The sequence below is a fragment of the Nocardia niwae NBRC 108934 = DSM 45340 genome (genome assembly GCF_001613465.1).
Lineage (GTDB): Bacteria > Actinomycetota > Actinomycetes > Mycobacteriales > Mycobacteriaceae > Nocardia > Nocardia niwae.
Map to the genome: position 1 here is coordinate 1 of NZ_BDCK01000002.1, position 55,071 is coordinate 55,071.

Here is a 55,071-nt window from a genome sequence, read left to right on the forward strand (position 1 = left end):
CGGGCGAGGGTGCGCACTCGGTCGCCGCCCGCGGCGTGCGCGACGAAAGCGGCCATGCCGTCGACGAGTTCGTCGATCGTCCCGGGTGCGGGTTGCCGGATGAGCACCTCCCAATTCGCGTAGTCACGTGCCTCCAGACGCTCGGTGACGCCGATCAGCAGCGCTTCCCGCGTGCGGAAGTAGTTGGAGGCCGATCCGGCGGGCAAACCCGCGGCCTCGTCGACCGCGCGATGGGTGAGTGCGCGGGTGCCGCGCGATCCCAGCAGGTCGATCGCGGCGTCCAAGACGAGCTCGCGTTTGGTGGACACGCTCAGATACTACGTCGGTAGTGATACAGGTTACAGCCGGATCGGACCGGCCGCTCCTCCCGCTCCCGTCCCGCCCGATTCACTCGTCGCGGCGGCCGTCCTGCGTGTGCGCCACCACCAGCGCCCGCGACGCCGCGGTCGCCGGCCCGATATCGCGCTTTGCTCAGCGAGGTGCGTGCAAGGCGGCGTGCAGCGTGACCGCCCATTGTTCGACTATCCGCTTGCGGCGGGCCGAATCGTCGGTGAGGACGTCGGCCAGCCCGAGACCGCGCGCCATGTCCAGGGTGGCCTGGACCAGGTGGTGGGCGACCGGGTCCGAGTCGTCCACCCCGAGGGCCTCGACCGCGCGGCGATGGGAGGCCCGCCCGAAGCGGGCCTCCAGCGGGACGATCCGTTCGCGCAGCGCCGGGTCCGCGGCGGCATGCGTCCACACCTGCAACGCCGCCTTGAACAACGGGCTGGTGTAGGACTCGACCAGCCCCGCCACCACCGCTTCGGTGCGGGCGATGCCGTCACCCAGTTCCGGCAGCGTCGACGCCTCCTGCACCGCCTGCCCGCTGCGCGTGTCGAACATGTACTCCAGCGCGGCGGTGATCAGATCCTCCCTGGTCGGGAAGTGATGCTGCGCCGCGCCACGCGACACCCCGGCCCGTTCGGCGACGACGGCGACCGTCGCGGCGGCCCAGCCCATCTCGGCCAGGCAGTCGATGGTCGCCTCGAGCAGGCGCTGCCGGGTGGCGCGGCTGCGGTCCTGCTTGGGTTCGTGGGGTGTCGCCATGGTCGTCATTCTGCCCAGTTCGGCGGGCGGCGCTGCAAAAAGGCCAGCATGCCCTCGTGCACCTCGGGGGTGCCGAAGAAGCTCGCCGAACGCCGCGCGAGTTCCTCGGCGGAGGAATCGAACTCGGCGAGGATGCCCGCGTTGACCAACCGCTTGGCCTCGGCCAGTCCCTGCGGTGAGCCCTTGCGCACCTCCCCGCACAGTCGCTCCACTTCGGCCGCCGGGTCGTCGGCGGTTACCGTGACCAGGCCGATCTCCTCGGCGACGGCGGCGTCGAACTTCTCTCCGGTGAGGTAGTACCGGCTGGCCGCGCGCGGGTCGAGCCTGGGCAGCAGGGTCAGCGAGATCATGAACGGGGCCAGCCCGATGCGCACCTCGGTGAGCGCGAAACTGCTGCCCGGACCGGCCACGACGATGTCGCAGCCCGCCACGATGCCCATACCGCCGGCGCGCACATTGCCGTCGATCCGCGCGATCACCGGCTTCGGGATCTCCACCAGCCTGCGCAGCACGCCGATCATGACCCGAGTCCGCTCGTCGGCGGCCACGGCCGGATCGGCGCCGCTGGCCTCACTGAGATCCGCGCCCGCACAGAAGGTGTTGCCGGTGTGCGCGAGCACGATGACGCGCGCCTTCTCGTCGGCGGCCGCGTCATCGAGCCCGCGCAGCAGCTCGGCGACCAGCTTGGACGACAGCGCGTTGCGGTTGTGCGGCGAATCGAACGTGAGCGTCGCGACGCCGCCGCTCACCTCGTAGCGGACGTACGGGCCCGTCTCGGTCATGGCGTCCTCTCAGTACGACTTCGGCAGGCCCAGCGAGTACTGGGCGACGAAGTTCAGGACCATTTCCCGGCTCACCGGCGCGATGCGGCCGATGCGCGCGGCGGCGAGCATGGCGGCCAGCCCGACATCCCGGGTCAGACCGGAGCCGCCGTGGGTCTGGATGGCCTGGTCGAGCGCTTTGATGCTGGCTTCCGCCGCGGCGTACTTCGCCATGTTGGCGGCCTCGGCGGCGCCCATCTCGTCGCCCGCGTCGTAAAGGGTGGCGGCCTTCTGCATCATCAGCCTCGCCAGCTCCAGTTCGACCTTCACCTGGGCGAGCGGATGCGAAATGCCTTGGTGCGCACCGATCGGCGTCTTCCACACCGTGCGCTCCTTGGCGTATTCCACGGCGCGCTCGATGGCGTAGCGGCCCATGCCGACGGCCATGGCGGCACCCATGATGCGCTCCGGGTTCAGGCCCGCGAACAGTTGCATCAGCGCCGCGTCCTCCTTGCCGACCAGCGCGGTGGACGGCAGCCGCAGGTCGTCGAGGAACAGGTTGTACTGGTGGTCGGGCTCGATGATGTCCATCTCCTGCGCCGTCTTGGTGAAGCCTTCGGCGTCGGTCGGCACGATGAACAGGGCGGGCTTGAGCTTGCCGGTCTTGTGGTCGGAGGTCCTGGCCACGATCAGCACGGCCTCGGCCTGGTCCACACCGGAGATGAAGATCTTGCGGCCGTTGAGGATCCAGTCGTCGCCGTCGCGGCGCGCGGTGGTGGTGATCTGGTGGGAGTTCGAGCCCGCGTCCGGCTCGGTGATGCCGAAGACCATCTTGCCGGAGCCGTCGGCGAGCTTGGGCAGCCATTCCCGCTTCTGCTCGTCGGTGCCGTACTTGGTGATGATGGTGCCGCAGATGGCCGGGGAGACCACCATCAGCAGCAGGCCCGCACCCTGCGCGGACAGTTCCTCCATCACCAGCGACAGCTCGTACATACCCGCGCCGCCGCCACCGTATTCCTCCGGAAGGTTCACGCCGAGGAAGCCGAGTTTGCCCGCCTCCTGCCACAATTCGTCCAGCGGCTCGTTCCTGCGCGCCTTCGGCAGCACGTAGTCGCGGTAGTTGTACTTCGCGGCCAGCGCGGCGACGGCGGCCCGCAGCGCCTTCTGCTCGTCGGTTTCGATGAACGACATCAGTTCTCCTGGTTTTCTACGGGTTCGACGACCGCGAGCACGGCGCCGACGTCGACCTGCTGGCCGACGGTGACGTTGACGGCGCTGAGCACGCCCGCGGCGGGCGCGGCGATGGTGTGCTCCATCTTCATCGCCTCCAGCCACAGGATCGGCTGGCCCTGTTCGACGTGGCTGCCGAGTTCCGCGCCGAGCCGGATCACGCTGCCCGGCATGGGCGCCAGCAGCGAGCCGGTGGCCACCTGGTCGGCCGGGTCGCTGAAGCGCGGCAGCCTGCGCAGGGCCACCGGGCCGAGCGGCGAGTCGACGTAGACCTGGTCGCCGTAGCGGGCGACCGCGAATTGCCTGCGCACCGGTCCGCGTTCACCCGGGACCGACAGCACGACGCGATCGGCCGCCGCTTCGACGAGTTCGAGACCGTCGTGACCGTCTACGACGACACCGGTGCGGCCGAATCGGTAACCCACCTCGTGCGTCCCGGTGGCGCGGCTCTCGTAGGACTTGCGCTGCGACTGCGACGGCAGGTTGCGCCACCCGCTGGGCAGTCCGCCGCCCACCCGTGCGCGGCCGCGGTTAGCGGCGGCGTCGGCGAGCGCTGCGGCCACGATGGACAGTGCCTCGCCGGACTCCGACACCAGCGGCGCGGCCAGCGCGTCCAGCCCGTGCGTGGCGAAGAACGCCGTGTCGGTGTCACCGGCGAGGAACGCCGGATGACGCAGCACGCGCGCCAGCAGGTCCCGGTTGGTGACCAGGCCGTGGATCTTCGCGCGGTGCAGCGCCGAAGCGAGCAATCGCGCTGCCTCGCCGCGCGTTTCGGCGTAGGAGATGACCTTGGCCAGCATCGGGTCGTAATGCACGCCGACCACCGAGCCGTCCACCACGCCCGTGTCCAGGCGCACGCCCGGCCGGTCCAGCAGGTCGAATTCGGTGCGGACCGAGGGAATGTCGATCCGGTGCACGGTTCCGCTCTGCGGCTGCCAATCCTGCGCCGGGTCCTCCGCGTAGAGCCGCACCTCGATCGAATGTCCGCGCATCGCGGGCGGTTCGGCGGGCAGCGCGCCGCCCGCGGCGACGTCCAGTTGCAGCCGGACCAGATCCAGGCCGGTGGTGCACTCGGTGACCGGATGCTCCACTTGCAGACGGGTGTTCATCTCCAGGAAGAAGAACTCGCCCCGCTCGTCGGCGAGGAACTCCACGGTGCCCGCGCCGGTGTAGCCGATCGCGCCCGCCGCCAGCCGCGCCGCCTCGAACAGACGCGCCCGCATGCCTTCGGTGCGTTCCACCAGCGGCGACGGGGCCTCTTCGATCACCTTCTGGTGGCGGCGCTGGATGGAGCACTCGCGCTCGCCCACCGCCCAGATGACGCCGTGCGTGTCGGCCATCACCTGGACCTCGATGTGCCTGCCGGTCTCCAGGTAACGCTCGCAGAACACCGTCGGGTCGCCGAAGGCGGATTCCGCCTCGCGCCGGGCGGCCTCGATCTGCGGGGTCAGGTCGGCGAGTTCGCGGACCACGCGCATGCCGCGCCCACCGCCGCCCGCGGACGCCTTGATCAGCACCGGCAGGTGCGCCTCGGTGACCTCGTCCGGGTCCAGTTCGGCGAGCACCGGCACGCCCGCGGCGTCCATCATCTTCTTCGAGGCGACCTTCGAGCCCATCTGCTCGATCGCCTCGACGGGCGGGCCGATCCAGACAAGCCCGGCATCGAGCACGGCTTTGGCGAATTCGGCGTTCTCGGAGAGGAATCCGTAGCCGGGATGGATGGCGTCGGCACCCGTGGCCAGCGCGGCCTCGATGATCAGCTCAGCGCGCAAATAGGTTTCCGCGGGGGTGTTGCCGGGCAGCCGCACCGCAGCGTCCGCCTCGGCGACGTGCGGCGCGGCGGCATCCGCGTCGGAGTACACCGCGACGCTGCCCAGACCCATCCGGCGGCAGGTGGCGAAGACCCGGCGGGCGATTTCGCCACGGTTGGCGACGAGAACGTTCGTGATGTGCGCACCTGTCATGGTCGGCCTCACATTCGGAAGACGCCGAAGCCGTCGGCGCCTTTGATCGGGGCGTTGTGAATGGCCGACAGGGACATTCCCAACACGGTGCGGGTGTCGCGCGGATCGATGACGCCGTCGTCGTAGAGCCGCCCGGACATGAACATCGCCAGCGATTCGGCCTCGATCTGCGCCTCCACCATGGCGCGCATCCCCGCGTCGGCATCCTCGTCGAACGGCTGGCCCTTCGCCTCGGCGGCGGCCCGGCCGACGATCGAGATGACGCCCGCCAGCTGCGCACCGCCCATCACGGCGGATTTCGCGCTGGGCCAGGCGAACACGAAGCGCGGGTCGTAGGCCCGGCCGCACATGCCGTAGTGACCCGCGCCGTAGGACGCGCCCATCAGCACCGAGATGTGCGGCACCTTCGAGTTGGAGACCGCGTTGATCATCATCGCGCCGTGCTTGATGATGCCCTTCTGCTCGTACTCCTTGCCCACCATGTAGCCGGTGGTGTTGTGCAGGAACAGCAGTGGCGTGTTCGTCTTGTTGGCCAGCTGGATGAACTGGGTGGCCTTCTGCGACTCCTCGGAGAACAGCACCCCGCGCGCGTTGGCCAGGATGCCGACCGGGTACCCGTGCAGCTCCGCCCATCCGGTGACCAGACTGCTGCCGTAGAGCGGCTTGAACTCGTCGAAGTCCGAGCCGTCCACGATGCGGGCGATCACCTCGCGCGGGTCGAACGGGATCTTCAGGTCCGACGGCACGATGCCGAGCAGGTCCTCCGGGTCGTAGAGCGGCTCGATCACCTCGGCGCGCGGAGCGGGGCCTTGCTTGCGCCAGTTCAGCCGCCGGACGATGGAGCGGCCGATGCGGATCGCGTCCTGCTCGTCCAGTGCGTAGTAGTCCGCGAGGCCGGAGACCCGCGCGTGCATATCGGCCCCGCCGAGGGATTCGTCGTCGGACTCCTCACCGGTGGCCATCTTGACCAGCGGCGGACCGCCGAGGAACACCTTGGAGCGCTCCTTGATCATCACCACGTGGTCGGACATGCCCGGGATGTAGGCGCCGCCCGCGGTGGAGTTGCCGAACACCAGCGCGATGGTCGGGATGCCCGCCGCCGACGCCTGGGTGAGGTCACGGAACATCCGTCCGCCGGGGACGAACACCTCCTTCTGCGTCGGCAGGTCCGCGCCGCCGGACTCCACCAGCGAGATCACCGGCAGCCGGTTCTCCCGCACGATGTCGTTGATGCGCAACGTCTTGCGCAGCGTCCACGGGTTCGAGGTGCCGCCGCGCACGGTCGGGTCGGGCGCGACGATCATGCACTCGACGCCCTCCACGATGCCGATGCCCGCGATGGTGCTGCCGCCGACATGGAATTCGCTGCCCCAGCCCGCCAGCGGGCACAGCTCCAGGAACGGCGAGTCCTCGTCGACGAGCAGTTCGATGCGCTCGCGCGCGGTCAGCTTGCCGCGCTTGCGGTGCCGCGCCAGCTTGTCCGGCCCGCCGCCCGCGATGGCCTTGGCGAACTCCGCCTCGACTTCGGCGAGCTTGGCCGTCATCGCCTCCGCCGCGGCCTCGTACTCGGGCGCGGTGGTGTCCAAGGTGCTACGCAGAGTGGTCATGACTGGTACCCCAATCGCTTCGCCGCCAGTCCGGTCAGGATTTCGGTCGTGCCGCCGCCGATCCCGAGGATGCGCATGTCCCGGTACTGGCGCTCGATCTCGGACTCACGCATGTAGCCGAGCCCGCCGAACAGCTGGACAGCCTGGTTGGCCACCCACTCGCCCGCTTCGACGGCGGTGTTCTTCGCGAAGCACACTTCGGCGATGAGATCGGTCTCGCCTTCGGCGCTGCGCTGCACCACGTCGCGGGTGTAGACGCGGGCGACGTCGATGCGCCGCGCCATCTCGGTGACCGTGTTCTGCACCGCCTGCCTGCTGATCAGCGGGCGGCCGAAGGTCTCGCGGTTGCGCACCCACTCCAGGGTGAGGTCCAGGCAGCGTTGCGCGCTGGAATACGCCTGCACCGCCAGGCCGACGCGCTCGCTGACGAACGCGCCCGCGATCTGGAAGAAGCCGGAGTTCTCCGGGCCGACCAGATTCTCCACCGGCACCCGGACGTCGACGTAGGACAGCTCGGCGGTGTCGGAGGCCAGCCAGCCCATCTTGTCCAGCTTGCGGCTGACCGTGAAGCCGGGCGTGTCCTTGTCGACGATGAGCAGCGAGATGCCGCCGGAGCCCGGTCCGCCGGTGCGCACGGCGGTGACCACGAAGTCGGCGCGGACGCCGGAGGTGATGTAGGTCTTGGCGCCGTTGACGATGTAGTGGTCGCCGTCACGGCGCGCGGTGGTGGTGAGGTGCCCGACGTCGGAGCCGCCGCCGGGTTCGGTGATCGCGAGCGAGCCGATCTTCTCGCCCGCCAGCGTGGGCTTCACCCAGCGCTCGATCTGCTCGGCGTTGCCCGAGGCGATGATGTGCGGCACGGAGATGCCGCAGGTGAACAGCGAGGCGAACAGCCCGCCGGAGGCACCGGCCTGGTGCATTTCCTCGCAGACGATCATGGCGTCCACGCCGTCGCCGCCGGAGCCGCCCGCGGATTCCGGGAACTGCACGCCCAGCAGGCCGAGCGCGCCGGCCTTCTTGTGCAGCTCGCGCGGGATCTCCCCGGCGCGCTCCCAGCCGTCCAGGTACGGCAGGATCTCGCGTTCCACGAATCCACGTACCGTGGAACGTAATTCGCGTCGTTCCGGCGTCTCCCAGAGTTTCGTCATGCGGTGTCCTTTCTCGCATGACCGAGGGCCCTGCGTGGTGACGCGAGCTGCCGCCTCCGGTCCTGACCGGTCATGCGAAAAGCTCCACTGGAATGTCGAGGTGACGAGACCGCAGCCATTCGCCGAGTCCCTTGGCCTGCGGGTCGAAACGGGCCTGATAGGCCACGCCTCGGCCGAGCAGGCCTTCGATGATGAAGTTCAGCGCCCGCAGATTGGGCAGGACGTGCCGGGTGACGGTCAGCGACGCCGCCTCCGGCAGGAGTTCTTTGACGCGCGCCACGGTGAGCATGTGCACCAGCCAGCGCCACTGCTCGTCGGTGCGCACCCACACGCCGATATTCGCGTCACCGCCTTTGTCACCGCTGCGGGCCAGCGCGATCGTCCCCAGCGGGACGCGGCGAGTTTCCCTCGCGGGCAGGGGCTCCGGGGCGGGCGGCTCCGTGACGTCGGCGAGTTCGGCCGTCTCCGTGGCAGGCGCGACGTGTACGCGAGTGCCATCGGGCAGCACCGCCGTGTGCGGAACCTCGACGGCGTCGACGTAACCGGGCGTGAACACGCCATAGGGAGATCCGTTGCCCGGCAGCGTCGTGAAACTGCACCCCGGATAGCTGGCCAGCGCCAGCTCCACGGCGACGTTGGAGAACGCGCGCCCGACCTTGTTCGGGTCCGGATCGCGGACCACGCAGCGCAGCAGCGCGCTGGCCTGCTCCTCGGTCTCCGCGTCCGGCCGGTCCAGGCGGGCCAGCGTCCAGCTCAGCTCGGCGGGGCGACTCGGCAGCCACGACTCCAGCTGACGTTGCGCCAGTTCGGCTTTCGCCTCGATGTCCAGGCCGGTGAGCACGAACTCCATCTCGTTGCGGAAGCCGCCGAGGGTGTTCAGCGAGACCTTCAGCCGGGGCGGCGGGGCCTCACCGGTGACGCCGCTGATCCGCACTCGATCCCGACCATCCTGGTCGAGCCGGATGGTGTCCAAACGCGTGGTCACGTCGGGCCCCGCGTAGCGAGGACCCTGGATCTCGTACATCAGCTGGGCCTCGACCGTGTCGACGGTGACCGCGCCGCCGGTGCCCGCGTGCTTGGTGATGACGCTGCCGCCGTCGGCGCGGATCTCCGCGATCGGGAAGCCCGGTCTGCCCAGATCGGCGAGTTCGGTGAAGAAGGCGTAGTTCCCGCCGGTGGCCTGGGTGCCGCACTCGATCACGTGCCCGGCCACCACCGCACCGGCCAGCCGGTCGTAATCCGTTCGACCCCAGCCGAAGTGCGCGGCGGCCGGGCCGACGATCACCGACGCGTCGGTGACCCGGCCGGTGACCACGATGTCCGCACCGGCGTTCAGGCATTCGACGATGCCCCACGCGCCGAGATAGGCGTTGGCGGTCAGCGGCGTGCCGAAACCGAGTTCTCCGGCGCGCGCGAGCAGGTCGTCGCCCTCCACATGCGCGATCTTCGCGTCCAGTCCGAGATCGGCGGCCACCTTGCGCAGTTTTCCCGCCAGGCCGGCCGGATTCAGGCCGCCCGCGTTGGCCACGATGCGCACGTTGCGTTCCAGCGCCAGCCCGAGGCAGTCCTCGATCTGCTTGACGAAGGTCTTGGCGTAGCCGAGGTCCGGGTCCTTCATGCGGTCCCGGCCGAGGATCAGCATGGTGAGTTCGGCGAGATAGTCACCGGTGAGGACGTCGAGCTGTCCGCCTTCCAGCATCTCGCGCATGGCACCGAGCCGATCGCCGTAGAAGCCGGAACAGTTGCCGATCCGGAGCACATCCGGGTCGGCGGCCAGCATACTCATCAGCGGGAATGCCTCCTGTGCGGCGAACCGTCAGGATGAGCCGCATGCCGCACCCGTGAAGTCCGCGTTCCGCGACCAGCATCACACCCGGGTCAGAAAAAAGCAAGCATGCGTGCTTGTTACTTGGCAACCGGCGAGCCGCCACCCCGCCACCCATCTCCGCGCGGGCTGGAGCAAGATGGGCACGGTGTCCAGCGACGTCACCGTGATCGTTCTGTTCGCCCTGGCGGGATTCCTGCTCGGCGGCGCCTACACCACCTGGAGAACGGCGCGGCCGCTGTCGGTCGCGCTGGCCGTCTGCGCCGTCCTCGCGGCGGGCGGCGCGCTGGCCTGGTGGCTCGGCTAACTCCTAGACAACCGGAAGATTCGCAGGTCCTCGGGGACGCCGTTGAGCGGCGCGGCGAAAAAGCTGCGGCGATACTGCTTGACCGCCAAACCCAGCTCCGCCAGCGTCTCCGGCCGCAAACCCTCCAGCGTCACCTCCGACAGCATGGTGTGGCCGTTGCCGCCCGCCTCCATGACCCGCGCCGCGATCGTGACGTCCACGCCCAGCCAGTCGCCCCCGATCTCGCGCGGGGAACCGGTGTGCAACCCGATTCGCATGTGCGGGGTGTAGCCGCGCACCTGCACGTCGGCCAGGTTGCGCTTGGCCGCCACGGCGGCGCGCACCGCCCGGTCCGCCGAGGGGAACACCGCCATCACGCCGTCACCCATCCGCTTGACCACCTGCCCGCCCTGTTCGGCGATCGGCGGCTCGATGGCCTTGGCCACCTTGCGCAGCAGTTCGAGGGTGGCCTCGTCACCGGCCGAGAGCGACCAGCGCGAGAAGGCCACCAGGTCCGTGAACATAACAGTTATTTCTTGGCTACCTTTGCCGCGTCCCATTCGCTCCAAGGCGGCCTGCCAGACCTGCAAAGCGCCGAAACCGATCTCGCGCGCGGCGCTGGGGGCGTCTCCGACCAGTTTGTCCGCAGCCCGCGCGACCGCTCGCGCGCCGCCGGGCCCGGACACCGACAGCGGGTCGCCGAAGGCAGGGTCACCGGGCAGCTGTTCCCGTGCCCTGCGCAGCACGCCGATGAGATCCGCACGCTGATTTGCGGCGTTCATCAGCGCGGACAGCTGGCGGCGGCGCGATCCGCCGGAGCGGCGGGAAGAATCGAACCCGTCGGACGGCTCCAACGGAATGACCACCTCGGGCGGTACGCCACCGGCGGCCTCACGCCCCGACTCCGGCTCCGTACCGCCGGAAGGTGTTTCGTTCACGCCCCGAGAGTATCTCAGCCGATCTGACGTCGGCAGATTACCGATCATCGCCATCTCTCACCTCCGCGACGAACACAGCGAGCACGTCGGTGGGCTCCGCGTTGGATAACGAGCTGGTTGCTGAACCGAGGCTACTCGGCGCAGCGCAAGCCTCGGAACCGGCGGGCGGCATAGTTTCCTCGATGTTCACACGCGCGATCGGCCCGGCGCGAGGACTCGCACCGGGCCGATCGCGGCACCGTCCGCCGGGCAGTGACAGGACGGTGGGCGAAGCGCCGGACCTCCCGACAAGGTCGGCGCCCCGACAACCCGAGTTGCGAGGGAAGGCGACTCGGGCAGCTTCCCGCTATGCGTCGCGCTGATTCACCACGACCAGGGCCGCGCCGAAGACGATCGCGACGAAGACGGTGAAGTACAGCAGGCTGCCCCACGCCCCCCAGTGCCAGTTGGCCGTGGACGCGGAGGCGCTGAAGAAACGGTTCGCGTTCGCGAACGGCAGGAACGGCGTGACATTGCGGCCGAAGCTGCCGAACGCGCCGAGCAGCCCCTCGATGAGCAGCGGCCACAGCACGATCAGCGAGATGGCCGCGGCGGACTGCCGCACCAGCACGCCGACGCCGATCGCCAGCAGGACGCACAGGAACGCGTAGATCGGGATGCCGTAGACCTCGCGCCAGTCCTCCGCGCTGGACAGCGTTAGGGCCGCTCCCGCGTCCGGGCCGCTGATGGCCTTTGCCACCGCGTAGGCCAGGAACACCAGCACGAGGGTCAGCACGGCTCCGTAGACGCCGACCAGCCCGGCCTTGGTCGTGACGACCTTGGCCCGATGCGGCGTCGCCTGGAACGTGGTCCGGATGATGCCGAAGCGGTATTCGCTGGTCACGGTCAAGGTGGCCATGATCATCAGGACCATCACGCCGAAGCCGCTGACCCCGGCCACCGCGGTGGAGACGGTCAGGTCGATCGCGCCCTCCTTGCCGTAGGACGCGCGCGCCACCGAGGCGAGCAGCGCGGCCATACCCAGCGCGAGAGCGATGACGATCGCCGAGCACCACCAGGGCGACCTGGTGGAGGTGAGCTTGATTCGTTCCGCTGCCAGCACGCCCATCAGAGCGCACCTCCCATAACTTGGTCGAAGCCTTCGCCGTGGTACTGCACGGCGCCGCCGGTCATCCGCATGAACGCCTCTTCCAGTGACGCGCGCTGCGGGGCCAGCTCGAACAGCGTGATGGTGTGCTCACCGGCCAGCTTGCCGACCGCGTCGCTGGACACGCCCGCCACCACCAGCGCGGGGCCGTCGGCGCCCGCGCCGTCCTCGCGGACGGTCATGCCGTTCGAGGTGAGCACGCTGCGCAGCTGGTCGAGCTGCGGGCTGCGCACCCGCACCGACTGCTCGGAGGCGCGTTCGATGAACTCTTGGGTGGTCGAGTCCGAGATCAGCTTGCCGCGCCCGATCACCACCAGGTGCTCGGCGGTCTGCGCCATCTCCGACAGCAGGTGGCTGGAGACCAGCACCGTGCGGCCCTCGGCGGCCAGCCGCTGCATGAACCGGCGGATCCACAGGATGCCCTCCGGGTCGAGGCCGTTCACCGGCTCGTCGAACAGCAGCACCTCCGGGTCGCCCAGCAGCGCGCCCGCCAGGCCGAGCCGCTGCGACATACCCAGCGAGAACCCGCCCGCGGTCTTGCCCGCCACCTCGGACAGGCCGACCAGCCGCAGCACCTCCTCCACCCGGGACTTGGCGATGTCGTTGGACGCGGCCATCCATTCCAGATGGGCGCGCGCCGACCGGTTCGGATGCACCCACTTGGCGTCCAGCAGCGCGCCGACGGTGCGCAGCGGATGGTCCAGCTCGTGGTAGGACTTGCCGTTGATCAGGGCGGTGCCCGCGGTGGGCCGGTCCAATCCGAGGATCATCCGCATGGTGGTCGACTTGCCCGCACCGTTCGGCCCGAGGAACCCCGTCACCTGCCCGGGTCGAACGGTGAAGGTCAGATCCTGCACCGCTACGGTCTGCCCGTAGTGCTTGGTCAGGCCTCTCAGCTCGATCATGCGCCCAGCATTCCGCAAATCCCGGCCGCGCGCGTCGGTAATTGGTGCCGAGTTGAATCATCCTCGAGGATGAGGAAGACGGGTCCGGGTGGGTGCAAGCCCCCGTAGCAGTTCACGCGGTGTCCGGCGGTCGGTCGTAGGCGTCGATGGCGGCCTTGGCCGTCGATGAGTCCTGTAGCACCAGCTCCCACGGTCCGGAGTTGATCTCGAAGCTCTTGCCGAATCCAACCCACTTGCCGGCCATCCGCGCACCCGTCAGCTCGATCAACAGTTGAATCGCGCCGTGGTAGTAGGCACCGCGGTAGTAGCCGTCTTGCGCGGTGTGCTCGCGCCACGTACCCGTAGCCACGTGCCCGTCCACCGTGAGGTCCATCTCCATCGACGACTGCGCGGAGTTCGGCAGGCTACGCACCGTCAGCCGGTTGTCGTGCTGCAAGACGACGACATGGTGCGCAGCCGTGAACGTCGCATCCCGTCCGGACGAGTAGTACTCGTACCGCGACAGCCAGATACCCGAGTAGTTGCCTGGTGTCCTCGGCCGCCGCGCGGCGGCGAACTGCTCGGGCGCGACTTCGCCGATAGCCGAGTCCACCACGGTTCCGTCCTCGCCCCCGGAGAGGCTGCGGCCCGCCATCACGGCACCGAAACCGAGAGACTCGATAGGTAGTCGCATGACTTTCTCCAATGCTCGCGCGTGCGAGGGCCGCGGGTTGGTGGTGAGGCCGGATTCCCAACGCTGCACGAGACGTTTCGTGGCGCTGGCGCATCCCGCTTCCCGTAGTGCCCGTGCTAGGTCGTCCTGGCTCATCAGACGCGCGTTCCTGGCCGCGCGGAGAGCCGTGTTAGGTGCCGAAGCCATGTCGCCACGCTAGTCCTTTGACGCCTAAATGTCGCCCTGAATAGACACGGATTGACGCCGCTTCCGTCATCGCTTGGACATGGCCTGTCGACCGAATCTGAAGGTGGCCCCGACGTCGGGTAGACCCCGAATCCCGGCGTCGGGTGCCTACCAACCACACCACAACGCGCGAAGGGGTACAGCGAATGCCCACAGACCTCGCAGTCACCTTGATCGTCATAGCCGCTGTCGGCGGCCTGCTGATCCTGCTGTTCTGGGTGTTGCCGTGGCTACTCGAACTCGGTGGCGATCCAGACGAGCGAGTTCCGTTCCGCGAGATGATGGACCGCATCGAACGCGAGGAGCAGCGATGACGCCGCGGCGCAGTTGGATCCAGGACTACTGCGAGGACAGCAACTGGCCTGTTGATGAGAAGCACGCACGTGGCCTGTTGAAGCTCCACGCCATATGTACCCCACCGTGTCCGCGCAAGTTGTCCGCTGAGCGGTGGCTCCGGGAGCGCGGCACAGGCCACGGACCGGAGAGCACGACCAGCCCGGCGTAGAACTCGACAACCAGGTGCGTCATCTGGCGACAACTGCCCGTCGCGGAAGCGGGGCCAGGGTATTCATGCTGCCCGCGAGATGAGGCCAGAGGTGGGACAGGTCCAGCTCTGCTCGGCCGCGGAGGTCCGCGCGGATCCGCCGAAGTCTCAGCGGCCCAGCAGTTCGGCGACCTGAAGCAGCGGCGCGGCGTACCCGGGAATCGCGCTCGGATCACGCAGCGCCGACGATGTTCGGACGAAGGTGAGCAATTCGGCCCCCACCAGGCTCCACGGCGGAACCGTCCTGGCGATGTGCGCATCGATCAACGGCGGACCCACCACTGCCTTCGCGTAGCCGGGATCCGCTGTGGCGATCCGGTATTGCGAGTCGAACAGCACATTGCCGGTCGCCGTCGGCTTGTCGCCGAACATCGCGCGGCCGAGCTGGGACAGCAAGCCTCGGGGGAGCACCTCGATCGGCGGGTACATCCGATCGAGCAGGACCACCACGACGACGAAGTGATGTGTGGTGGTGGTCGTGCTGGTCGTGCCCGTCGTCGAGGTACTGCTCGACGACGTCGTCCGGTACGAGTACTCAGCCACGGTCACCCAGCGGTCGCCGAGCTGCCTGCTCATGGTCACGCCGAGTCCGCGCGAGTTGCGGCCGGGCAGGCGCGCGGTCCACTGGGCGCGGCCGGATTCGGCGAACGTCCATCCGTGGGCCGCCGCCCACTGCCCCAGCGTCGCCTTGCGGGCCCGTTCGGCGCGGATGGCCAGCGGAATCGCCACGGCGAGCAGCACGACGAACGACACGAAGATCGTCACGATCAACACGCCCATGGCCTGTCCCGCTTCCATCTCCGATCCCTCCAGCGCAGACGCCGTCTGCCGGTCGGCAGGCCGTTTCAGGAGTGTGGGCGAGCGACCTTCCCGGAGGCTTGGACAATCCTTGCGATGCCGCTTCGAAAGCCTCTGTACAGGATCGCGACCGGACCACCGGGCGTTTACGCGAGCGCGGTCACGGCGGCGAGGGAGGCGGCCGCCTCGAGCAGGGCGTGGGAGCGAGCCGTGATGCTCGCGTCCCGGGCCGACAGTGCCGCCCGGACTTCATCGGATCGGTGGCCGCGCGGCAGGTCGGGCATCAAGGTCTTCAGGGTGTCGACGCGATATCCGGCGTTGCGGAGCTGATGGACGATCCGGGCGTCCCTGACCTGGGCGGGCGAGTACCGTCGCGCGCCCTGCGCGGTCGCGCGATCCGGGACTACGAGTCCCTCCGCGTCCCAATGCCGCAGTGTCGACGGGCGCACGTCCAGCGCGGCGGCGAGTTCGGCGACGCTCATCGCATCCGACGCGCGCACGTCGGCGATCGGCTCGGCGGAGATCACCTCCACTGCCCGCTTGGCGAGTGCCAAATCGGCGCGTTCCCGGTGCAGCCCGGCGTGTGCCGCGTCGAGCAGGGCGAGCACCTGGAAGAACGGTCCCTCGTGGACGGCGCGAACGATGCGCTTGGCCTCGACGGGGCCGACTCCCGCCGCCAACGCTCGATAGGCGAGCGCGGAAAGCACGTGCACCTCGCCGTATCTGCGATAGCCCGTCGTGGTGCGTATCGCTGTCGGCAGCACGCCGTCGCTTTCGAGGTTGCGTATCTGCTGCACGGAGTACCCCGCCAGACGCGCCACGTCGGCCGTGCGCAGTGTGGAGTTGCGAGTTTCCACCCTTACTCCCCTGTATATCTCGCCCGAAGTCTCCACAAGCACCTTAATGAAACGCTGGAGCACATGACCATCGACGAGATCATCGACTTCGTCTCGGCCCTCGACGGGGTCTTGACACTGCGCCCCGGCCCCGGTGACGGCTCTCCCGAAATCAGTTGGGGCGACACGTTCTTCTACTACGCACCGGACGGCGTCGTACCGAAGGCGACCCAGCCCTTCGCGACGATCGTGACGAAGAACTACCCCGGCGACGAAAGTTCCCGCCTGGACCGCCCGAACACATTCCGCGTCAACATCGCCGCCGGAAAAGAAGCCTTCACCCACTGGACCGGCCACACCCCCCGCGAATCGTCCCCACCCGCCGACCCGAGCGCGGTAGACACCGTGCTCCCCCACCCTCTCTACGCATCCGCAAGTTGGCTATCGGTGATCAACCCCGGCCCCCGAACCGACGAACCCACCCGCGCCCTCCTCCACACCGCCCACACCCTCGCCCGTTCCCGTCGCCCCCGCCGGTAGCGGACCGCGAGTGGCACATGGCTGCGGCGAAACGCCAGAAGACCTCTCCACCATGTGCCACTCGCGGTGTGCTTCCGGCCTGCCCGCGTCGAGGCGCCGCACTCGTGACTGTGTGCGCGCTGTTGACATGGAGCGCGCTCCAGCACCTAGCGTCGGAGCCGACGGATTCGAGTGCAGGAGGTAACAACATGACCGATATTCCCACCAGGCAGCTCGGCGAACTGGCGGTCTCCGCGCAGGGCTTGGGATGCATGGGCATGAGTCACGGTTACGGCGCCGCGGACGACGCGCAGTCGATCGCGACGCTGCACCACGCCCTCGACCTCGGAGTGACCCTGTTGGACACCGCCGACTTCTACGGCGCGGGGCACAACGAGGAATTGATCGGGCGGGCCATCGCGGACCGCCGCGACGAGGTGGTGCTCGCGACGAAGTTCGGCTTCGCCAACCGCCTGGGCGAGCCCACCCGCATCCGCGGCGACGCCGCCTACGTGCGGGAGGCGTGCGAGGCGTCGCTGCGCAGGCTCGGGATCGACCACATCGACCTCTACTACCTGCATCGGGTGGACCCGCAGGTGCCGATCGAGGAGACCGTCGGCGCGATGGCCGAACTGGTACGGGAGGGAAAGGTCCGCCACCTCGGGCTGTCGGAGGCGAGCGCGGACACCATCCGGCGCGCGCACGCGGTGCATCCGATCGCCGCGTTGCAGAGCGAGTGGTCCCTGTGGACGCGCGACCTGGAGACCGAGATCCTCCCGGTCTGTCGTGACCTCGGCATCGGAGTGGTCCCGTTCTCCCCGCTCGGGCGCGGGTTCCTGACCGGCCGGTACAGCTCGGTCGAGGGCTTGGCGGACAACGATGTGCGGCGCAGCCAGCCACGTTTCGCCGAGGGCAACCTCGAACGCAACCTCGCGATCGTCGCAAAGCTGAACGAGCTGGCCGCGGCGAAGGGCGTGACGGCGGGGCAGCTCGCGTTGTCCTGGGTACAGCATCGCGGCGAAGACGTGGTCCCGATCCCCGGCACCCGGCGGCAGCGCAACCTGGAGGAGAACCTCGGGGCCTTGACCGTCGAACTCTCGCCGGAGGATCTCGCCGCCATCGAGGCCGCCGCTCCGCCGGAACAGGTCGTCGGCACCCGTTACGACGCCACGAACCTCACCTTCGTCAACCGCTGAGTTCGGGGCGGCCCCGTCTGGCCGAACCGGACTCGCCTGCCGAGTGGTGGCGACGGGCAATCCTTGCCCGGCAACGGCTCAGCCGCCGGGGCGATCCAGCGTTCGGCCCCAGCGCCTCACAGCGCCGGGGACGACGCCTGGGCCCAGAAGCGTTTGGGGATGCGCCCGGCCAGCCGGGCCGCATACCCGGCGCGCACGGCGTCCGCCATCGCCGCGGCCATCAGCTCGGGGCGCTTCGCCCTGGTCACGGCCGTGGCCAGGAGCACCGCCGAGCAGCCGAGTTCCATCGCGAGGGCGGCGTCGCTCGCGGTGCCGATGCCCGCGTCCAGGATGACGGGGACCTTCGCGTCGGCGACGATCATCTCGATGTTGTGCGGATTGCCGATGCCGAGGCCGGTGCCGATGGGCGCGCCCAGCGGCATCACCGCCGCGCAACCCGTCTCCTCCAGGCGACGAGCCAGCACCGGATCGTCGTTGGTGTAGGGCAGCACGACGAACCCGTCGTCGACGAGTTGTTCCGCGGCGGTGAGCAGCTCGACGGGATCGGGCAGCAGGGTGCGCTCGTCGGCGACCACCTCGAGTTTCACCCAGTCGGTGTCCAGCGCCTCACGTGCCAGCCGCGCGGTGAGGACCGCCTCGGCCGCGGTGCGGCAGCCCGCGGTGTTCGGCAGCGGCGCGATGTCCAGGCGTTTCAGCAGGTCGAGCACGCCCGTACCACCCGCGGCGTCGATGCGCCGCATGGCCACGGTGGTCAGCTCGGTGCCCGAGGCGATCAGCGCCTCCTCCAGCACGGCGAGGTTCTCCGCGCCGCCGGTGCCCATGATCAGGCGGGAGCCGAACTCCCGGTCGGCGATCCGCAACGGGGCGTCGGCCGCTCCGGATGCCATCGCCGCCTCAGCCACCTTGGACCGCCGTCAGCACCTCGATCTGCCAGCCGCGCCCGACCGGTTCGTCCCAGCGCGACTTGGGGAACACCGCGCCGTCCACCGCGAGAGCGACGCCCCGGCACGGCAACCCGAGGTGTTCCAGCAGCTCGCGCACGGTCAGCGGCTCGGCGAACTCGTGCTCGTCACCGTTCACCGTGACACCGATGGGGACGGATGACAGCGTCATCTGATTCCTCCTACAGTCGTCGAAAAGCGTTGCGGGTCGGCCACTTCCGCTTCGGGCAGCGCCGCCCCGCCGAGCAGGCCGAGCACCGCGTCGACGGTGATCGGCACGGTCAGCATGCCGTTGCGGCCGTGCCCGGTGGCCGCGACGATCCGGTCGGTGAGCCGGCCGATCAGGGGCAGATTGTCCGGGCTGCCCGGCCGGGAACCTGCGCTCGCCTCGGCGAGCTCGTATTCGCCGATGCCGGGGAACACCGTCTCCGCGTCGGCGATCAGGTCGCGGACGCCCGCCACCGTGACCGCGGTGTCGAAACCCGCCTCGTACTGCGTGGCGCCGACGACGATCCCGTCGGCGCGTGGGACCAGGTAGACCGCCCGCCCGTGCACCCGCGCCCGGATGACCCGGCGCGGCGCGGGGGCGACGCCGGGGCGTTGCCGCAGGCGCAGAATCTCGCCCTTGACCGGGCGAACCGGCAGCTCCGGCCACAACGCGGCCGACGCGGCCCCCGCGGCGAGGACGACCTGGTCGTGCGGAAGTTCCGTCAGCGAGTTTACGGATTCGGCGCGCACCACGACGCCCGCCGCTTCGGCGGCCTGCCGCAGCGCGGCGACCAGCTTGCGATTGTCGATCGCCGGTTCGGCGGGGGCCAGCAGCGCGGCGCGCACCGTCCTGGCCAGGCTCGGTTCCCGCTCGCGCACCCCGGCGCGGTCCAGTATGTGCAACTCGTGCCCGCGTCCGCCGACCCAGTCGGCCACGGTGCGCAGGTCGGCCGCGTCGGCCGCGTCCAGCGCGACGGTCAAGGTCTCGTCCGCCACGAAGACCGAAACTCCGGTCACGGCCGCCAGCCGGGCGGCGAAGCCGGGCCAGCGGGCCAGCGACGCCGCGCCGAACTCGAGCACCCGGTCCTCACCGGGCCAGCCCTCCGACAGTGGCGCGAGCATGCCCCCCGCCACCCACGACGCGCCCGAAGCCACAGCGGGATCGAGGAGTGTGACCGACCAACCGGTCTCGGCGGCCCGCCAGGCCACGGCGAGCCCGATGGCGCCGCCACCGACGACGGCCAGAGTCCGCATCCCGATCCACCTGCCTCCTGTTTCGCATCCCCACGGTAGCGCGGCTACGGTCGAAGGCGTGCAACCCTCCCACCCGAATCGACCCGCCTCGCCGCGGGAACGTCTGGCGAACGCGCGGCTGTATCTGTGCACCGACGCCCGCCGGGAGAAGGGCGATCTGGCCAAGTTCGCCGAGGCCGCGTTCGCAGGCGGAGTCGACATCATCCAGCTCAGAGACAAAGGCTCACCGGGCGAGGCCAAATTCGGTCCGCTGGAGGCCAGGGCCGAACTCGGCGCGCTCGCCGAACTCAAAGCCGCCGCGCGCAGACACGGCGGGCTGGTCGCGGTGAACGACCGCGCCGACATCGCGCTCGCCGCGACCGCCGACGTGCTGCATCTCGGGCAGGGCGACCTACCGCCCTGGTACGCGCGCCGGATCCTCGGGCCCGACGTGGTGATCGGACGATCCACGCACAATCGCGCCCAAGCCGGGCTGGCCGCGATCGATGAGCACATCGATTACTTCTGCACCGGCCCCATCTGGGCGACCCCGACCAAACCCGGCAGGCAGGCGGCGGGCCCCGAACTGATCCGCTCCACCGCGGAGGCCCATCCCACCCGCCCGTGGTTCGCGATCGGCGGAATCGATGCGGGCAACATCGGGCAAGTGCTGGAGGCCGGGGCGAAGCGCGTCGTCGTGGTGCGCGCGATCACCGAGGCGCGTGATCCGGAAGCCGCGGCGCGCGAGCTGAAAACGGCGCTGCTGGCGAACGCGTGAGCGTCGCGGTCAGGACAGCAGCTGCCCGCGGGTGAACGACAGCGCGGTCTCCACCGCCGTGTTCCCGCTCGGCGCCGGCTCCGCCACCGGCTCGTCGACGATCCTGGCGCGATCTCCCGGCCCGGACGGATCCGAATGCAACCAGACGAAACCGAGGTCGGCGAGATCGAGCGTGCGCGGCAGCGCGGCGGCGACGGCACGGTCGTCACCGATCTCGGCGAGCAGCACCCGCGCGGGGGCGGCGCGCAGGTCGGGCCAGGACGCGGCGAAGCCGGGATGCAGCGGACGGGCATCCACCTCGTCCTCGGGAACCCAGGCCAGCTCGACGCTCTCGCTGTTGCCGGTGGTCGGGAGGGTCATCACCGCGTCGGCGACGACGGTGGTGTAGGTCCAGCCGCTCAGCGCCGACGCCGTCACCCGCTCGCCGCGCACCCGGACGTCGGCGGGCTCGATGCCCGCCTCCTCCCACGCCTCGCGGACCGCCGCGTGCACGGGCGTCTCGTGACTGTCGCGCGCACCGCCGGGCAGCGCCCAGGTACCGCCTTGGTGACTCCACGGAGCGCGGTGTTGCAACAGCACCGCCGAACCGCCTCGGGCCAGCGGAGCGCGCAGCAGAAGTCCGGCGGCGCCGAATCGACCCCAGTGCCGAAGTCCATCCGGGCCACGCGACCAACCGTCACCGTCACCACGCATCTCGTACCATCCTCATCCAGTACGGCAGCACCCCACCGCCGTTTCCTCCCAACCGGGGGTGTTTCACACGCCGCGGCGCCCGTACGACCACAATAAACTCCGCACCAACACGCACGGGTCGATCGGATATTCGGTCCAGCCGTCGAGAAATCCGCGTACGCGGCCCAAACTGGGGAGGTGGACATGGCTAGCTCCGAGCCGACGACGGCCGATCTCCGGCCATCGTCCGCGTCCGAGGCCGCCGGTCGGGACGATCCGGGCGGGCTGAGCGTCGCGGTGGTGCGCGAACGTCTCGACCTGGCCAATCTGCGGTCGTTCGCCAATTCCTCACCGGGACGGCTGATCGCGCTGGGGCTGCTACTGATCGGATTGTGCCTGGCCGCGGGCTCGATGACCGCCGCGACCGTCGGCGACCGGCAGCAGAGCCTGGACGTGCTGCTCTACGACACCGAACCGGACGCGCACTCCGCGCATCGGCTCTACACCTCACTGTCGATCGCCGACGCCGCAGCCAGCACCGCGTTCATCGCGGGCGGGCTGGAGCCGCAGGCGGTGCGGGATCGCTACACGCAGGCGCTGGGCGAGGCGGCCGCGGAATTGGTGACCCGATCCGACCGTGCCGTCGGGCCGAACGCGGCGATGGATCCGGATGCACGGTTGCGCACGGGCATAGTCACCGGCCTGCCGGTGTACTCGGGTCTGGTGGAAACCGCACGGACGAACAATCGCAGCGGATATCCGGTCGGCGCCGCGTATTTGAGTGAGGCGTCCAACCAGATGCAGACGACGCTGCTACCGATGGCCGAAGAGCTGCACAACCATCGCTCGGCGGCGGTGAGCGAGGCGCAGCGCAATCATGTGCGCCCGCCGTGGACCGCGATCGGACTGCTGATCCTCACCCTCGGCGTGCTGGTCTGGGTCCAGCGGGATCTGGCGCGCCGCTGGCGGCGGGTGCTCAATCCGGGCCTGCTGCTCGCGTCGGTGTCCATGCTGATCCTCTTGGCGTGGACGGTGATCGCCGGCTCGGTGTCGGCGACGTCCATGATCAGCGCCCGCGACGACGGCGCGGTGCCCTCCTCGCGTTTGACCGAGAGCCGGATCCTCGCGCAGCAGGCGCGCGCCGCGGAGACGTTGAAACTGGTGCGCCGGGACGCGACCGGCGACTACGACCGCACCTACGACGCCGACATCGAACGGCTGGCCGATCTGATCGGCAACTATCCCGCGTCCGCGCCCGCGTCCGCGGAGGTGCGCAACGCCGTTCCGGCGCTGGCGCGCTGGCGGGTCGCGCATCAGCGCATGAACGACGCGCTGGCCAAGGGTGACTTCAACAGCGCGGCCGTGGTGGCGACCGGTCCCGGCTCGGCGGACGCCACCGTGCAGGTGGAGGCGCTGGACCGTTCGCTCGAGCAAGGCATCGCCCAGACCAGGGACACTCTGCGCGGCGAGATCTCCCAGGCGGCACGCGTCCTGGACTTCCTCGGCGCGGGAGCGATGGTGCTGGGCATTCTGGCGGCAGGCTATGTCGGACTCGGCATATGGCCCCGGCTTCGGGAGTACCGATGAGAACCGCGCGCGGCGTTCTGGTGGCCGCCCTCCTCGTGGTAGCGCTGACGAGCGGTTGTGCGAGCGATTCCAGCGCGCCGGTGTCGGCCAAGACGCCGAAGTACACCGACCCGCCGTTTCCCGCCAAAGCCGTTCCGGTGCTCACCGATTCGCCCGTCCCCCCGCCGCCCGGCACGCCGCGATGCGGAGACCCGACCGCCAGCTTGCGCCCGACCGGCGCTGGAGCGGGCGCGCGCGGACCGACGATCGATGCGATCCGGGCGCGCGGGCGGCTGCTCGTCGGCCTGGACACCGGCAGCAATCTGTTCAGCTACCGCGACCCGATCTCCGGCGCCATCGTCGGTTTCGACGCCGACATCGCCAGGGAGGTGGCCCGCGACCTGCTCGGCAGCCCGGATCTGATCGAGTTCCGCAGCCTCGGTTCCGCCGAGCGCGAGATGGCGTTGCAGAACCGCACCGTGGACTTGGTCGCCAAGACCATGACGATCAACTGTGAGCGGCGCGAGAAGGTCGCGTTCTCCACCGTCTACCTGCACGCGAATCAGCGGGTGCTCGCGGTGAAGAATTCCGGGATCCGGAGCCTGGCCGATCTGGCGGGCCGCCGGGTGTGCATCGTCTCCGGCACCACGTCGCTGGAGCACATGCGGCGCGACCAGCCCGCCGCGACCATCCTCACCGTGCCCAGCTGGGCCGATTGCCTGGTCGTCCTGCAGCAGCGCCAGGTCGACGCGGTCAGCACCGACGACGCCGTCCTCGCCGGCCTGGCCGCGCAGGACCCGTACACGGAGTTGGTCGGCGGCAGTATCAGCGAAGAGCCGTACGGCATCGGCATCACCAAGGGCAACGACGATCTCGTGCGCTTCGTCAACGGCACGCTGGAACGCATCCGCAACGACGGCACGTGGGTCGGGCTGTACCAGAAATACCTCACCGTCCTCGGTCCCGTTCCCGTCCCGCCCGCCCCTACCTATCAGGATTGACCGGCCGATGAGCACACGGCCCGCCCCCGAGCCCGACCCGGACGAAACCACCCCGGGACGGCCCGGTCCGGCCGAGGTGTTCGAGGGCGGATGCACCGGATCGGCCGGGCGTCACCCGGAGGCGATGCCGCCGCGCGGAACCCACACGGGGGCACGACACCTGGACGGTCACGCCATGCCCGGGCGACAGACGGGCTCGATCGATCCGGAAATGGTCGCGGCCGAAGAAGATCGGCACGCGCCGGTCGATCGCACGGCCACGCCGCTCGGCACCGTCGCCTGGAACCGCGCCGAAGACACGTCCGGGGCAGCGCGGGAATCACCGCATCCGGTCACTCCAGCGACCTCCGGCGAAGCACCGGGCGGCGGAGAACAGGACGCCACCTCCACGCCGACCGGCACTGGGGACGAGGCACGATCGGCATCGTCCGTGGAATCGGGACAGACGGCCCCGGAGCAGGACTCGGACGCGACCCGGATGCAGGTCAACCGTCCGCCATCCGGCACGGTCGCCTGGAACCGCGAGAATTCCGGACGGCAGGACCCGCCCGCATCCACCGCGGACGAGCACCCCGGCACGGAGCAGGCGCGCGACCGGACGGCGACCGCGGCCGGGCCGGACGAGACGCGGCGCACCACCTCCGGTCCCACGTCGTCCCCGCAGCGCACCTCCGGACGGAGCGTGCGCACCGCGCGGACCCGACCGGCGGTGCGGCGGCTCGGCGCGGGACTCGTGCCGATCCCCACGGTGACGCCCGCGGACCCCCGCGACGCCGTGCTCGCCGACGCGGTGGTCTCCGAGGGCAGGCGATTCTGCTGGCGCTGCGGCAAGCCGGTCGGCCGGGCGTCGGCGACCCGGCCCGCGACCACGGCGGGCACCTGCGCGACCTGCGAGGCGCCCTTCGACTTCCGCCCCACGCTGCACGCGGGCGACATCGTGGCGGGGCAGTACGAGATCCAGGGGTGCATCGCCCACGGCGGGCTCGGCTGGATCTACCTGGCGATCGACCGCAACGTCAGCGACCGCTGGGTGGTGCTGAAAGGCCTGCTGCACGCCGGTGACGGCGAAGCGCAGGCGGTGGCCATGGCCGAACGCCAATTCCTGGCCGAGGTGGCGCATCCCAGCATCGTCAAGATCTACAACTTCGTCGAGCACACCGGCGCGGACGGCACACCCGTCGGCTACATCGTCATGGAGTACGTGGGCGGCCGGTCGCTGCGCGACATCCTCGACTCCTACGCGCGCCCGAAGCGCATGCCGGTCACCGAGGCGATCGCCTACCTGCTGGAGATCCTGCCCGCACTGGACTACCTGCACTCCACCGGACTGACCTACAACGACTTGAAGCCCGACAACATCATGGTCACCGAAGACCAGGTGAAGCTGATCGACCTCGGCGCCGTCGCCACCATCGAGGCCTACGGGAACCTGTACGGCACGAGGGGGTTCCAGGCGCCGGAGATCGCGCGCACGGGCCCGACCGTCGCCTCCGACATCTACACCGTGGGGCGCACACTGGCCGTGCTCACACTGCCCATGCCCGCGGAGCACGGACGCTATCTCGACGGCCTCCCCGACCCCGCCGACGAACCGGTGCTGGCGCGCTACGAGACCTTCCATCGTCTGCTGCTGTGCGCCACCGACCCGGATCCGCGGCGCCGATTCCCCTCCGCCCGCGCGATGTCCACCCAGATGTCGGGCGTGCTGCGGGAGATCCTCGCGCTGGAAACCGGCACCGAGCATCCGCAGCTGTCCACCGTCTTCACGCCGCCGCGGGCCAGTTTCGGCACCGAGGAGCTGATCAGCCAGACCGACGCCTACACCGACGGCCGGCCCCGCAGCAGCATGCTGGACGCGCTCGAAGTGGTGGCGGGACTGCCGATCCCACTGCTCGACCCGGCCGATCCGTCCGCCCCCTTGCTCTCGGCCGCGGTGCATCCCGAGCCCTCCCACGCGCTGGAGGCGCTGCGCGAGGCCCGCGAGCGAGCCGCCGCCGATCCCGGCAACGCCCCGGAGACGCTCGATCTGGAACTCGCCCTCGCCGAGGCGCGCGTGCGGCTCGATCTGCGGGAGTCGGCCACGGTGCTGGATCTGCTCGCGCGTCTGCCCGAACGGGAGTGGCGGGTGAGCTGGTATCGCGGCATGGCCGAATTGCTCGATCGCGAGTACGAGCGCGCCTTCACTGATTTCGACGAGGTCTTCCGCGTGCTCCCGGGCGAGCCGGCCCCGCAGCTCGCGCTCGCGGCCACCGCGGAACTGGTTCTCCAACACTGGGATTCGCCGGACCCCGAACAATGGCGCTCCTACGCCGAGAAAGCCTACGAGACGGTCTGGCGCACCGACCGCACCGTGGTGAGCGCCGCCTTCGGGCTGGCCAGGCAGCTGGCCGCGGACGCCCGCGTAGACGAGGCCGTGCAGGCGCTGGACGCCGTGCCCGCCGCGTCACGGCATTTCACCACCGCGCGGATGACCGCCGTGCTGTTCCTGCTCACGGCCGCACCGGTGGCCGAGCTCGGCGAGGCCACCCTGCACATCTCGGCGTCGCGGGTGGCGAGCCTGCCCGCGGGCGAGAGCCGCGCGGTGCAGATGCGGGTGCTGGTGCTGGGCGCGGCGTTGGCGTGGCTCCAGTCGGGCAACACGCCCAAGCGTCCCGATGCCACACTGTTCGGCGCGCCTTTCACCGAGCGCGAATTGCGCGCGGGCACCGAGGCGGGGCTGCGCTCCCTGGCGCGCGGAGCGCCCGATCGCAAGCACCGCTACGCGCTCGTCGACCTGGCCAACGCGATTCGCGCGAAGACCTGGATCTAGCCGAGCCGCTCGACCACTCGCCGGGCGGCACGCGCGATGGCCAGTTCCTCGTTGGTGGGCACCACGAGAACCGCGACCGGCGCATCGGGGGGCGAGATGCGCCGTGCGGCACGGTTGTGCGCGGTGTTGGCCGCCGGATCGACGTCGATGCCGAAGCCGGTGAGGCCGGCCAGCGCGTCGGCGCGCACCTGCGGGCTGTTCTCGCCGACCCCGGCGGTGAAGGTGATCGCGTCGACCCCGCCGAGCTCGATCAGGTACGCCCCGAGGTAGCGCCGGAGCCGATGGATGTACACGTCGTAGGCCAGCCGCGCGTCCTCGTCCCCGCTGTCGATGAGGCGTCGCAGTTCGCGGAAATCGTTCACGCCGGACAGGCCCTTGATACCGGAGTCGCGGTTGAGCAGGGTGTCGATCTGGCCGATGTCCAAGTGCGCGGACCGGGCCAGATGCGCGACGATGCCGGGATCCAGATCACCGGACCTGGTGCCCATCACCAAGCCTTCCAGCGGGGTGAGTCCCATGCTGGTGTCGACCGGACGCCCGCCGCGGATGGCCGAGGCCGACGCCCCGTTGCCCAGATGGAAGACGATCTGGTTCAGCTCGCCCGGATCGCGCCCGAGCAATTCGGCCACACAGCCGGACACGTACTCGTGTGAGGTGCCGTGGAAGCCGTACTTCCGGATGCCGTGCGCGGCGGCAACCTTGGCATCGATGGCGTAGGTCTTCGCGGCGGCGGGCAAGCCGTGGAAGAACGCCGTGTCGAACACGGCGACCTGCGGCACGCCAGGCAACAGTGCTCGCGCGCTGTCGATCCCGGCGACGTTGGCCGGATTGTGCAGCGGCGCCAGCGCGGCGAGGTCGGAGATGGCGGCGACCACGTCGTCGTCGATCAGCGTGGGCCGGTAGAACACCTCGCCGCCGTGCACCACCCGGTGCCCGACCGCCCGCACGCCCTCGCGCACCAGATCGTGGCCCGTCGCGGCGAACGTGTCGAAGACCAGCCGCAGCCCGGCGGCGTGATCGGCGATCGGCTCGTGGCGCTCGGTGGTCTCGCCGTCGGCGCGATGCTCGAGCCCGCCCTCGGCCTCGCCGATCCGCTCCACCATGCCGGAGGCGGCGACCATGCTCGAATCCGGATCCAGGAGCTGGTATTTGATCGAGGAGGAGCCGGAGTTGATCACCAGCACCATGCCCTCGGCCGTCTTGCTCATCGCGCCTCCTGTATCCCGCGGGCTCGCCGCACTCGCTCGGCAACCACGATCACGACGCGATTGTTCCGCGCCGCGACCGCGCCGCAGCGGTGCGCGCGCATATCAGCTCTCCTGCGCCTGGATGGCGGTGATCGCCACGGTGTTGACGATGTCGGCCACCAGCGCGCCACGCGACAGGTCGTTGACCGGCTTGCGCAGGCCCTGCAGCACCGGGCCGATCGCGATCGCGCCCGCGCTGCGCTGCACCGCCTTGTAGGTGTTGTTGCCGGTATTGAGATCGGGAAACACGAACACCGTGGCGCGGCCCGCCACTTCGGAGTCGGGCAGCTTGGTGTCGGCGACGGTCGGCTCGATCGCGGCGTCGTATTGGATCGGCCCCTCCACCGGCAATTCCGGTGCGCGTTCGCGCGCCAGCTTGGTCGCCACCCGCACCTTGTCCACGTCCGCCCCGCTGCCCGATTCGCCGGTCGAATACGACAGCATCGCGACGCGGGGTTCGATGCCGAAGCGGTCGGCGGTCGCCGCGGAGGAGATCGCGATATCGGCCAGTTGCTGCGCCGTCGGATCCGGCACGACCGCGCAGTCGCCGTACGCGAGCACCCGGTCGGCCAGGCACATGAGGAACACGCTGGAGACCGTGGACACGCCCTCCACCGTCTTGATGATCTCCAGCGACGGCCGGATGGTGTGCGCCGTGGTGTGCGCCGCGCCGGAGACCATGCCGTCGGCGATTCCCTTGTGCACCATCATGGTGCCGAAATACGAGATGTCGGCGACGGTCTCGCGGGCCCGTTCCAGCGTCATGCCCTTGTGTTTGCGCAGTTCGGCGTACTCGGCGGCGAACTCGTCCAGGTAGCCGGAGGTACGTGGGTCGAGCACCTGCGCGGCGGAGATGTCCACACCGAGTTCGGCGGCCCTGGCCCGCACCGTCGTCTCGTCGCCCAGGATGACCAGCTCGGCGATCTTGCGCTGCAGCACCCGTCCGGCCGCGCGCAGAATGCGGTCGTCGTCGCCTTCGGGCAGCACGATCCGCTTGCGATCGGCTCGCGCGCGTTCGATGAGCTGGTATTCGAACATCTGCGGTGTGACGACCGGGCTGGGCGGGACGTCGATGCGCCGCAACAGCTCCGCGGCGTCCACGTGTTCTTCCATCAGCGCCAGCGCGGTGTCCACCTTGCGCGGGTTGCCCGCGGACATGCGGCCGCGGGTGCGGTAGGCGGCGCCCGCGGTGTCGTAGGTGCCGAGGTCGGTGGTGAGAATCGGCAGCTTCGGCTTCAGGCCGGTCATCAGCCGCGCCACCGCGGGATGCGGCAGCAGGCCACCGTTCATGATGATGCCCGACAGCGACGGAAAACCTTCCGCCTCGTGCGCGTTCACGACGCTGAGCAGCACGTCCGACCGATCGCCCGGCGCGATCACCACGACGCCCTCCACCAGCCGTTCCAGAATGTGCTCCGCCGTCATGCCGCCGACCATGATCTGCAATGCCTCGCGGTGCAGCAATTCCGGATCGCCGCTGTACATCTCGCCGCCGATGGCGGTGCACAGCTCGGCCATGGTGGGCGCGATCAGCAGCGGCACCTCGGGCAACGTCCAGGAGGGGACCTCGAAGACGCGCAGCGCCGACGCCACCTCGTCCAGCCGCTGCGGGTCGCATCGATTGGCGACGATGGCGACCAGTTGCGCGTGCTCGTGGGCCAGCTCGGCCGCGCACAGCTCGGCCAGCTGCTGCACCTCGTTCGGTGTGCGTCCCGCGCCGCGGACCACCAGCAGCACCGGTGCGCCCAGGTTGACCGCGATCCTGGCGTTGAAGCGCAGTTCGCTGGGGCTGGCCACGTCGGTGTAGTCGCTGCCGACCACGACCACCGCGTCACACAGCTCGGCGACCTCGTGGAAGCGCAGCACGATCTCGCTGATCGCCGCGTCCGGGTCGGCGTGCACCTGCTCATAGGTGGTGCCGATCGCCTGCGCGTAGTCGATGTCGGCGGTGCTGTGCTCGAGCAGCAGTTCGAGAATGTAATCGGGCTCGGTGGTCGAGCGCGTGATCGGCCGGAACACCCCGACCCGCGCGGTCGTCGCGCACAGCGCCTGCAATACCCCGAGGGCCACCGTCGACTTACCGGTGTCGCCCTCGGGAGAGGCGAGGTACACGGCGGATAGAGCGTTGTCGGCCATGTCCGAGAGCTTAGTGAACCAGCGGCAACCGGCCGCCGCCGCGCGACGATCGTCACCTCGCGGGCGGACCCGCCACGGGGCACCCGCTGCGATGACAGCGAGAGACGAGGTCGCGGAGCGATCCGGCCTGCCGGTGGTCGACGGCAGCATGGTGGCGGCGCGCCACAGGGCGATGGCGTCGGCCTGCGAGACGAGGGCTGATGCCTCCGGGACGCGAAGCCGCCGAGCCCCGCGACCCGTGCCGCTATAGTCCGGGCATGGCTGAGCATTTTCCGGATCGGCAGTGGGGTTCGCGCACCAATCTATTCGCCCGCGCGGCAAGCAGATTCGCGGCGACCAAGCCCGGCTCCCGGCTTGTTCGCGCCCTCACCCCGCTGGACCGCGCGGTGCTGGAGCGCACCGGCGGGAAGTACACCGTGCTCGGCCCGATCGGCGCGCCGATCGTCCTGCTCACCACCATCGGCCGCAAGTCCGGCCAACCGCGTACCCAGCCGTTGCTGTACGTGCACGAGGGCGACACCCTTTACGTGATCGGCAGCAACTTCGGCCAGGCACACCACCCCGCCTGGACCGCCAACCTCTTGGCGAACCCCACCGCGACGGTGGCGATCGCGGGCGAACGCATACAAGTCACGGCCACCCCCGTCCGAGACCCCGACAAAGAAGCCGTCTTCCAGCGCTTCATCGACATCACCGGCGCCTACGCGGCCTACCGCTCCCGCACCACCCGCGACCTCCGCATCTTCGCCCTCCGCCGGACCTAACCGCGAGTGGCACACGGTTGCGGCATCGGCCGAGGAGGCCGCTGCGTGGTGTGCCACTCGTGCCGGTCAGGCCAGGGCGCGCAGGCGGGGGGCGAGATCGCGCTGGAAGAGGTCGAGGAAGCGGCGCTGGTCGTGGCCGGGGGCGTGGAAGACCAGGTGGTTGAGGCCCGCGTCGAGGTAGGGCTTGATTTGTTCGACCGCCTGGTCTGGGTCGCTGGCGACGATCCAGCGCTTGGCGATCTGTTCGATGGGCAGCGCGTCGGCGGCCGCCTCCATCTCGATCGGGTCGGTGATGCTGTGCTTCTGCTCCGCGGTGAGTGAGAGCGGCGCCCAGAACCGGGTGTTCTCCCTGGCCAGCTCCGGATCGGTGTCGTAGGACAGCTTGATCTCGATCATCCGGTCGATGTCGTCGACGCTGCGCCCGGCCTTCGCCGCGCCCTCGGCGACGGCGGGCATCAACTTCTCGGTGTAGAGGTCCATGCCCTTGCCCGAGGTGCAGATGAAGCCCTCGCCCGCGCGTCCGGCGTACCGCGCGACCAGCGGGCCGCCCGCGGCGACGTAGATCGGGACGCCGCCCTTGGGCACGTCGTAGATGGAGGCGCCGACGGTCTTGTAGTACTCGCCGTCGAAGTCGACGCGGTCGCCGGTCCACAGGGCGCGCATCAGGTCGACCGACTCACGCAGGCGCGCGAAACGCTCCTTGAATTCGGGCCACTCGCCGGTATACCCGGTGGCGATCTCGTTGAGCGCCTCACCGGTGCCGACGCCGAGCATGACGCGATCGGGGTACAGGCAGCTCAAGGTGGCGAACGCCTGCGCGATCACCGCGGGGTTGTAGCGGAACGTCGGGGTGAGCACCGAGGTGCCGAGCTGGATCCGCTGGGTGCGCTCGCCTACCGCGGACAGCCAGGCCAGGGAGAAGGGCGCGTGCCCGCCCTTGTGCCGCCAGGGCTGGAAATGGTCGCTCACGGTGGCGCTGTCCAAGCCGTGTTGCTCGGCCAGCACCGCGATCTCGACGAGTTCACGGGGGCCGAACTGCTCCGCCGATGCCTTGTATCCGAGCTTGAGTCCGCTCATCTGCCACGCTCCTCGCGTTTCGTTTCGCCGCCATCGCGATCCGTCCTCGACAGTAGTCAACGCTGCCGCCTCCGCGTCGACGGCCTGGCGCGGATGATCTTCCCAGCGAGAGAACGCGGCGGCGGGGGCGAAATGTTTCTGCGGTGGATGGTGCGGCCGGTCAGCGCCGTTTCCCCAGTGCGGAGATAGCGGATAATGGCCCGCGTGACCGCAGACGACGAGCCGATCCTGTCCTACCTGACCGATATGGACGGCGTGCTGGTGCACGAGGACCACCTGATCCCGGGCGCCGACAAGTTCCTCGCCGAACTGCGCGCGAACGACACGCCTTTCCTCGTGCTGACGAACAACTCGATCCGCACCCCGCGCGACCTGCAGGCGCGGCTGCGGCACACCGGCCTCGACATCCCGGAAGAAGCGATCTGGACCTCGGCGCTGGCCACCGCCACCTTCTTGAACGAACAGCGTCCCAACGGCACCGCCTACGTGGTGGGTGAATCCGGGCTCACCACCGCGCTGCACGAGATCGGCTACGTGCTGACCGACAGCGACCCCGATTACGTCGTCCTCGGCGAGACCCGCACGTATTCCTTCGAGGCGATCACCACCGCGATCCGGCTGGTCGAGCGGGGCGCCCGTTTCATCGCGACCAATCCGGACCCGACCGGGCCGTCCCGTGATGGCTCGCTGCCCGCGACCGGGTCGGTGGCCGCGCTGATCACCCGCGCCACCGGACGCGACCCGTACTACGTCGGCAAGCCGAACCCGCTGATGATGCGCTCCGCGCTGCGTCGCATCGGCGCCCATTCCCAGTCGACGGTGATGATCGGCGACCGGATGGACACCGACGTCATCTCCGGCTTGGAAGCGGGCATGCGCACCATCCTGGTCACCTCGGGCATCTCCACCCGCGCGTCGTTCGAGGCCTACCCCTACCGTCCCACGATGGTGGTGGACTCCGTCGCCGACCTGATCGGGAAGACCGAATCCCCGTTCACCGACTGAGCAGTTGGCCGGACTGACCGGCCGGGCCGACGGGGGACGAACGCTGTCCGCCCATCGCGCTTGTCGACGAGACCACCAGCTCGCCGCCGTACGTCGGAAACCCATCACCACCGGCCCACGATGTCTCGGAAGTCGCCCGGCGCCGGACAGGCGTCCATTCGGCTACCACCTCGCCGAGCGGACGGCGAGCCGGGCTCGAAACAGCATTCGCGCCCCGCCCCGCATTGCCACACGGCACGGCGATGTGCGCTGCCGTCGCAGGCGATCACCGCCGGTTACCGCAGTTGGTCGCCGTCCGTGGTGATCGCGTCGATCGCGGCGGACAGCGTGGTGAGCGCCTCGACGGTGCGCGCGAGCTGCTCGCGGCCGACTTCGTTCACGAGCCGTTCGGCCAGCACCTTGTGTTGCGGATTGATGCGGCCTACCGCGGCCCGGCCCGCGTCGGTGACCGCGACGAGTTTCGCGCGCCGGTGGGCCGGATTGGGGAGGTATTCGGCGAGTCCCTTGTCCACCAGCAGATCCGCGATGCGCTGGACGCTCTGGCGGGTGATGCCCATTTCGCGGGCGATGCCCGCGACGGGTAGCGGCGCACGCAACACCGCGCCCAGCACCTGCCACCAAGCGGCGGTCAGGCCCGCCGGTCGCGCCAATTCCTCGGCCATGCCGAGGAATTGACCGTTCAGGCGGAACGATGTGATCGCCGCCGCGGCGAACAACTCCTGTTCAGGGGTCATGGGCCACCTCCCGATGCCGGTGATCCGGCCGGATCACCGGCAATTCTCGCTCACGCGTGCTGCGCCTCGTATTCGGCGAGCACCGCCCAGCCTGCCGGATCGGCGTGCGCGAACAACCGGTACCAGCCGTCGAGCACATGCGGCTCGTACACGCCGAGCCTGCCGAGCACCTCACGCGCGAATTCGAACGGCGCGCTCCCACTGGCCGTGATCACGTCGCCATCCGTAACGGCCGGTGCGTCGACGTAGTGGTCGGCGCCCGAATAACCGCTGTAGACCAAGAATTCCGCGACGTTGCTGGTGTGCTTGCAAGCGTCCAGCAGACCCGCCTTGGCCAGGCCGAACGTCGCGCCACAGATCGCGGCGACCGGAACGCCCGCGCCGACGAAGTCACGCGCCTTCTGTGTGAACGGATCCAGCTCCGGCCCCTCCCAGGTCTCCGCGCCGGGCAGGATCAGCATCGCGCTGTCCGCGGGTGTGAGGTCGGCGAGCACGACGTCCGGCACGATGCGCATGCCACCCATCGTGGTGATCGGCTCCGCGGTCGGGCCGACCGTCCGCACCTGCCACGTCCCCGGCTCCCGATGCCAGCTCGGCTTGTTGATGTGCGCGGTGGCCGCGCCCACTTCCCAGTCGGCGAGGGTGTCGTAAACGGCCATGTGCACTGTCTTCGTTGCCATGACAGTATGCTGTCATAAATGACAGCATACTGTCAATGTGTTCGCGGTTCCGGAACCCGGCCGACTCGCCGGACCGGCAACTACCCTGAGGGCATGCGGATTTCGGTGGCGGCGGACGAGCGGGTGGGGGTGGCCGCGGAACTGGTCGACGAACTGGGCAAGCGCGGCCACGAGATCGTGCTGCACGGGGCACTGTCCGACGAGGAACGCGACGACTGGGCCTGGGCCAGCGAGGCGGCGGCCCGCGACGTCGCATCCGGGCACGCCGATCAGGCCGTCGTCTGCTGCTGGACCGGTACGGGCGCGTCGATCGCGGCCAACAAGGTCGCCGGCATCCGCGCCGCGCTCTGCGCCGACGCCTCCACCGCGGCGGGCGCCAGGACCTGGAACGACGCGAATGTCCTCGCCCTGAGCCTGCGTTCGACCTCGAGCGCCGAACTCCTGGAGATCCTCGACGCCTGGTTCACCACCGACCCCAGCTCGGCCCCCGACGACCGGGCCAACATCGCCCATCTCGCCGATATCGAACGCACCGCCGATGCCTGACGACGGACACGGCCATCTCCGCGTGGCCCCCGGCGTCATCATGGGCCTCCGGTGAGCCGCGGCCGCCCGCCCACACCCGCGACGCCACCCAGGCGATACGGTCGAGACATGTCCGCGCAGAGCGCCGGTGGCACGTTCGGGGCCTATTCCCTCGAACGCTTGCTGGGTCGTGGCGGCATGGGTGAGGTGTGGTTGGCGCACGACCACGACGGCCGTGCCGTCGCCCTCAAGGTGCTGTCCGCGGCGTTCACCGCCGATTCGCTCTATCGGCAGCGGTTCGAGCGGGAGGCGCGCTTGGGCGCCCGGGCACGCAACCCGCACATCGTGCCGATTCACGCGTTCGGCGAGGTGGACGGCCATCTGTTCTTGGAGATGGCCTACATCGATGGCATCGACCTCGGCACACGACTGAAGACCGGTCCGCTGCCGCCGGATCGGGCCGTCGACGTCATCGCCCAAGCCGCCGAGGCGCTGGATGCCGCGCACGCGGCCGGACTGGTACACCGCGATGTGAAGCCGGGCAACATACTCCTGCACACCAGTGGTTTCGTCTATCTGATCGACTTCGGCATCGCCCGCGCCGCCGACGGCACCGCGCTCACCGCCACCGGGCTGGTGGTGGGCACCCTGGGGTACATGGCGCCGGAACGATTCACCGGCACGGTCGACGCCCGGTCCGATGTCTACTCGCTGGCCTGCGTGCTGTACGAGACCCTCACCGGACAACCGCCCTATGGTGCGGGCGATCCCGCGCAGCAGATGCGCGCACATCTGATGACCGAACCGCCGCGCGCCTCGCGGGCCGTCGGCGGTATCCCGGCCGAGCTCGACGACGTCATCGCCCAGGGAATGGCCAAGGAGCCGGACGCACGCTACGGCAGCGCCGGTGAATTCGCCGCGGCGGCGTCGACAGCCCTGAACCGGACCGCACCCGCACCGCGCAGCCCGCTTACCGTGCGCTCCACGACAGCCCCTCCGCCTACCCGGATCATGCCCGCCGCCACTTCGGCACAGCCGACGCCCGGGGACTGGTCACCGAAGCCGGCCGGACCTCGCGATCGTCGGCGGAAGCGCCGATGGATCCCCGTCGCCGCCGGGGCGGCGCTCGTCGCCGCGGCGGCGCTGTGGTTATCGGTTGGCGGCATCGACTTCGGATCCACACCTGCCACCGGCCCGACGACGCGCGGAGCCGCCACGCCGACCGATCCTTCGCTCCCCGCGACCGCCGGACAACCCGCCGACGAGGGTCCTGCCGTGCGCGATGGAGACTTCGCTTTCGCCGTGACCGGCGTGACTCCCGACGGTGGTTCCCGCACGTTCGTGACGCTGACCGTCACGAACCTGTCCGACCACGACCGGACGCTGGTGATCGCCGATCAACGGTTGGTCACCACCGGCGGCCGCTCCGTGCCGCCCGACGCGGCGGGCACCGCCGAACTCAACCCGCCCGGCGATTTCGCGCGCATCGCTCCCGGCCGCGCCGGCACGATCCGCCTGGCCTTCGACCTGCCGGGCAACAAGAACAAGAACGGCAAGAAGAACGACAAGAAAGACGAGGCGGCCAGCCACTTGGTCCTGCACGGCGGCCCGTCCTCGCCCGGCATCACCATGCCGGTCCGCTGACCGGTCGCGCGACGGTCCGGTCAGGACAGGGCGTGGTCGAGGTCCCCGAGGAGGTCTTCGACGTCTTCCAGACCCACCGAGATGCGCACGACGCCGTCGGTCAGGCCGATCGTGGCCCGGCCTTCGGGACCCATGGCACGGTGGGTCGTGGTGGCCGGGTGCGTGATCAGGGACTTGGCGTCACCGAGGTTGTTCGAGATATCGACGATGCGCAGCCGGTTGAGCACCTCGAAAGCGCGCTTCTTCGCCTGATCCTCGGGTGCGTTCAGTTCGAAGGTGACCACGGTGCCGCCCCCGCTCATCTGGCCGGCGGCCAGCGCGTGCTGCGGATGGGATTCCAGGAACGGGTAGCGCACCCAGCTGACGGCCGGGTTGCTCTCCAGGAAGCGGGCGATGCGCAAGGCGGACTCGGTCGAATGGCGTACCCGCAGCGGCATCGTCTCCAGACCCTTGAGCAGCGTCCACGCGTTGAACGGGCTCAGCGCCGGACCGGTGTGGCGCATCAGCGTTTTCACCGGGCCGTCGATGTAGTCCGCGGCGCCGAGAATCGCGCCGCCGAGCACGCGGCCCTGTCCGTCGATGTGCTTGGTGCCCGAGTAGACCACCACGTCGGCGCCGAGTTCGAAGCCGCGTTGCAGCAGCGGAGTGGCGAACACGTTGTCCAGCACGACCTTCGCGCCCGCCGCGTGTGCCAGCTCGGTCACCCGGCGCACGTCGACCAAGGTCTGCATCGGATTGGCGGGCGTCTCGAAGAACACCGCCCGGGTGGGCACCGACAGCGCCTCTTCCCACTGGTCGAGATCCTCGCCGTCGACGAAGACGGTCTCCACGCCCCAGCGCGGCAGGATCTCGTTGCACACCACGAAGCACGAACCGAACAGGCTGCGCGCGGCGACGAGCCGGTCGCCCGCGCCCAGCAGCGCGCCAAGCGCGGTGAACACCGCGGACATGCCGCTGGCGGTCGCGAAGCACGCCTCGGCCCCGTCGAGCAGGCGCATCCGCTCCTCGAACATGGCCACCGTGGGGTTGCCGTAGCGGGAGTAGACGAAGTGTTCGACCTCGCCGGTGAACGCGGCCTCCGCGGCCTCGGCGCTCTCGTAGACGAAGCCGGAGGTCAGGTAGAGCGCCTCGGCGGTCTCCTCGAAACCGGAGCGCCGCAGCCCGCCGCGCACGCCCAGCGTCGCGGGACCGACGCCCTCGGGCAGCGGCTTGTCGAACGCGCCGCCGGTGATCATGACTGCCGCCAGGGCAATCCGAGGGCGCGCCAGCCCGCGCCGCCGCGATGTCCGAATTGGTCGAGCGGGCCCTCGAAGCCCTCCAGCACGTTGTAAGAGGTGCGGTAACCAGCCGAAGTGGCGGTGATCGCCGCGCCGACCGAACGCTGACCGGAGCGACAGAGGAAGACGACGGGAGCCTCGGGGTCGTGGCCGTCGAGCGCCTGCTTCAGCTGCTCGACGAACGCCTCGTTGCGCGCGCCGGTCGAGTCGACCCATTCGATCAGCACGGTCGGCCGCTCGATCGAGCTGGTGTCGGGGACGCCGACGAACTTCCATTCCGCTTCCGTCCGCACGTCCACCAGGACGGCTTCGGGATTGTCCCGCAGCAGCTCCCAAGCCTGCTGCGGAGTGATGTCACCGGCATAACTCATGTGCACCTCCTGCGAAATCCGCACTTGCCGCGCCCGGGACCAGGGCGCCGCCAGGTCGTCACCCGGAGCACCCCACCGCGGAGGAGGGTTGCCGACCAGCAATGCCGGGGCTTGACACTGGTTCTCATGACCTTCGACTGAGATTGCACCGCCCCGGGTCACCCTGTCAAACGGTGGCCGGGACCGCGCGAACGCTCAGGTGCAGACCAGCCACTTGCCGCCGGACCTGGTGAGATTCCAGGTCGACGTCGCCTCCCGGTCGCCCACCTTCGTGGTCACGGTCGCCTTCCCCCGGTCGCCGTCCACCATCGGACTGTCGATTTTCGTGATCTCGACCGGCTTTCCGGCGCCGTCCTGGCCCGCCAGCGGGGATCGGCTCGCGTCGAAGTTCTGGCACGCCGTGCCGGGCGGGGGCACGGCGTCGCTGCGGTTGGCGCCGTCGACGAAGTTGCGGACGGCCGCCGCGATGCGGTCGGACTCTGTGACATTTTTCTCAGCGGGCGACAGCACACCGCCGAGCACGATCGCGATCAGCACGATCGCCGCCACCACCGCGGCCGCCACGAACGGGACCACCGAGCGCTTGTCGGTCTGATCGACCCGGATGATCTCGTCCTCCGGCTGCTGTTCGGTCATGGCTCGATGATCCCTGGTCGGCGCGGGTATCCAGCGCCCGGCCCCCGGCTGGGTACCCGCGCGGGCTCCGTCCGGATACCGTCGGCCGCGATAGGTCGCGCGCGAGCGGGTAAGCGACGATTGTGGCTTTGGATGGCATCCGCCGAGTTCACGCACCGACGCGGGGCGGCATCGACCATCCCGATAGAATCGCGGGACGGCGGCCTGCTGTCATAGCGAATCGGCAGCTCCTCGCCGCGGCGAACGGAGCACCGTGCAGCTACGAGCCGGCATCGCCGGCGTCCGCACCGGACGGGTGCGAGAGAGCCGGTGCGTCAACTTAGCCTAAGCTAAGCCTGACGTCCTTAATTGTTTCGACCATAAAGGTGCGCGTAAAGAGATGACCGAACAGAGTGCAGCCCGCCCGCTCCGCATCGCGATCGTGGGCGCCGGACCGGCCGGGATCTACGCCGCCGACGCGTTGATGAAGTCGGACGCCGAGGTGAGCATCGACCTGTTCGAGCGCATGCCCGCCCCGTTCGGGCTGATCCGCTACGGCGTCGCGCCCGATCACCCGCGGATCAAGGGCATCATCACCGCCTTGCACAAGGTGCTGGACAAGCCGCAGGTCCGGCTGCTCGGCAACATCGACTACGGCACCGACATCACCCTCGACGACCTGCGGGCGTTCTACGACGCGGTGATCTTCTCCACCGGCGCCAACGCCGACCGCGCCCTGCCCATCCCCGGCATCGATCTGGACGGCTCCTTCGGCGCCGCCGACTTCGTCTCCTGGTACGACGGCCACCCCGACGTCCCGCGCACCTGGCCGCTGGACGCGGAGAAGGTCGCGGTGCTCGGCGTCGGCAACGTCGCCCTCGACGTCGCGCGCGTGCTGGCCAAGACCGGTGACGAGCTGCTGCCCACCGAGATCCCGCCGAACGTCTACAAGGGCCTGAAGGCCAACAAGGCCGTCGAGGTCCACGTCTTCGGTCGCCGCGGTCCCGCGCAGGCCAAGTTCACCCCGCTGGAACTGCGCGAACTCGACCACTCGCCCACCATCGAGGTCATCGTCGACCCGGAGGACATCGACTACGACGAGGGCTCCGAGGCCGCGCGCAGGCACTCCAAGCAGGTCGACATGGTCGCCAACACGCTCGAGCAGTGGGCCATCCGCGACGTCGGCGAGCGGCCGCACAAGCTGTTCCTGCACTTCTTCGAATCCCCGGCCGAGGTGCTCGGCGAGAACGGGAAGGTCGTCGGCCTGCGCACCGAGCGCACCCAGCTCGACGGCACCGGCAACGTCAAGGGCACCGGCGTGTTCAAGGACTGGGACGTACAGGCGGTGTATCGCGCCGTCGGTTACCTGTCGCAGAACCTGACCAACCTGCCGTTCGACGACCAGGCGGGCACCGTGCCGAACGAAGCGGGCCGCGTGCTCGCCGACGAGAACGCCGACGGCGCCGCGCGTTACCTGCCCGCCACCTACGTCACCGGCTGGATCAAGCGCGGCCCGGTCGGCCTGATCGGCCACACCAAGGGCGACGCCAACGAGACCATCGCCTGCCTGCTGGACGACGCTCCCGGCTTTACCCCGGCCGAGCGGCCCGAGCCCGAGGCTGTCACCGAGTTCCTGGAGAGCAAGGGCATCCCGTTCACCACCTGGGCGGGCTGGTACCGCCTCGACGCGCACGAGCGCTCCCTCGGCGAACCCGAGGGCCGCGAGCGGGTCAAGGTCGTCGAGCGTGAGGACATGCTGCGCGCGAGCGAACCGCACAAGGTCTGATCACACCGCGGTGCCCGACTCCGCTGCCACCGCCACACCCACGGTGTGGCAGCGGAAAATTCGACCCTGAGGCATTCTGTACAAGTGTTCGATGCCCACCTGCACATCTTCGACCCGCGGTTTCCGCTGGCCGAGAACGAGGGCTACCTGCCCGACCCGTTCACCATCGCCGATTACCGCAAGCGCATGTCGCGGTACGACGTCGCCGGCGGCGCGGTGGTCAGCGGGTCGTTCCAGGGAACGGACCAGACCTACCTGAAGGCCGCCCTCGCCGAGCTCGGCGAGGGCTGGGTCGGCGTCACCCGGCTCGACCTGGACGCCAGCGACGAGGAAATCCTCGAACTGGACCGCATCGGAGTCCGCGCGCTGCGTTTCAACCTCAAGCGCGCGGCCACCGACATCACCGGGATGACGTTGCAGGCGCTGCGCGCCTACGACCTGGCAGGCTGGCACGTCGAGCTCTACATCGACGGCACGATGCTGGCCTCGCTGCAACCGGTCATCTCCAAGCTGCCCGCGCTGTCGGTCGACCATCTGGGTATGTCCGCGGAAGGGCTGCCCTTCCTGCTCGACCTCGTCGACCGCGGCGCCAAGGTCAAGGCGACCGGTTTCGGCCGGGTCGCGATGAACGTCGCGGACACGTTGCGCCGCGTCCACGCGGTGAATCCCGAGGCGCTGATGTTCGGCACCGATCTGCCCGGCACCCGAGCCGGACGCCCGTTCCGGGACTCGGACGTCGATCTGCTGTGTGACGTGGTGGGCACCGATATGTTCGCGGTGCTGGAGGACAACGCGCGCGCGTTCTACCGGCTCCCGGCCCGCGAGCGCGTCGTCCGCGACGATCCGGCCCCCACGCTGCCGCTGTACCGCCCGGAACCGCCGACGCTGCGGCTGCGCCGCGACGAACTGCCGGAAAGCCAGGCGGGAGACACGATTCCGTTCCCCGCCATCGATCGCTAGCGCTCAGATCGCGAGGACACCGGCGAGCCAGACGCCGGTGGCCAGCAACGCGCCGAAGAGTTCGATCACCATGGACAGGCCGACGCCCTTCAACGCGTGCACCGTCGCCTGCCAGGCCTGCCGGGTGGCGCGCAGCCGCTGGAGTTCCGAAAGGTACACGCCGAGAACGAAACCCACGAACAGGCCGACCACCGGGATCACGAAGAAGCCGACGACGCCGAGCACCGCGCCGAGCAACAGCGCCCGATTGGACACTCCCGCGTCCTTCATCCTGCGGCCGGGCCAGGTGTATTTGACGACGCCGGAAATCACCAGCAGCAGCGCGCTGATCGCGAAAACCGTCCAGGCCGTGGCGCCGCCGGTCAGGAAGGCCCAGACGGCGATGGCCGCGAAGATCAGGATCACACCGGGCAGGATCGGCACCACGACCCCGGCCAAGCCGACCAGGATGGCGAGACCGGCGAGAAGGTTGTACCAACCCTGATCAGACAGCGCTTCCACACGTGCAGCCTAGAGGCGGGCGCCGACCCGGGCGAGCCGGAGCGACCCGGCGTTATTGTCATACTGTCAATACAACCCTCCCGGTCCGTCCGGGGGGACGCACCGGCACCGGTGCGCTGGATCAACGACGAACCGAGGTAGGGCGTGAGTACTCCATCCACCGTCAAGCAGGGCCCGCTCGCGGGCATCAAGGTCATCGAGCTGGCCGGCATCGGCCCCGGTCCGCACGCCGCGCTGCTGCTCGCCGATCTGGGCGCCGACGTGGTGCGGGTGCAGCGCGCGGGCCAGCTGCCGGGCGGATTCGACCGCCCCCAGCTGCGCGGCCGCACCATCGTCGAGGCCAACCTCAAGGACCCCGCCGACATCGAGAAGGTGCTGGGCCTGATCGAGAAGGCAGACGTGCTGATCGAGGGCTTCCGCCCCGGCGTCACCGAACGCATGGGTCTCGGTCCGGACGACGCGCTCGCCCGCAACCCGCGCCTGGTCTACGGACGGATGACCGGCTGGGGCCAGGAGGGCCCGCTGGCCGACCGCGCCGGACACGACATCAACTACATCTCCATCACCGGCGTGCTCCACGCGATCGGCCGCAAGGGTGAACGCCCGGTTCCGCCACTGAACATGGTGGGCGATTTCGGCGGCGGCTCGATGTTCCTGGTGTTCGGCGTCCTCGCCGCGCTGGTCGAGCGGCAGCAGTCCGGCAAGGGGCAGGTGATCGACGCGGCCATGGTCGATGGCGCCCTTGCCCTTTCACACATGATCTGGGGCATGCGCGGCGCGGGCGCCTGGTCCGACGAGCGCGGCGTCAACTTGCTGGACACCGGAATGTCGTTCTACGACACCTACGAGACCTCCGACGGCAAATACATGGCGGTCGGCGCGATCGAACCACAGTTCTACGCGCAGTTGCTCGCCGGCCTCGAGATCGACGCCGACGGCCTGCCCTTCCAGCTCGATCCCGCGGGGCAGGAAACTCTGAAAAAGCTGTTCACCGAGCGTTTCCGGACCAAGACCCGCGACGAGTGGGCGGAGATCTTCGTCGGCACCGACGCGTGCGTCTCCCCCGTGCTCACCTTCGACGAGGCGACACGCAACGAGCACGTCGCCGCCCGCGGCTCGTTGCTGGAGCTCGACGGCATCACCCAGCACGCCCCCGCCCCGCGATTCTCCCGCACCCCGAACGGGATTCCGACCCCGCCGCCCACCACCGCCACCCCGATCGAGTCGGTCTGGGCCGACTGAGCACCTCCGGGGTGCCGTGGCACGCCGCCACGGCACCCCGCCACGCGGCGATACCTTGCCGCGCTTGATAATTGAAAGTTGTAACAGACCAACCGGTTCGACAGTTGCGCACCGGGCCTGCCATACTGTCTGCGAGCAGGCGGCTTTCGAGAACAGCGGACATCCCCGGACATCGTCCGGTCCGCACGTTGACCGCCGCTCTAGTTGGAGGCCTCGGCGCCGTGCGAGCTTCCGTACGCCGCCCGAACACGAGGTGGGCCAGTCCCGAGGGGTGACCGGCCTATTCGTGCCCGGCGGCGCTCGGAGGGGAGTGCCGCCGGCGGAGGCTCTCCCCAACGTCACAACACCCCCCGCGCGGCGGATTCGCCTCAGTAGCAGGTCAACGGCGTCAACGGATCCGCGGCGCGGGGCGTCAGCGCCGCATAGGCGGACGCGATGGCTTTGACCGCCAAACGCAATTCGGGCTCCCGGTGCGTGAACGGCAGCCGCAGGAATCGTTCGAACGCGCCCTGCACGCCGAATCGGGGCCCGGCAGCGAGCAATACGCCATGGTTGGGCGCCGTGGCGGCCAGCGCCGTGGAGACCGAGGTCGGCAGCTGCGCCCACACCGACATGCCGCCCGCTCCGACCGTGACGCGCCAGTCCGGCAATTCCTCGGCAAGCGTGTCGAGCAGAGCGGCGCGCTGCGAACGCAACTGGTCGCGGCGCCGGTCGAGGATCATATCGGCATGCTCGAGCAGGTGCACGGTGGCCAGCTGGTCCATCACCGGGGTGCCGAGGTCGACGGTGGAGCGAATGCCGAGCAGCTTGGTGATCAGCGCCTGATTGGTCCGGATCCACCCGACGCGCAGACCGCCCCAGAACGATTTCGAGGCCGAACCGATGGTGACGATCTCGGAGCCCTTCGCGAAGGCCGCGACCGGCGGCGGAATGACCTCCGCGCCGAGCCCGAGATCCGCCATGGATTCGTCGATCACCACGGTCATCCTGGTGTCCCGCGCGATGGCGGCCAGTTCGGCGCGGCCGCCGGCGTCGAGCAGCAGGCCGGTCGGGTTGTTGTAGTCCGGCACCAGGTAGGCCAGGCTCGCCGCGGTCTGCCGGGCGGCGCTGCGGATTCCGTCCAGGTCCCAGCCGCCCGCCGGGTCCTCCGGGCGCAGCGGCACCGGCACCGGCCGGGCGCCGACGTCGCGGATCGCCTCGATGGCGTTCGGATAGGTCGGGTGGTCGATGAGCACGCGAGCGGCGGGCGCCGTCAGCACGTTCAGCAGCAGGCGCAGGCCGTGCTGGGCGCCGAGGGTGACGAGGATCTGATCGGGCTCGGTCGGCAGCCCGCGCGCGGTGTAGCGACGGGCGATCGCCTCGCGGAGCGCGAGCACGCCGACCGGATCCATGCCGTGCGTGCCGAGATAGGCGGGAATTCCCTCCAGAGCGGCCGAATACGCCTCCTGCATCTCCAGCGGGGCGGCCATGGCGGCATAGGTCATGTCGATGGTGGGCAGTTCCGGCGAGCCCATCATCGCCAGGATGCTCCTGGCCGGTTTGACGCCGTCGTGCTGCACGTCGCGGGGCAGGGCGACCGTGCTGCGCGATCCCTGGCGGCTGATCAGGTAGCCGTGCTCACGCAGCAGCGCGTAGGTGGAGGTGATGGTGGTTCGACTGACCCCGAGGGTGGCGGCGAGATCGCGTTCGCTGGGCAAAGCGACGCCCAGCGGTGCGCGGCCGTCGTGGATGAGCAACCGGATGCCTTCGGCGAGCGCCAGATAAGCAGGGCGAGCGGAGCGCCGCCCGGCCGAATCCGGATCACCGTCGTGCGCGTGCCGCCAATGGCCCAGATCGCGGGCCAGGCTGCCCGCGCCGATCACTCTCGTCGCCATGCGGTCCAGTATCGGACGATTGGATATTCCTTGGCAAGGCCAGTGACGCGCACGCTAGCGGACATGACCGCCCTCACCATCCTGCTCCTCGCCGCGCTGCTCGCCTATCCGATCTACCGCTTCGCACCCGGACGCGACCCGCGCACCTTCCGTCTCGAACGCTTCCACCCGGGGACGCCGATGTCCGATCAGACGCCCTCTTCCTACGATTACCAGCGGCGATACTCGGATCTCGGCGCGATCTACGGCCGTGGCGACGTGCCGGACCCGGAGCTGCCCGGCAACGCGTAGTCCCCCGCGAACCAGATCGGAGTCACTCGTGGCCACGCACGGAAAAGCGGTGCGAGAAGCCACGGCGGCCGCACCAGGCCAGTGGCGGAAGCCCGCGTACGTTCATCCGACCCGGGTCGCCCACCACGACCGTCTCGTACCATCGCGCATCAAAGGCCAGTTCCGCAGTACTGGACTGGTCGTTGCGAATTTGTCGGTCCCGCGGTGCAGACTTGGCGCATGAGTGACGCCACGAGCCTCGCCGCCGATCGTCCGGCGATCGAGGCCACCGGTCCGGCGACGGAGCCAGCGGTCTCCGGCCTTACCGCCCCGTCCCGCCCGGTCGCGGCGACGCTGTTCGACACCGCGATCGGCCGCTGTGCGATCGCGTGGAGCGGCGCGGGGGTGATCCGCTTCCAGCTTCCGGAGGGGAGCCCGGCGGCCACCCGAGCGCGTATCACACGCGCTCATGCGGGTCAGAAGCTTCCCGAGGAGCCACCCACCGCCGCCATCGCCGAGGCCATCGCGGGCATTCGCGCCCACCTCGCGGGCGAACTCGACGATCTGCGGTGGATCGCCGTGGACACCAGCGGAATCCCGGAGTTCCACCGCGCCGTCTACGCCGTCACGCGCGCCATCGACCCCGGCCATACCCTCAGCTACGGCCAGGTCGCCCACCGTGTCGGCGCGCCCGGCGCCGCCCAGGCGGTCGGACAGGCCCTGGGTCGCAACCCGATCCCGCTGATCATCCCCTGCCACCGCGTCCTCGCCGCCGACCACGCCCTGCACGGCTTCTCCGCCCCCGGCGGCATAGACACCAAGCAGCGCCTACTGACCATCGAGCGCACACCGGGATTCGGCGAACCCACCTTGTTCTGAGGCACCCACCCGACACGAGGTCCTGCTCTCGAGTGACGGATCCGCCAACAGTCCGATGAATTCGCGTAGTTCGCTTCGTCCCTATGAGCGAGACATCGGCAGCGCCCGCCGATCCGGAACGAAAGTGAGCAGACCATGGAGACTGTGACATCGGCCGATGGCACCGTGATCGCGTTCGATCGGCACGTCGGCGGTGACAACGGAGTCGTGATCCTGATCGGCGGCGCCTTCGGTTTTCGGAAGTTCCCCAAGATGGTCGAGTTGGCCGCCGCACTCGCCGAGCAGCACCAGTTGACCGTGCTCAACTACGACCGACGTGGCCGCGGCGACAGCACGGATTCGCCCGGCGTCTACGACGTCGACCGCGAGATCGATGACATCGCCGCCGTGCTCGAGGCCGCGGGCGGTACGGCGACGTTGTTCGGTTGGTCCTCGGGCGCCGCGCTCGCACTACGAGCCGCCGAGTCCGGGCGAGTGAAGGGCATCACGAAGATCGTCGCGTTCGAGCCGCCTTTCGTGATCGATCGGACGGGGTTCGTGCCGGAGACCGGCCTGGAAGCGCGGCTGCACGAACTGATCGCCGCGGATTCCCGCGGCGACACCGTTCGGTTCTACATGACCAAAGCCATGGGAATGCCGCGGGTGATGACCGCGGTCATGCGATTCACTCCCTTCTGGAAAGACTTGTGCGCCACCGCACCCTCCACCGCCCACGACTGGGCCGTGATGCGCGACTTCATGCGCGGCGAGCCGCTGCGACCCGAGGACTGGTCCGGAGTCGGCGTTCCCACGCTGGTCATCGCCGGTGGCAAATCCGACGCACTGCTCCGGAAGGGCGCCCGCGCCGCCGCCGCGGTACTTCCCGACGCTGCTTTCCATGAGATTCCCGGGCTCAGCCACAATCCGAACATCGGGCTGCTCGCCCCCGTCGCCGGTTCGTTCCTCACCGGCGCGGAGCAGGCCGCCGGGTAGCCGCTCAGCGCAGGGGATGCGTGCGGAAGAATTCGCACGCATCGCCCGTGATGTAGCCGTCCTCGCAGCCGAAGTACGTCTGGATGCAGGCGTTCGTCGAGCAGCCGAGTTCGATCAGCTTCTGCCTGATCCGCGCGTTACGCTCCTGAGTCGTCTCGGTCTTCGACGGGATGGTCGCCGAGGGACGCGCCGAACTCGTGACCGGTTGCGGCTGCCCGTCCGAGCACCCGGCTGCCAGGACCATTCCTGCTGCCAGCGCACAGATCACCGCGACCGGTCGCAGGGTCATCCGCCGCTCCCGGACTCACCGCGCATCAGCGCTCCGAGGGACTCGCGATCGGTGACGTCCATCTTGATGCAGGCCCGGTAGAGGTGGCCCTCGACGGTGCGCACGGAGACCGTGAGCCGGTCGGCGATCTGTCGATTGGACAGGCCCGCGGCGACGAGATTCGCGATCTCGCGTTCCCGCGCGGTCAACGGCAGGGGCTGCGCGGCCTGCCGCAGCGCAGGGGTGCTCGCTCCGCCGCAGGCGGCGGCGAGCCGGTTGGCCGCGGCGGCGGACTCCAGCAACCGGCGCCGGTCGCCGGTCCGCTCGTGCGCCGACGCGGCCTGCGCCGCGGCGTCGGCGGCCGACAGCAGCACCCCGAGGCGCTCGAATTCGGCTGCGACCGCGTCCAGCTCGGGTCCGTCGTGGGCGGCGAGCGCCACCGCGTGCCGCGCCTGCGCCTGCACCAGCCGCCCTTCCACCCGGCCGGCCAGCTCCGCCAGCCGTCCGGAGACGGAGTGATCGCCGAAGCGGGCGGCGGTGTGCAGCGCCATGGCCTCGATCGCGTGCTGATGTGAGCGTGCGGCCGCGTCGGCGGCGCCCACCGCGATCCGGATGGCCGGGGTCACGGTTCCTTCGGCGGCGGACAGCCACGCGCGGGCCACTTCCAGCTGCGGTTCGTACACCGCGCTGTGCCTGCCGCCCCGCGCGGTGGCGTGCGCGATCGACTCGGCGGCCTCGGCGGCCCGGCCGAGCGCCGAATACGCCTCCGCCAAGCGAATTCTCGCGGGAAACATCCAGGCGGCCGCGCCCTCCGCGGCCAGCGCGGCCAACGCCTGTTCCAGATTCTCGATGCCGTCCAGGAACCGTCCCTGCGCCACGTCGACGGTGCCCTGCAGGATCTTCGACATGCCCCAGGCCAAATACTGGCCCGGCGCGGAATAGCCGACGAACGCCCCGGCGCAGCGCCGGGCGGCCTCCAGATCGCCGGCGAAGGTCAAGGCGAGCACCTCGGCGTGCGTGGACATGAAGCGGTTGAGCCCGTCGATGTGCTTTTCCACCTCGTGCCCGCGCGCGGCGTACTGCCTGGCCGCCTCGGCCTTGCCCAGCAACGCCGACGCCAGGCTGCCGCCGAACGCGGCCCACCACATCGCCCACGGCGGTGCGCCGTCGACGGACATCACCGCCTCCGCCTCGGCGATCGCGTCGTCGACCCGGTTCTCGTTGACCAGACTCGCGGATGCCAGACCGGTGAAGATGGCCGCGATCTTCGGATGCCGCACCTTCCCGCGCACCAGCTTCAACACCTCGTCGGCGCGATCGGCGTCGCCCATTGCCCACAACAGGTTCGCCACCCGGGTGCTGCCCCAGCGCGCCAGCTGCACCTCGTCGAGCTGGTCGGGGTCGAAGCTGGCCAGGGTGCGCTCGGCCTCGATCCGATGCCCCTGCCACAGCAGCGCGCGCGCCAGCAGGTCGGCGGCCTCCACGCCGCCGCGCCGCTCCACCGCGGCGCGGGCGAAGCGCTCGCCCAGCGGCAGATTCGCCAATCCGATCGCGTCGGCCGCGGCCGCCTCGAACAATTCCAGATCCGCGGATTTATCACTGTCGAGCGCTAATTCCGCCAGCCGGATACGGTCGGCGGCGGAATTTATCCGGCGCTCCTTCAGCGACGAATACAATCTGCCGCGCAGCCGCCGCGCCGAGGCGATCCCGAGCCTGCGCCGGATCACCTCACCGAACAGCGGGTGGTTGTAACGGACGATCAGATCTCGGGAATTCTCCACGACCCGGATCACCCCGCGCGTTTCGGCGGCCTCCACCGCGTCCTCGCCGGCCAATTCGGCCAGGACGTCGAGATCGATCGGCTCACAGAAGGTCAACAGTTCGAGCACCCGCAGCACCGGCTCGGGTAGTTGCTCGACCCGGTCCTCCAGCAGCGCGGCCAGCTCCGAGGTCACCGCCGCGCGCCCGCGCAGCTGCCACACGCCGTTGACCTGGCGCAGCGTGCCCGCCTCCAGCGCGCCCTCGACCAAATGCCGCAGGAACAACGCGTTTCCGGCGGAGGACTCCCACATCAGATTGGCGGTGAACCCTTCGAGTTGCCCGCCGAGCATCGATTCCACCAGCTCCACGCTCTGGCTCTGGGTGAACGGGCGCAGATCGATGCGAGTCAGGTGACCGTCTTTCCACAGTGAGGTGACCGCGTCCGGCACCGGCACTCCGCTGCGCACGGTCACCACGATATGCGCGGCCTTATCGATGGCCAGTTGCAGCAGCAGCGTGGCGGAGAGCTGGTCGAGCAGGTGCGCGTCGTCCACGCCGATAACCGTGTCGCCGTCGGCGAGCAACGCCTCGCGCGCCGCCGACATGAAGGTGACCGGATCGTGCGCGGTGTAGACGCCGACCATATGCGCGAAGACCCCCAGGGGAATGCTGCGCGCCGACTCGGTGCCCGCCACCCAGCGGACGTTGCCGCCGATCGCGGAGGTGGCATGCCTGGCCAGGGTGGTCTTACCCACCCCCGCATCGCCGGTCAGCACCACGCCGACGTGCTCCGGACCGGTCAGCGCCGCACGGATCGCCTCGAATTCGCTCTCGCGCTCGATCATCGGCCAGTTCCGAGCCATGCTCTAACTGTAGTTCTTCACCGATCATGATCGAAGCCGAGCGAGCACGATAGATGTGGCCAATTTTCGGTGATACCGCCGAATTTTCGCTGGCCCGCGCAGAATTCGAACAGGTTCTAGCCGAGGACGTCGTGCCGGACGATGGTCTGATCGCGCCCCGGCCCCACACCGATGCAGGAAATACGGGCGCCGGAGAGTTCCTCCAAACGCAACACGTACGCCTGGGCGTTGGCGGGCAGCTCCTCGAAGGTGCGCGCGCCGGAGATGTCTTCCCACCAACCGGGCATTTGCTCGAAAATGGGCTTTGCGTGATGGAATTCGGTCTGTGTGGTCGGCATCTGCTCGACCCGCTCGCCGTCGATCTCGTAGGCGACGCAGATCGGCACCGTGTCCAGACTGGATAGAACGTCCAGTTTGGTCAGGAAGTAGTCGGTGATGCCGTTGACCCGGGTCGCGTAGCGCGCGATCACGGCGTCGAACCAGCCGCAGCGGCGGGCACGACCGGTGGTGACGCCGACCTCGCCGCCGGTCTTGGCCAGGTAGGCGCCCGACTCGTCGAACAACTCGGTCGGGAACGGGCCGGAGCCGACCCGGGTGGTGTAGCACTTCAGGATGCCGAGCACCGTGTTGATCCGGTTGGGGCCGATGCCCGCGCCGACCGCCGCGCCGCCCGAGGTCGGGTTCGACGAAGTGACGTACGGATAGGTGCCGTGGTCGACATCCAGCAGCGTGCCCTGTGAGCCCTCCAGCAGCACCGTCTCGCCGCGCTCGAGTGCCAGGTTCAGCTTCAGCCGGGTGTCGGCGATCCGATGCTTGAAGCTGTCGGCCTGCGTCAGCACCTCGTCGACCACCTGCTGCGGATCCAGCGCGCGGCGGTTGTAGATCTTGACCAGCACCTGGTTCTTGAACTCCAGCGCCGCCTCGACCTTCTGGGTGAGGATCTTCTCGTCCAGCACGTCCGCGACGCGCACGCCGACGCGGGCGACCTTGTCCTGGTAGCACGGCCCGATGCCGCGGCCGGTGGTGCCGATCTTCTTGTTGCCGAGGAAGCGCTCGGTGACCTTATCGATGGCCACGTGGTACGGCATGATCAGGTGCGCGTCGGCCGAGAGCAACAGACCGGTGGTGTCGACGCCGCGCTCTTCCAGCCCCGCCAGCTCGGCGAGCAGCACGCCGGGATCCACGACGACGCCGTTGCCGATGACGTTCGTCACGCCGGGGGTCAGGATGCCGGAGGGGATCAGGTGCAGCGCGAAATTGTCACCGTTGGGCAATACGACGGTGTGACCGGCGTTGTTGCCGCCTTGGTAACGGACCACCCAGTTCACCCGACCACCGAGCAGATCGGTTGCTTTGCCCTTCCCCTCGTCGCCCCACTGGGCGCCGATCAGGACGATTGCCGGCATGGTCGTGTCTCCTACGGTTCGACAGGCAACACTGGTGTGTTGCAGCTACCTGCCGTACTGAGGCGGTGGCCGGAAGCACAGTCTAGCCGACCCGTCCGGAGCGGCATCGCAGCGGATCTCGTCGTAGGCTCGACAACCGTGTGGCCCCGGCCGGGCAGGGCTATGGTTGCACGGCACGCCGAGCGGCAGCCCGGTGTGCACGGACGAGCCGCAGGCGGGTTCGGCCACGATGGCGAGGGGCCCGACGGTGTCGGCTCGAACCGAGGAGGGTGTACGGCAGCTTGAGTACCCATGTTCTCCGCTGCGACGGCGCACCCGTACCCATCGCGCTCGCGGCACTGCCGACCACTCAAACGGCCGCCATCCCCGATTCCGCCGTGATCGACGAGCTGCTTCCCGTGCTGGCCGCCGACAGCCTGCCCCGGCTGATCGTGCTGGGCGAGGACGCTGCCTTGGCCGCTGTGCTCACCCACCTGATGCGCACCGAACGCCTGCACGTGGAGATCGGCTACGTGCCGGTCGAGCGGACCTACGCCTCGCGCGCCTACCAGACCGGCACCGGTAACGCCGCCGCCAAGCGGGCCATCGAAGGCCGCGCCGTAGAGACGCCGCTGGTGCGCGACGACACCGGCAAGGTGCTCGCGGGGCGAGCGGTGATCACCGGCGTCCAAGGCGAGAAGCTGGAGGGCGAAGCGTACGTCGACGACACGCTGCTGTTCTCCGGGAGAGTGACGGCCATGCTCGTCTCGCCGTGCCTGGAACCGCCCGGCGTGCGGGCGAGCGTGCGCAGAGGCTTCCGCAAGCGGCGCTGGGTGGAGGGGCGAGCGGCGCAGCTCGGCACGCCCGGCGCGATCGTGACCAGGGACGGCGTCCAGGCCGATCGGCCGGTGCCGCGTTCGAGTTTCTACCGCCATCACGAACCGTGGCTGCTGGTGCGATGAGCGTTCCGATCCATCGCAGGTCGCGCGCGGTGCGGCCGAGTCCGGTGTTCCTGCTCGTGGTCGCGGCCACCGCGGTGGGCGGGGCGCTGGCCTGGGACGCGCCGCTGGACTCGACCAGGGCCAAGGCCGGGGTGTTCGTCTTCGTGGTGGCCGGCTGGGTGGTGTCGCTGTGCCTGCACGAGTTCGCGCACGCCTACACCGCGTGGCGCGCGGGCGATCGCGAGGTCGAGTTGCGCGGCTATCTGACGCTCAACCCGTTGAAGTACAGCCATCCTCTGCTGTCGATCGTGCTGCCGATGGTGTTCATCGCGCTCGGCGGGATCGGCCTGCCGGGCGGGGCGGTCTACGTGCACACGCACAATGTCGCGCCGCGTACGCAACGGATCATCAGCGGCGCCGGGCCCGCCGTGAACGCGCTGTGCGCGGTGCTGCTCCTGGTGACGGTCCGTATCCTCGGCAGCTCCAGCGCCCATCCCGCGTTCTGGTTCGGCGTCAGTTTCCTTGCGTTCCTGCAGATCACCGCGGCGCTGCTGAACCTGATCCCGCTGCCGGGACTGGACGGCTACGGCATCGTCGAGCCGTCCCTGAGCTACCAGACCAGACGCTCGCTCGATCAGTTCAAGCCGTTCGGCATGCTGATCCTGTTCGCGCTGCTGTTCACCCCCGCGATCAACGAAGTGTTCTTCGACGCGGTGTACGCGCTGTTCGAACTGTCCGGTGTGCCGTCGAGTTGGTCGCGCTACGGCGGCTACCTGACCCGATTCTGGACGTGAACCGCGGGGATCCGCGCCTACGGTCGATGATCTGCGCATGGCGCGGGGCCGCCAGGCCGGGTCGGCCGGACGGCCCCGCTTCTTCGCCCGCTTCCGATCCGCCCCGCCCTCGGCCATCACACCCCTTGGCCGAGGGTCCTTTTCGTCCACGTGCGAAGTGGTCGACCGCGATACCCCGCGACTCGCGGTCACAGGGCAAAGCTATGGCGGAGGACCGCGCGGAACGCGAGTAGCGGACTACCCGAAGATCGAACTATCGACGCGCCGCGCCGGGCGCCGACCACGTGGCCGGCCCGAATGTCCGAATACCGCTGAGTAGTAAGGGTTCAGACCTCGGGCTGCACGTAGGGGTTCTTGACCGTCGGCGGCAGCAGGGCAATCGCCGAGATACGTTGCACGCCGCACACCTGCATCAGGTCTACCAGCGTCGAACGCACCTGCGCGAAGACGACGTGCGCCGAAAGTCCTGCGCCGGTTACCAGTTCCGGGCGCGCGCCCTTGGCCACGGAGCGCAGTACGCGGGCCGCCTCGGCGCGGTCGGGCTGCTCGCCCGGGTCGGCCAGCATCATCCGGCGCACCACGTCCACGGCTTGGCCGAGGCGCTCCACCTCGTCGATCAAACCCGGGTCGAGGATTTCGTCGTCGCGCACGAGAGTCAGCGAGCGTCGCAACAGGACTCGGGTGTTGCGAATGGCGTTGTCCAGCGGGTCGGCCGTGGCCCTGATCCGTTCGAGGCGAGGCCGGGAGTTCCAGTACAGCGGCGAGATCCGGCTGATCTCGCGGCCGCCCTCCAGGGTGGCGCGCAAGGAGTCGATCTGCGGCTGGGTGGCGCGCATCGCGGTGAGCGCGTGGTGCAGCTTCTCCGGATCCTGCTCGAGCAGTCCGTCGGCGCACTCGGTGATCGATCTTCCCATCACGCCGAGAATGTCCGCGGCCAGCGACCGCGCCCTGCGCACGGGATGCAGGGGAATCGCGGCGACCACCAACACGCCGACCAGACCGCCCACCAAGGCGTCGATCATGCGGGACAGCCCGCCGCCCGCCGACGGCGGGAGCAACGTCGCGACCAGCACGGCGGACCCGGCCGCCTGCACGGTGATGACCGAACCGCCGTCCAGGAACACCGCCGCCGCCATGGCGACCGCGACCACCAGCGCGATCTGCCACACGCCGGTGCCTGCGCGGGAGATGAACAGGTCGCCGATGCCGATGCCGACCGCGACCCCGACCACCAGCTCCACCGAGCGACGCAGCCGCGCGCCGAAGGAGATGCCCATCGACACCACGGCGGCGGTCGGCGCGAAGAACGGCAGCGCGTGACCGATGACGTGATGCGCCAGGAACCAGGCCAGCGCGGCGCCGACCGAACACTGGATGATCGGCAGCGCCGACCGGCGCAGCCGCGCCCACGAGGTACGCAACCTCGCCATACCGCTGGCGCGGGCCACGCTCACCCGGGACATCGGGTCGAACGCACCCCTCGCCCGGACACCATCGCTCATCGAATCGCTACGCGCTGCACCGATCACTACGACTCAGTCGAGGCCGAGCTCCGCGGCCGCTCTGGGGTCGCAGTCTTCCAGCAGGTCGAGGCAGCGGGCGTACTCGTCGGTCTCGCCGATCACCTTGGCGGCGCGAGCCAGCGCGCCGACGCTGCGCAGGAAGCCGCGATTGGGTTCGTGGCTCCACGGCACGGGACCGAAGCCCTTCCAGCCGTTGCGGCGCAGCAGGTCCAACCCGCGGTGGTAGCCGGTGCGGGCGAACGCGTACGCCGCGACGATGTCGTGGTTGATCGCCTCGTCCTGGGCTTCGCCCCGGGTCAGC

Annotated in this window: 53 protein-coding genes and 1 riboswitch (1 of these 54 only partly in view); of the genes, 20 read left to right on the forward strand and 33 right to left on the reverse strand. The window is 69.6% G+C overall.

What is annotated here, in order from left to right; translation table 11 throughout:
- From NNI01S_RS00485 to NNI01S_RS00520, 8 genes are all read right to left on the reverse strand, one after another.
- Nucleotides 1–308: TetR/AcrR family transcriptional regulator (locus tag NNI01S_RS00485; RefSeq protein WP_157114532.1), on the reverse strand; the 308-nt coding region annotated here is incomplete at its 3' end.
- A 163-nt stretch (nt 309–471) separates the two neighbouring features.
- Nucleotides 472–1,086 carry a TetR/AcrR family transcriptional regulator gene (locus NNI01S_RS00490; RefSeq protein WP_063016786.1) on the reverse strand — a complete coding sequence of 205 codons (615 nt, stop codon included), beginning with the start codon at nt 1,084–1,086 and terminating at the stop codon, nt 472–474.
- A gap of 5 nt (nt 1,087–1,091) precedes the next feature.
- Nucleotides 1,092–1,868: an enoyl-CoA hydratase family protein gene (locus NNI01S_RS00495; RefSeq protein ID WP_063016323.1), complete on the reverse strand. Its 777-nt coding sequence runs from the start codon at nt 1,866–1,868 to the stop codon at nt 1,092–1,094.
- A gap of 9 nt (nt 1,869–1,877) precedes the next feature.
- Nucleotides 1,878–3,038 carry an acyl-CoA dehydrogenase family protein gene (locus NNI01S_RS00500; protein ID WP_063016325.1) on the reverse strand — a complete coding sequence of 387 codons (1,161 nt, stop codon included), beginning with the start codon at nt 3,036–3,038 and terminating at the stop codon, nt 1,878–1,880.
- Nucleotides 3,038–5,041, reverse strand: coding sequence for an acetyl/propionyl/methylcrotonyl-CoA carboxylase subunit alpha (locus tag NNI01S_RS00505; RefSeq protein WP_063016327.1), 2,004 nt, complete (start codon nt 5,039–5,041; stop codon nt 3,038–3,040). Before NNI01S_RS00505 ends, NNI01S_RS00500 begins: the two co-directional genes overlap by 1 nt.
- Before the next feature lie 8 nt (nt 5,042–5,049).
- The gene (locus NNI01S_RS00510; protein WP_063016329.1) at nt 5,050–6,648 is read right to left on the reverse strand and encodes an acyl-CoA carboxylase subunit beta; all 1,599 of its coding nucleotides are present in this window, start codon (nt 6,646–6,648) and stop codon (nt 5,050–5,052) included.
- Nucleotides 6,645–7,796: an acyl-CoA dehydrogenase family protein gene (locus NNI01S_RS00515; protein ID WP_063016331.1), complete on the reverse strand. Its 1,152-nt coding sequence runs from the start codon at nt 7,794–7,796 to the stop codon at nt 6,645–6,647. Before NNI01S_RS00515 ends, NNI01S_RS00510 begins: the two co-directional genes overlap by 4 nt.
- A 70-nt stretch (nt 7,797–7,866) precedes the next feature.
- On the reverse strand, nt 7,867–9,582 hold the full coding sequence (locus NNI01S_RS00520) for an acyclic terpene utilization AtuA family protein (protein ID WP_063016333.1): 1,716 nt from the start codon (nt 9,580–9,582) through the stop codon (nt 7,867–7,869).
- A gap of 112 nt (nt 9,583–9,694) precedes the next feature.
- Between NNI01S_RS00520 and NNI01S_RS34185 the strand changes: the two genes are divergently transcribed.
- Nucleotides 9,695–9,928 carry a CG2302 family histidine operon protein gene (locus NNI01S_RS34185; protein ID WP_157114533.1) on the forward strand — a complete coding sequence of 78 codons (234 nt, stop codon included), beginning with the start codon at nt 9,695–9,697 and terminating at the stop codon, nt 9,926–9,928.
- Here the strand turns inward: NNI01S_RS34185 and NNI01S_RS00525 are convergent.
- From NNI01S_RS00525 to NNI01S_RS00540, 4 genes are all read right to left on the reverse strand, one after another.
- Nucleotides 9,925–10,689 carry an adenylate/guanylate cyclase domain-containing protein gene (locus NNI01S_RS00525; protein ID WP_157114548.1) on the reverse strand — a complete coding sequence of 255 codons (765 nt, stop codon included), beginning with the start codon at nt 10,687–10,689 and terminating at the stop codon, nt 9,925–9,927. The two genes, NNI01S_RS34185 and NNI01S_RS00525, sit on opposite strands and share 4 nt — an antisense overlap.
- 502 nt (nt 10,690–11,191) lie before the next feature.
- Nucleotides 11,192–11,953: an ABC transporter permease gene (locus NNI01S_RS00530; protein WP_063016335.1), complete on the reverse strand. Its 762-nt coding sequence runs from the start codon at nt 11,951–11,953 to the stop codon at nt 11,192–11,194.
- Nucleotides 11,953–12,897, reverse strand: coding sequence for an ABC transporter ATP-binding protein (locus tag NNI01S_RS00535; protein WP_063016337.1), 945 nt, complete (start codon nt 12,895–12,897; stop codon nt 11,953–11,955). The genes NNI01S_RS00530 and NNI01S_RS00535 overlap by 1 nt, the downstream gene beginning before the upstream one ends.
- Nucleotides 12,898–13,009: 112 nt before the next feature.
- On the reverse strand, nt 13,010–13,756 hold the full coding sequence (locus NNI01S_RS00540) for a helix-turn-helix transcriptional regulator (RefSeq protein ID WP_063016339.1): 747 nt from the start codon (nt 13,754–13,756) through the stop codon (nt 13,010–13,012).
- A 185-nt stretch (nt 13,757–13,941) separates the two neighbouring features.
- Between NNI01S_RS00540 and NNI01S_RS34190 the strand changes: the two genes are divergently transcribed.
- A complete protein-coding gene (locus tag NNI01S_RS34190) occupies nt 13,942–14,109 on the forward strand; it encodes a hypothetical protein (protein ID WP_157114534.1) in 168 nt (55 codons plus the stop codon).
- Between the two features lie 338 nt (nt 14,110–14,447).
- On the opposite strand, the gene NNI01S_RS00545 is transcribed toward NNI01S_RS34190, so the two are convergent.
- Both NNI01S_RS00545 and NNI01S_RS00550 read right to left on the reverse strand, forming a co-directional pair.
- Nucleotides 14,448–15,137: a hypothetical protein gene (locus NNI01S_RS00545; RefSeq protein ID WP_063016341.1), complete on the reverse strand. Its 690-nt coding sequence runs from the start codon at nt 15,135–15,137 to the stop codon at nt 14,448–14,450.
- Between the two features lie 146 nt (nt 15,138–15,283).
- Nucleotides 15,284–15,994, reverse strand: coding sequence for a MerR family transcriptional regulator (locus tag NNI01S_RS00550; protein ID WP_063016342.1), 711 nt, complete (start codon nt 15,992–15,994; stop codon nt 15,284–15,286).
- 63 nt (nt 15,995–16,057) lie between these two features.
- On the opposite strand from NNI01S_RS00550, the gene NNI01S_RS00555 reads away from it, so the two are divergent.
- Together NNI01S_RS00555 and NNI01S_RS00560 are read left to right on the forward strand one after the other, a co-directional pair.
- Entirely contained in the window at nt 16,058–16,513 is a 456-nt protein-coding gene (locus NNI01S_RS00555; RefSeq protein ID WP_063016344.1) for a DUF6194 family protein, read from the forward strand.
- A gap of 188 nt (nt 16,514–16,701) precedes the next feature.
- On the forward strand, nt 16,702–17,688 hold the full coding sequence (locus tag NNI01S_RS00560) for an aldo/keto reductase (RefSeq protein ID WP_063016346.1): 987 nt from the start codon (nt 16,702–16,704) through the stop codon (nt 17,686–17,688).
- A 116-nt stretch (nt 17,689–17,804) separates the two neighbouring features.
- Here the strand turns inward: NNI01S_RS00560 and NNI01S_RS00565 are convergent, their stop codons facing one another.
- From NNI01S_RS00565 to thiO, 3 genes are read right to left on the reverse strand one after another with little or no spacing between them, the layout of a single operon-like run.
- On the reverse strand, nt 17,805–18,575 hold the full coding sequence (locus tag NNI01S_RS00565; RefSeq protein ID WP_063016348.1) for a thiazole synthase: 771 nt from the start codon (nt 18,573–18,575) through the stop codon (nt 17,805–17,807).
- A gap of 7 nt (nt 18,576–18,582) precedes the next feature.
- On the reverse strand, nt 18,583–18,801 hold the full coding sequence (gene thiS / locus NNI01S_RS00570; RefSeq protein WP_063016350.1) for a sulfur carrier protein ThiS: 219 nt from the start codon (nt 18,799–18,801) through the stop codon (nt 18,583–18,585).
- Nucleotides 18,798–19,871 (reverse strand): glycine oxidase ThiO, encoded by a 1,074-nt coding sequence (gene thiO, locus NNI01S_RS00575; protein WP_063016352.1) that lies wholly within the window; start codon nt 19,869–19,871, stop codon nt 18,798–18,800. Before thiO ends, thiS begins: the two co-directional genes overlap by 4 nt.
- Nucleotides 19,872–19,929: 58 nt before the next feature.
- On the opposite strand from thiO, the gene thiE reads away from it, so the two are divergent.
- A complete protein-coding gene (gene thiE, locus NNI01S_RS00580) occupies nt 19,930–20,628 on the forward strand; it encodes a thiamine phosphate synthase (protein WP_063016354.1) in 699 nt (232 codons plus the stop codon).
- 9 nt (nt 20,629–20,637) lie between these two features.
- Here the strand turns inward: thiE and NNI01S_RS00585 are convergent, their stop codons facing one another.
- Nucleotides 20,638–21,321 (reverse strand): NUDIX hydrolase, encoded by a 684-nt coding sequence (locus NNI01S_RS00585; protein WP_063016356.1) that lies wholly within the window; start codon nt 21,319–21,321, stop codon nt 20,638–20,640.
- A 183-nt stretch (nt 21,322–21,504) separates the two neighbouring features.
- On the opposite strand from NNI01S_RS00585, the gene NNI01S_RS00590 reads away from it, so the two are divergent.
- The 3 genes from NNI01S_RS00590 to NNI01S_RS00600 all read left to right on the forward strand — a co-directional run bounded on the left by NNI01S_RS00590 (nt 21,505) and on the right by NNI01S_RS00600 (nt 26,676).
- Nucleotides 21,505–22,887 carry a GlnX family signal transduction membrane protein gene (locus tag NNI01S_RS00590; RefSeq protein ID WP_063016790.1) on the forward strand — a complete coding sequence of 461 codons (1,383 nt, stop codon included), beginning with the start codon at nt 21,505–21,507 and terminating at the stop codon, nt 22,885–22,887.
- Nucleotides 22,884–23,867 carry a glutamate ABC transporter substrate-binding protein gene (locus NNI01S_RS00595; protein ID WP_063016358.1) on the forward strand — a complete coding sequence of 328 codons (984 nt, stop codon included), beginning with the start codon at nt 22,884–22,886 and terminating at the stop codon, nt 23,865–23,867. The genes NNI01S_RS00590 and NNI01S_RS00595 overlap by 4 nt, the downstream gene beginning before the upstream one ends.
- Nucleotides 23,868–24,345: 478 nt before the next feature.
- Nucleotides 24,346–26,676, forward strand: a complete 2,331-nt coding sequence (locus NNI01S_RS00600) for a serine/threonine-protein kinase (RefSeq protein ID WP_084488363.1) — start codon at nt 24,346–24,348, stop codon at nt 26,674–26,676.
- On the opposite strand, the gene NNI01S_RS00605 is transcribed toward NNI01S_RS00600, so the two are convergent.
- Nucleotides 26,673–27,884, reverse strand: coding sequence for an acetate kinase (locus NNI01S_RS00605; protein WP_063016360.1), 1,212 nt, complete (start codon nt 27,882–27,884; stop codon nt 26,673–26,675). The genes NNI01S_RS00600 and NNI01S_RS00605 overlap by 4 nt on opposite strands.
- A gap of 102 nt (nt 27,885–27,986) precedes the next feature.
- Nucleotides 27,987–30,059 carry a phosphate acetyltransferase gene (gene pta / locus NNI01S_RS00610; protein ID WP_063016794.1) on the reverse strand — a complete coding sequence of 691 codons (2,073 nt, stop codon included), beginning with the start codon at nt 30,057–30,059 and terminating at the stop codon, nt 27,987–27,989.
- A 257-nt stretch (nt 30,060–30,316) separates the two neighbouring features.
- On the opposite strand from pta, the gene NNI01S_RS00615 reads away from it, so the two are divergent.
- Entirely contained in the window at nt 30,317–30,823 is a 507-nt protein-coding gene (locus NNI01S_RS00615) for a nitroreductase/quinone reductase family protein (protein WP_063016361.1), read from the forward strand.
- A gap of 66 nt (nt 30,824–30,889) precedes the next feature.
- On the opposite strand, the gene fgd is transcribed toward NNI01S_RS00615, so the two are convergent.
- Entirely contained in the window at nt 30,890–31,900 is a 1,011-nt protein-coding gene (fgd, locus tag NNI01S_RS00620) for a glucose-6-phosphate dehydrogenase (coenzyme-F420) (protein ID WP_063016363.1), read from the reverse strand.
- 246 nt (nt 31,901–32,146) lie between these two features.
- On the opposite strand from fgd, the gene NNI01S_RS00625 reads away from it, so the two are divergent.
- Nucleotides 32,147–32,905 (forward strand): HAD-IIA family hydrolase, encoded by a 759-nt coding sequence (locus tag NNI01S_RS00625; RefSeq protein ID WP_435825450.1) that lies wholly within the window; start codon nt 32,147–32,149, stop codon nt 32,903–32,905.
- Between the two features lie 275 nt (nt 32,906–33,180).
- On the opposite strand, the gene NNI01S_RS00630 is transcribed toward NNI01S_RS00625, so the two are convergent.
- Nucleotides 33,181–33,639 carry a MarR family winged helix-turn-helix transcriptional regulator gene (locus tag NNI01S_RS00630; RefSeq protein ID WP_063016368.1) on the reverse strand — a complete coding sequence of 153 codons (459 nt, stop codon included), beginning with the start codon at nt 33,637–33,639 and terminating at the stop codon, nt 33,181–33,183.
- Nucleotides 33,640–33,689: 50 nt separating this feature from the next.
- A complete protein-coding gene (locus tag NNI01S_RS00635; RefSeq protein ID WP_063016370.1) occupies nt 33,690–34,319 on the reverse strand; it encodes a type 1 glutamine amidotransferase family protein in 630 nt (209 codons plus the stop codon).
- Between the two features lie 93 nt (nt 34,320–34,412).
- Between NNI01S_RS00635 and NNI01S_RS00640 the strand changes: the two genes are divergently transcribed.
- On the forward strand, nt 34,413–34,865 hold the full coding sequence (locus tag NNI01S_RS00640) for an RpiB/LacA/LacB family sugar-phosphate isomerase (protein WP_063016372.1): 453 nt from the start codon (nt 34,413–34,415) through the stop codon (nt 34,863–34,865).
- A gap of 108 nt (nt 34,866–34,973) precedes the next feature.
- Nucleotides 34,974–36,488, forward strand: a complete 1,515-nt coding sequence (locus tag NNI01S_RS00645; protein ID WP_063016374.1) for a serine/threonine-protein kinase — start codon at nt 34,974–34,976, stop codon at nt 36,486–36,488.
- A 20-nt stretch (nt 36,489–36,508) separates the two neighbouring features.
- Here NNI01S_RS00645 and NNI01S_RS00650 read toward each other — a convergent pair whose 3' ends face one another.
- The 3 genes from NNI01S_RS00650 to NNI01S_RS00660 form a co-directional block, all read right to left on the reverse strand.
- On the reverse strand, nt 36,509–37,723 hold the full coding sequence (locus NNI01S_RS00650) for an O-succinylhomoserine sulfhydrylase (RefSeq protein WP_063016376.1): 1,215 nt from the start codon (nt 37,721–37,723) through the stop codon (nt 36,509–36,511).
- On the reverse strand, nt 37,720–38,136 hold the full coding sequence (locus NNI01S_RS00655) for a rhodanese-like domain-containing protein (RefSeq protein ID WP_063016796.1): 417 nt from the start codon (nt 38,134–38,136) through the stop codon (nt 37,720–37,722). The genes NNI01S_RS00650 and NNI01S_RS00655 overlap by 4 nt, the downstream gene beginning before the upstream one ends.
- A 15-nt stretch (nt 38,137–38,151) precedes the next feature.
- Nucleotides 38,152–38,268, reverse strand: a riboswitch (SAM riboswitch).
- A 63-nt stretch (nt 38,269–38,331) separates the two neighbouring features.
- On the reverse strand, nt 38,332–38,772 hold the full coding sequence (locus tag NNI01S_RS00660; protein WP_063016378.1) for an Rv0361 family membrane protein: 441 nt from the start codon (nt 38,770–38,772) through the stop codon (nt 38,332–38,334).
- Between the two features lie 379 nt (nt 38,773–39,151).
- On the opposite strand from NNI01S_RS00660, the gene NNI01S_RS00665 reads away from it, so the two are divergent.
- Both NNI01S_RS00665 and NNI01S_RS00670 read left to right on the forward strand, forming a co-directional pair.
- Nucleotides 39,152–40,537 carry an FAD-dependent oxidoreductase gene (locus tag NNI01S_RS00665; protein ID WP_063016380.1) on the forward strand — a complete coding sequence of 462 codons (1,386 nt, stop codon included), beginning with the start codon at nt 39,152–39,154 and terminating at the stop codon, nt 40,535–40,537.
- An 84-nt stretch (nt 40,538–40,621) separates the two neighbouring features.
- Nucleotides 40,622–41,497, forward strand: a complete 876-nt coding sequence (locus tag NNI01S_RS00670) for an amidohydrolase family protein (protein ID WP_063016382.1) — start codon at nt 40,622–40,624, stop codon at nt 41,495–41,497.
- 3 nt (nt 41,498–41,500) lie between these two features.
- Here the strand turns inward: NNI01S_RS00670 and NNI01S_RS00675 are convergent, their stop codons facing one another.
- Nucleotides 41,501–41,998 (reverse strand): DUF456 domain-containing protein, encoded by a 498-nt coding sequence (locus NNI01S_RS00675; protein ID WP_245675920.1) that lies wholly within the window; start codon nt 41,996–41,998, stop codon nt 41,501–41,503.
- A gap of 144 nt (nt 41,999–42,142) precedes the next feature.
- Between NNI01S_RS00675 and NNI01S_RS00680 the strand changes: the two genes are divergently transcribed.
- A complete protein-coding gene (locus NNI01S_RS00680; protein ID WP_063016384.1) occupies nt 42,143–43,240 on the forward strand; it encodes a CaiB/BaiF CoA transferase family protein in 1,098 nt (365 codons plus the stop codon).
- 368 nt (nt 43,241–43,608) lie between these two features.
- Here the strand turns inward: NNI01S_RS00680 and yczR are convergent, their stop codons facing one another.
- Entirely contained in the window at nt 43,609–45,114 is a 1,506-nt protein-coding gene (gene yczR, locus NNI01S_RS00685; protein WP_063016386.1) for a MocR-like transcription factor YczR, read from the reverse strand.
- Between the two features lie 63 nt (nt 45,115–45,177).
- Between yczR and NNI01S_RS00690 the strand changes: the two genes are divergently transcribed.
- The 3 genes from NNI01S_RS00690 to NNI01S_RS00700 all read left to right on the forward strand — a co-directional run bounded on the left by NNI01S_RS00690 (nt 45,178) and on the right by NNI01S_RS00700 (nt 47,235).
- Nucleotides 45,178–45,405 (forward strand): hypothetical protein, encoded by a 228-nt coding sequence (locus tag NNI01S_RS00690; protein ID WP_157114535.1) that lies wholly within the window; start codon nt 45,178–45,180, stop codon nt 45,403–45,405.
- Between the two features lie 219 nt (nt 45,406–45,624).
- Entirely contained in the window at nt 45,625–46,263 is a 639-nt protein-coding gene (locus NNI01S_RS00695) for a methylated-DNA--[protein]-cysteine S-methyltransferase (RefSeq protein ID WP_084488343.1), read from the forward strand.
- Nucleotides 46,264–46,398: 135 nt separating this feature from the next.
- Nucleotides 46,399–47,235, forward strand: coding sequence for an alpha/beta fold hydrolase (locus tag NNI01S_RS00700; RefSeq protein ID WP_063016390.1), 837 nt, complete (start codon nt 46,399–46,401; stop codon nt 47,233–47,235).
- 4 nt (nt 47,236–47,239) lie between these two features.
- Here the strand turns inward: NNI01S_RS00700 and NNI01S_RS00705 are convergent, their stop codons facing one another.
- The 3 genes from NNI01S_RS00705 to NNI01S_RS00715 all read right to left on the reverse strand — a co-directional run bounded on the left by NNI01S_RS00705 (nt 47,240) and on the right by NNI01S_RS00715 (nt 51,533).
- On the reverse strand, nt 47,240–47,524 hold the full coding sequence (locus NNI01S_RS00705) for a hypothetical protein (protein ID WP_063016392.1): 285 nt from the start codon (nt 47,522–47,524) through the stop codon (nt 47,240–47,242).
- Nucleotides 47,521–50,127 carry a helix-turn-helix transcriptional regulator gene (locus tag NNI01S_RS00710; protein WP_063016394.1) on the reverse strand — a complete coding sequence of 869 codons (2,607 nt, stop codon included), beginning with the start codon at nt 50,125–50,127 and terminating at the stop codon, nt 47,521–47,523. The genes NNI01S_RS00705 and NNI01S_RS00710 overlap by 4 nt, the downstream gene beginning before the upstream one ends.
- A gap of 116 nt (nt 50,128–50,243) precedes the next feature.
- Nucleotides 50,244–51,533, reverse strand: a complete 1,290-nt coding sequence (locus tag NNI01S_RS00715; RefSeq protein ID WP_063016396.1) for an adenylosuccinate synthase — start codon at nt 51,531–51,533, stop codon at nt 50,244–50,246.
- A 281-nt stretch (nt 51,534–51,814) separates the two neighbouring features.
- On the opposite strand from NNI01S_RS00715, the gene NNI01S_RS00720 reads away from it, so the two are divergent.
- Both NNI01S_RS00720 and NNI01S_RS00725 read left to right on the forward strand, forming a co-directional pair.
- Nucleotides 51,815–52,474, forward strand: coding sequence for a hypothetical protein (locus tag NNI01S_RS00720; RefSeq protein ID WP_245675921.1), 660 nt, complete (start codon nt 51,815–51,817; stop codon nt 52,472–52,474).
- A complete protein-coding gene (locus tag NNI01S_RS00725) occupies nt 52,471–53,247 on the forward strand; it encodes a site-2 protease family protein (RefSeq protein ID WP_063016400.1) in 777 nt (258 codons plus the stop codon). Before NNI01S_RS00720 ends, NNI01S_RS00725 begins: the two co-directional genes overlap by 4 nt.
- Before the next feature lie 326 nt (nt 53,248–53,573).
- Here NNI01S_RS00725 and NNI01S_RS00730 read toward each other — a convergent pair whose 3' ends face one another.
- Together NNI01S_RS00730 and NNI01S_RS00735 are read right to left on the reverse strand one after the other, a co-directional pair.
- On the reverse strand, nt 53,574–54,710 hold the full coding sequence (locus tag NNI01S_RS00730; protein WP_174554344.1) for an FUSC family protein: 1,137 nt from the start codon (nt 54,708–54,710) through the stop codon (nt 53,574–53,576).
- Nucleotides 54,711–54,782: 72 nt separating this feature from the next.
- A protein-coding gene (locus tag NNI01S_RS00735) for a DUF3151 domain-containing protein (protein WP_063016804.1) crosses the window boundary here: on the reverse strand, nt 54,783–55,071 show its 3' portion. The gene runs 155 nt beyond the window's last position; 289 of the gene's 444 nt are visible here — the last part of the coding sequence; its start codon lies beyond the right edge, outside the window; it ends in the stop codon at nt 54,783–54,785.

Excerpts from the sequence above, each read along its gene's own strand:
- NNI01S_RS00490 (WP_063016786.1), bottom strand. The coding sequence starts at position 1,086 with ATGGCGACACCCCACGAACCCAAGCAGGACCGCAGCCGCGCCACCCGG.
- NNI01S_RS00495 (WP_063016323.1), bottom strand. The coding sequence starts at position 1,868 with ATGACCGAGACGGGCCCGTACGTCCGCTACGAGGTGAGCGGCGGCGTC.
- NNI01S_RS00500 (WP_063016325.1), bottom strand. The coding sequence starts at position 3,038 with ATGTCGTTCATCGAAACCGACGAGCAGAAGGCGCTGCGGGCCGCCGTC.
- NNI01S_RS00505 (WP_063016327.1), bottom strand. The coding sequence starts at position 5,041 with ATGACAGGTGCGCACATCACGAACGTTCTCGTCGCCAACCGTGGCGAA.
- NNI01S_RS00510 (WP_063016329.1), bottom strand. The coding sequence starts at position 6,648 with ATGACCACTCTGCGTAGCACCTTGGACACCACCGCGCCCGAGTACGAG.
- NNI01S_RS00515 (WP_063016331.1), bottom strand. The coding sequence starts at position 7,796 with ATGACGAAACTCTGGGAGACGCCGGAACGACGCGAATTACGTTCCACG.
- NNI01S_RS00520 (WP_063016333.1), bottom strand. The coding sequence starts at position 9,582 with ATGAGTATGCTGGCCGCCGACCCGGATGTGCTCCGGATCGGCAACTGT.
- NNI01S_RS00525 (WP_157114548.1), bottom strand. The coding sequence starts at position 10,689 with ATGAACGCCGCAAATCAGCGTGCGGATCTCATCGGCGTGCTGCGCAGG.
- NNI01S_RS00530 (WP_063016335.1), bottom strand. The coding sequence starts at position 11,953 with ATGGGCGTGCTGGCAGCGGAACGAATCAAGCTCACCTCCACCAGGTCG.
- NNI01S_RS00535 (WP_063016337.1), bottom strand. The coding sequence starts at position 12,897 with ATGATCGAGCTGAGAGGCCTGACCAAGCACTACGGGCAGACCGTAGCG.
- NNI01S_RS00540 (WP_063016339.1), bottom strand. The coding sequence starts at position 13,756 with ATGGCTTCGGCACCTAACACGGCTCTCCGCGCGGCCAGGAACGCGCGT.
- NNI01S_RS34190 (WP_157114534.1), top strand. The coding sequence starts at position 13,942 with ATGCCCACAGACCTCGCAGTCACCTTGATCGTCATAGCCGCTGTCGGC.
- NNI01S_RS00545 (WP_063016341.1), bottom strand. The coding sequence starts at position 15,137 with ATGGAAGCGGGACAGGCCATGGGCGTGTTGATCGTGACGATCTTCGTG.
- NNI01S_RS00555 (WP_063016344.1), top strand. The coding sequence starts at position 16,058 with ATGACCATCGACGAGATCATCGACTTCGTCTCGGCCCTCGACGGGGTC.
- NNI01S_RS00560 (WP_063016346.1), top strand. The coding sequence starts at position 16,702 with ATGACCGATATTCCCACCAGGCAGCTCGGCGAACTGGCGGTCTCCGCG.
- NNI01S_RS00565 (WP_063016348.1), bottom strand. The coding sequence starts at position 18,575 with ATGGCATCCGGAGCGGCCGACGCCCCGTTGCGGATCGCCGACCGGGAG.
- thiS (WP_063016350.1), bottom strand. The coding sequence starts at position 18,801 with ATGACGCTGTCATCCGTCCCCATCGGTGTCACGGTGAACGGTGACGAG.
- thiO (WP_063016352.1), bottom strand. The coding sequence starts at position 19,871 with ATGCGGACTCTGGCCGTCGTCGGTGGCGGCGCCATCGGGCTCGCCGTG.
- NNI01S_RS00585 (WP_063016356.1), bottom strand. The coding sequence starts at position 21,321 with ATGCGTGGTGACGGTGACGGTTGGTCGCGTGGCCCGGATGGACTTCGG.
- NNI01S_RS00590 (WP_063016790.1), top strand. The coding sequence starts at position 21,505 with ATGGCTAGCTCCGAGCCGACGACGGCCGATCTCCGGCCATCGTCCGCG.
- NNI01S_RS00595 (WP_063016358.1), top strand. The coding sequence starts at position 22,884 with ATGAGAACCGCGCGCGGCGTTCTGGTGGCCGCCCTCCTCGTGGTAGCG.
- NNI01S_RS00600 (WP_084488363.1), top strand. The coding sequence starts at position 24,346 with ATGCAGGTCAACCGTCCGCCATCCGGCACGGTCGCCTGGAACCGCGAG.
- NNI01S_RS00605 (WP_063016360.1), bottom strand. The coding sequence starts at position 27,884 with ATGAGCAAGACGGCCGAGGGCATGGTGCTGGTGATCAACTCCGGCTCC.
- pta (WP_063016794.1), bottom strand. The coding sequence starts at position 30,059 with ATGGCCGACAACGCTCTATCCGCCGTGTACCTCGCCTCTCCCGAGGGC.
- NNI01S_RS00615 (WP_063016361.1), top strand. The coding sequence starts at position 30,317 with ATGGCTGAGCATTTTCCGGATCGGCAGTGGGGTTCGCGCACCAATCTA.
- fgd (WP_063016363.1), bottom strand. The coding sequence starts at position 31,900 with ATGAGCGGACTCAAGCTCGGATACAAGGCATCGGCGGAGCAGTTCGGC.
- NNI01S_RS00625 (WP_435825450.1), top strand. The coding sequence starts at position 32,147 with ATGGACGGCGTGCTGGTGCACGAGGACCACCTGATCCCGGGCGCCGAC.
- NNI01S_RS00630 (WP_063016368.1), bottom strand. The coding sequence starts at position 33,639 with ATGACCCCTGAACAGGAGTTGTTCGCCGCGGCGGCGATCACATCGTTC.
- NNI01S_RS00635 (WP_063016370.1), bottom strand. The coding sequence starts at position 34,319 with ATGGCAACGAAGACAGTGCACATGGCCGTTTACGACACCCTCGCCGAC.
- NNI01S_RS00640 (WP_063016372.1), top strand. The coding sequence starts at position 34,413 with ATGCGGATTTCGGTGGCGGCGGACGAGCGGGTGGGGGTGGCCGCGGAA.
- NNI01S_RS00645 (WP_063016374.1), top strand. The coding sequence starts at position 34,974 with ATGTCCGCGCAGAGCGCCGGTGGCACGTTCGGGGCCTATTCCCTCGAA.
- NNI01S_RS00650 (WP_063016376.1), bottom strand. The coding sequence starts at position 37,723 with ATGATCACCGGCGGCGCGTTCGACAAGCCGCTGCCCGAGGGCGTCGGT.
- NNI01S_RS00655 (WP_063016796.1), bottom strand. The coding sequence starts at position 38,136 with ATGAGTTATGCCGGTGACATCACTCCGCAGCAGGCTTGGGAGCTGCTG.
- NNI01S_RS00660 (WP_063016378.1), bottom strand. The coding sequence starts at position 38,772 with ATGACCGAACAGCAGCCGGAGGACGAGATCATCCGGGTCGATCAGACC.
- NNI01S_RS00665 (WP_063016380.1), top strand. The coding sequence starts at position 39,152 with ATGACCGAACAGAGTGCAGCCCGCCCGCTCCGCATCGCGATCGTGGGC.
- yczR (WP_063016386.1), bottom strand. The coding sequence starts at position 45,114 with ATGGCGACGAGAGTGATCGGCGCGGGCAGCCTGGCCCGCGATCTGGGC.
- NNI01S_RS00690 (WP_157114535.1), top strand. The coding sequence starts at position 45,178 with ATGACCGCCCTCACCATCCTGCTCCTCGCCGCGCTGCTCGCCTATCCG.
- NNI01S_RS00695 (WP_084488343.1), top strand. The coding sequence starts at position 45,625 with ATGAGTGACGCCACGAGCCTCGCCGCCGATCGTCCGGCGATCGAGGCC.
- NNI01S_RS00700 (WP_063016390.1), top strand. The coding sequence starts at position 46,399 with ATGGAGACTGTGACATCGGCCGATGGCACCGTGATCGCGTTCGATCGG.
- NNI01S_RS00705 (WP_063016392.1), bottom strand. The coding sequence starts at position 47,524 with ATGACCCTGCGACCGGTCGCGGTGATCTGTGCGCTGGCAGCAGGAATG.
- NNI01S_RS00710 (WP_063016394.1), bottom strand. The coding sequence starts at position 50,127 with ATGGCTCGGAACTGGCCGATGATCGAGCGCGAGAGCGAATTCGAGGCG.
- NNI01S_RS00715 (WP_063016396.1), bottom strand. The coding sequence starts at position 51,533 with ATGCCGGCAATCGTCCTGATCGGCGCCCAGTGGGGCGACGAGGGGAAG.
- NNI01S_RS00725 (WP_063016400.1), top strand. The coding sequence starts at position 52,471 with ATGAGCGTTCCGATCCATCGCAGGTCGCGCGCGGTGCGGCCGAGTCCG.
- NNI01S_RS00730 (WP_174554344.1), bottom strand. The coding sequence starts at position 54,710 with ATGTCCCGGGTGAGCGTGGCCCGCGCCAGCGGTATGGCGAGGTTGCGT.